Below are 56,440 nucleotides of genomic sequence, written 5' to 3' on the forward strand. Positions count from 1 at the left end.
CGGCACCGGCCGGCACTCGCTGGTACTGGAACACGCACTGCGGCCCCTGTTCGCCTACCTGCGTGCCGTCGTCGTCCCCACCGGGGTCTACGCCGCCTCCGAGGACTGGGGCGCCGAAGGACTCGCCGAACGGACCGACCGGGCCGCGGCGGAACTCGTCGCGCTGATGACCGGACCCCCCATCGTCGCGCCACCCGCCCAGCCGGCCTTCGAGTTCCGTCCGCCCGCGCCCACCGCACCGACCGCTGGGGGCCGGTGACCGGGTCCGGCAACGTGGCCCCGCCGGACGCGCCCGGGTGCTGCCGCGCGGCCATCCGGCACTCCCAGGGGCACGACGACGGCAACACGGCTCCCCCGGCACGCCGACCTGTGCCGGCCACGCACTGGCCGGCCACCACCTCACCTCGCAAGCACCCCGCTCTTCCACCTCACAGAGAAGGAACCGACATGACCAGCCCGCTGACGACGCGGACGCGCACCGGTCTCCTGGCCACGGCGGTGGTCGCCGCCCTCGCTGTCACGGCGACCGGTCCGGCCACGGCCGCCCCGGCGTCCACCACCTCGGCCGGCCCGGCGGCCCACACGCGCTTCTTCGCGCACCTTGACGTGAGCGACGGCCAGCGGCCGGAGAACATCACCCTGGAGCCCGGCGGCAGCGCGGTCGTCACCTTCGCCTACAACCGCCAGGTCGCCCGCATCACCCCCGACGGCCGGGCGCACGTCCTCGCGACGCTGCCCGAGCCGCCCGCCGGCTCCGTCACCCCGGCCCTCACCTCGCCGTTCCTCGGCGGGATCGTCCGTGCGCACGACGGGACGCTGTACTTCCTGTACGCCACCGGCAGCAGCGACCTGACCGGCCTGTGGCGCCTGCGGCCGGGCGGCACCCCGCACCGTATCGCCGCCCTCCCGGCCGACGGCCTGCCCAACGGCCTGGCGCTGGACGAGCACGGCGGACTGCTGTACGCGGCGGACTCGGTCCTGGGCACGGTCTGGCGCGTACCGCTCACCGGCGGGACCGCCACCGCGTGGTCCACGGCGCCCGAGCTGGCCGCCGACGGGTTCCTGGGCGCCAACGGCATCAAGGTCCACGGCGGCGCGGTCTGGGTGTCGAACCTGGACCGGGGCACCGTCCTGCGCATACCGGTCACCCGCCACGGCGCGGCCGGCCCCGTCTCGACCCGGGCCACCGGCCTGGTGGACATCGACGACTTCGCGTTCACCGGCCGCGGGGACACCCTGCTGGCCGCGATCAACAAGGACAACGAGGTGGCCCGGGTCGAGCCCGGCGGCCGGCACACCGTCGTGCTCACCGCCGCCGACGGACTTGAGGGGCCGACCTCACTCGCCGTACGCGGCCGCACGGCGTACGTCGCCAGCGCCGCCTACTTCACCAACGAGGACCCCAACCTCCTGGCCGCCCGGATCGTCCCGGCCCCCGGCAAGTAGGCCCGGACGTACGCGCACGACGAGAGACGAGCGAGAGGACAGCACGATGGACACACAGGACACGGCGGCGCCGACGACCGGGTTCGACCCGGACGCGTTCCTCGTCGTCCCGCCCAGGACCTTCGAGGACCTGCGCGTCGGCGAGGTGTTCCGGGCCCCCAGCCGCACCCTGACCGACGCCCACGCGGCGGCCTTCCAGACCGTCTCCGCGGACAACCACCCGGTGCACTACGACGCCGAGTGGGCGCGCCGGCACGGGCACTCCGCGCCGGTGGTGCACGGCCTCCAGGTACTGGCGTTCACCGCGCCGGGCGCCACGCTGTTCCCCCACTTCATCGGTGAGGTGTTCATCAGCTTCCTGGAGCTGTCCTGCACGTTCCTGGCCGAGGTGCACTCCGGGGACACCCTGTACCCGGCGCTCACCATCACCGCCCTGGAACCGCGCGGCGAGGAGGGTGTGGTGGTGACGGAGGCCACCATCCACAACCAGCGCGGCGAGCTCGTGCTGTCCGGACAGCACAAGTACCTGCTCCGGTGCGGGCAGACGCAGACGGACGCCGGGCCGGGGGCCTCCTGACCGCCTGCCCCGAGGACAGCCCTGGCCGGCGAGGTCGCCGGCCAGGGCTGAGCCATGAGCGGTGTGCGATCTTTCGGTGATCTCGGGCATCCGGAGAGGACCGGCCTTTGTCGTCGCCGTCCGGGAGGGAACCCGCGTGTCCGTACCTCTGCGCCCCGTTCGACGTGTGCGGAACGACCGACGTTTCGATCTGCGCACCACCGCCCTGTTCTTCCTGCTGCTCGCGGTCCTGTTGTGCCTCCTCGCGCTGGTGGTGCGGATGGCCGCGGGCATGGTCGAGCGGCGCCCGCTGTGGGCCGGGGTCCTGGCGGTGTTCGGCGTCGCGGCGGCTGTGCTGGGCCGGTCCAGGTGGCGCCGCTTCTCGGCCGCGGCATACGCGCGCCGAACCGCCCGCGCCCTGGAGGAAGCGGCCGCGGAGGCGTCCGTTCCGCTGCGGCCGGCCGAGGAGGCGTCCGTTCCGCCGCGGCCGGCCGACGAGGAGACGGCCGCGTTCCCCGGCGGTGTGGTGGACTGCGCCGAGCTTGAACCTGATGGTTTCGAGGAGGCCATAGCCGACCTGTGCACCCGTGACGGCTGTCAGGAGGTGGAGGTGGTGGGAGGCGCCGGCGACTTGGGGGCGGATGTCACCGCGATCACCCCGGACGGACGGCGCGTGGTGATCCAGTGCAAGCAGTACGGCGCGGCCAACAAGGTCGGCTCGCAGGACCTCCAGCGCTTCGGGGGAACCTGCTTCACCATTCACGAGGCCGATGTCGCGGCGGTCGTGACGACGAGCGACTTCACCGCGCCCGCTCTTGAGTACGCGCGCCAGTGCGGCATCGTGTGCGTCGACGGCCGCGCTCTGGACGCCTGGTGCCAGGGTACGGGGCCGAGTCCGTGGGACGGAACAGGCGTCGAGTGCTGACCGTGCGCGGTCGGTCACCCATCCACAACGGGCCGATGCTCCGTTAACATGATCGAACTCACGACAAGCACACCAACACCCAACACATCGGCCGAACAATTGATACCTAGAGCATCGCGGGTCAATCCGCCTCAAAAAAGCACAAATTCGTTCGCCGCATGGCGTCAACCCCGGACGGTGCTGTGGGCCGCGGCCGGTGTGGTGACCCTCGCGTTCCTCGTCGTGCTGGAGATCGCCGCGCGTCACTACGGTCTGCCGGGGCCGGTCACCTATCAGGCGCGAGAGCTGATATTTCCGCCTAAATCAGGGTTTCTGCTGTATGCCAGCATGGCGTTGACGATGGTGGTCCTCACCTGGCGTGAGCGGTTCATCGCGGTCGGCGTCGCGATCGGCATCGACATCGTCTTCCTGCTGGCGCGGTGGGCGGCCGGCGCCGACCTGACCGACGGCCACCCGTTCGGCAACGGCGCGTTGTGGGTCATCGTGGGCTGTGCGGTCATCGCGGTCACGCGCCGCACCGGCCGGGAACGCCTCCTGCTGCTGAAGGGCGTCGGGCTGGGCCTGCTGCTGGTGGCCGGCCGCAAGACGGGCGACACCTGGCTCCTCATCACGTCGAAGACCCGCCCGACGGTGCTCGACCCGTACGTGGCGACCGCCGACCACGCGCTGGGCAACCCGTCGTGGGTGGTGGGCCGGATCGTCCGGGCCACCGGCACGGTCGGCGCCCACGCTCTCGACTACGTCTACGCCCAGCTCGCGGTGGCCGCGGTCGTCGTCGCGATGTACCAGCTGCGCCACGTCGCGACCGAGCGCCGCTTCCCGCGCCACCATCTGGTGCGCACGTTCCTGGTCATCGGCCTCCTCGGGCCGGCCATCTACATGGTCTTCCCGGTGGTCGGGCCGGTCTTCGCCTACGGCGCCGACGGCGGGCACTGGGCGGTCGCCGACCTGTGGCCGCACACGCCGCCGCCGATCGGCACCCCGCACCCCATACCGTTCGACGAGATCACCCCGCGCAACTGCATGCCCAGCCTGCACACGGCGTGGGCCACCGCGATCTTCGTCCACTCCCGCAAGGGGCCGCGTCTCCTGCGTCACGCGGGTACGTTCTGGCTGATCGCCACGCTCACCGCCACACTCGGATTCGGTTACCACTACGGCGCCGATCTCCTCGCGGGCGTGGTGTTCACGCTGACGATCGAGGCGGCGCTCCGCGCGTTCGACCGGGGCTGGGACCGGTCCGGGATCCACTTGGTCGCCCACGGTACGGTCGTCTTCACGGCGCTTCTGCTGTCCTACCGTTTCGTGCCGGTGGAGATGGCCTCGTATCCGTGGCTGTTCGGCCCCCTTCTCCTCCTGGCGATGCTCTCCGTGGTCCACGGCTTCGTACGGACCACCGCCCTGTGGGAACCGAAGACCCCACCGATACCGCTTCCAGAACCGCAACCGGAACTGGGAGTCGTCCCCTGAGGCGCGCCGGGCCGCCCGGCCCTCGATCGCGTCGCTCGTCACGGGCGGACCGGATGGACGGTCCGGCTGTCATTCGGTGAGCGCGGCGTTGATGAGGGCCTTGATGTACGGGAGGTCGTTGCCGGCCCCTGTCGGGTTCAGGGAGTACACCAGGCGGTGCCGGAGGTCGCGGGTGGCGAAGAAGCCGTTGTCCCAGCCGGGACGGGAACCGGTTTTGCCCCACACCTCCTCGCCGTCCGGAAGCTGGTAGCGCATGAGTCCCCCGGTGCTGTAGCAGACCGCCGGGCCCGAGCAGTTGGTGTTGTCGGGGCCATTCGCGGCTATCGGCATCTCGAACACCAGTTTCTGCACGGCGGGTGGGAGCAGACGGCCCCGGAACAGGGCGGTCATGAAGCGGTCCAGGTCGGCGGCGGTGGAGATCATGCCTCCCTCGGCCCACGGGTACGGGCTCTGCTCGGTCACGTCCTGCCCCTCGACGTACACCTCCGCGTGGGGTGAGGGGATCGTCAGGTCGTCCGCGGCGGGCAGGCTGGTGTGGCGCAGGCGCAGCGGCCGGATGATCCTGCGCTCCAGTTCGGTGGCGAAGGAGTGGCCGGTGACCTTCTCCACGATCAGGCCGAGGACGAAGGAGTCGAGCCCGTTGTACTGCTGTTCGGAGCCGGGTTCGGGCGGCGTGCCGGTGGCCGCGGCGAACGACTCGCGCAGGAGGTCTTCGGGCGTCACGGACGCGAACTGCCATCCGGGCCCGTCGGCCGGCCCGGGTGTCGGGGCGGGCCTGGGCAGGCCGCTGGTGTGGTCGAGGAGGTGGTGCACGGTGACGCCGTCGTACGCCTCGGGCAGCACGTGGGGGACGTACCGCCGTGCCGGTGCGTCCAGGTCGATCCGGTGCTCGGCGATGAGTTGGAGTACCACCGTGTTGGTGAAGGCTTTGGTGACGCTGCCGGCCCGGAGGTACGCGTCAGCGGTGACCGGGCCGGCAGTGGCGCCCACACCGTCCTGACTGACCAACGCGCCCGCGACGATGTCGTCGGGCAAGTGGTCGAGGATGTCCTGGACGGTGGGGTCCGCGGACGTCGCGGCACGGGAAGCGGCAGGTGCGGCAGCCGCCGGCAGAACCGCACCGGCCGTGAGAGCAGAGGCCAGGACGAGAGTGGTGACGGCACGGCGCATGTGCATCGAGGTACCTCCGCGGTGATTGCGTGACTAAAGCGGCTGCATCAACTCTGCTGTGTGAAGGCGGCGTCGCCCATCAGTGATCGCCCTGACGACAACCCTGATCCGCCCCTGACCCACCGACTCCCCCACCGCGGCAGACCTCGGGCTGGCCACCACGCGCTGTTCGGGTTGCGGGTCCGCCGAGGTGTACGGGAAGGGCCCTGATCAACAGCGTGGCAGCCGGTCGGGCACCCCACAGCCAGGCTCGCCCCGAGCGCACGTACGCCCCGGCCTGGTCGGCCGCTCTTTGTCCTCTCAGTGGAAGAAGTTCCCAGGAATCCGTGCACAACTTCTTCCCAGGTTCGGCGGCCACTGCTACGTTCCCTGTCGAAAGCCCGACACTGGTGGCCGAAAATGGCGGGGAGGGGCACGTGAGACGCATGACGGCTCGACCGGCCAACGCGCACCAGGCCCGCCTGCTGAAGCTGCTGCGTGACGGTGGCCCCAACTCCCGGGCCCAGCTCGGCGACCAGGTCGACCTGTCCCGGTCCAAGCTGGCCGTGGAGGTGGACCGGCTGCTGGAGACGGGCCTGGTGGTGGCCGACGGACTCGCCGCCTCGCGCGGCGGCCGGCGCTCCCACAACGTCCGGCTCAACCCGGACCTCAGGTTCCTCGGTGTCGACATCGGCGCGACCTCGGTCGACGTCGCCGTCACCACCCCGGAACTGGAGATCCTCGGCCATCTCAACCAGCCCATGGACGTGCGCGAGGGGCCGGTCGCGGTCTTCGAGCAGGTTCTGGACATGGCCGGGAAGCTGAAGGCCGCGGGACTGGCCGAGGGCTTCGACGGCGCCGGGATCGGCGTCCCCGGACCGGTCCGCTTCCCCGAGGGCGTACCGGTCGCCCCGCCGATCATGCCCGGCTGGGACGGCTTCCCCGTCCGGGAGGCGCTCAGCCAGGAACTCGGCTGCCCGGTCATGGTCGACAACGACGTGAACCTCATGGCGATGGGAGAGCAGCACGCGGGAGTCGCCCGTACCACGGCCGACTTCCTCTGCGTCAAGATCGGCACCGGGATCGGCTGCGGCATCGTCGCGGGCGGCCGGGTGCACCGGGGCACCACCGGAAGCGCCGGCGACATCGGCCACATCCAGGCGGTGCCCGACGGCCGGCCCTGTGCCTGCGGCAACCGGGGCTGCCTGGAAGCCCACTTCAGCGGCGCGGCCCTGGCCCGGGACGCGACGCAGGCGGCCGGGCAGGGCCTGTCCGCCGAACTCGCGGCCCGGCTGGAGGCGAACGGCACCCTCACCGCCGTGGACGTCGCCGCCGCTGCCGCCGCGGGTGACGCCACCGCCCTCGAACTGATCCGTGAGGGAGGCACCCGGGTCGGCCAGGTCATCGCCGGACTCGTGTCCTTCTTCAACCCGGGCCTGGTGGTGATCGGCGGCGGGGTGACCGGCCTCGGCCACACCCTGCTCGCCGCGATCCGCACCCAGGTCTACCGCCAGTCCCTGCCGCTGGCCACCGGCAACCTGCCCATCGTCCTCGGGGAGTTGGGACCGAGCGCCGGTGTCATCGGCGCCGCCCGGCTGATCAGCGACCACCTCTTCTCACCCGCGTAGCCGCACCGCCCGCGCGGGCGACCACCGTTCCAACGGCGCAAACCGTCACCGGTCCGCCCGCGCAAGCCGTCACCGTCCAGCCCGCGCAAGCGAACCACCGTTCCGACGGCGCGAACCGTCACCGTCCGGCTCGCGAAACCGTCACCGTTCCGCGCGCAAGCGAACACCGTTCCGCTCGCCCACGCACCCCGTCCGCATCAGCGACCCCTTCCCGCACCACCCCCACTTACTCGTGTAACGCCGCTCCCTGGCCGCAGGGCGCTCGCCCCGCTACGCCCTGACACCGGTCCGCACGTCCGCCGAGGGGACTCACATGGCACCAGAACCGCCGCTGCTCAGCATGTCCGCAATCACCAAGTCGTTCCCCGGAGTCCGCGCCCTGGACGGCGTCGACCTCGACGTCCAGGCCGGGGAGGTGCACTGCCTGCTCGGCCAGAACGGCGCCGGGAAGTCCACGCTCATCAAGGTGCTGGCCGGTGCCCACCAGCCCGACGGCGGCAGCATCCGCTGGCGCGGCGAGCCGGTCACCCTGCGCTCCCCGATCGCCGCCATGCGCCTGGGCATCGCCACCATCTACCAGGAACTCGACCTGGTGGAACACCTGTCGGTGGCGGAGAACGTACACCTCGGCCACGAGCCGACGGCCGCCGGGTTCGTCGTCCGCGGGAAGGCGGCACGCGCCGCGACGACGGCGCTGCTGAAGCGGCTCGGGCATCCCGAGATCGATCCGGCCCGCCTGGTCGGGGAGTTGTCGGCGGCGCAGCAGCAGATCGTGTCCATGGCACGGGCCCTCTCCCACGACGTGCGGCTCATCGTGATGGACGAGCCGTCCGCCGCGCTCGACCCCGACGAGGTCGACAACCTCTTCCGGATCGTCGGCGACCTCACCGCCGACGGGGTCGCCGTCGTCTACATCTCGCACCGCCTGGAGGAGATCCGGCGCATCGGCGACCGGGTGACCGTGCTCAAGGACGGCCGGGCCGTCGCCGGCGGACTGCCCGCGAAGACCACCCCGACGCGGGACGTCGTCGCCCTGATGACGGGCCGCACCGTGGAGTACGTCTTCCCCGAGCGGCCCGCCCGGACACCGGAGGCCGAGCCCGTGCTCCGGGTGCGGGGCCTCGCCCGGGACGGCGAGTTCGCGCCGTTCGACCTCGATCTGCGCCCGGGAGAGATCGTCGGGCTCGCCGGACTCGTCGGCTCGGGGCGCTCGGAGATCCTGGAGACCGTCTACGGGGCACGCCGGCCCACCGCGGGCGAAGTCGTCGTCGACGGCCGCCGGTTGCGCACCGGGAGCGTCCGTGCCGCCGTACGGGCCGGAATAGGGCTCGCGCCCGAGGAGCGCAAGGCGCAGGCCCTGCTGATGCTGGAGTCCGTCACGCGGAACGTGTCGGTGTCCTCCCTGTCACGCTTCTCCCGGGTCGGCTGGATCGACCGGCGCGGCGAGCGCGGCGCCGCCCGGGCCGCGACCCGGGAGCTGTCGCTGCGCCCCGACAACCCGGACGTGCCGGTGCGCACCCTGTCCGGCGGCAACCAGCAGAAGGCCGTGCTCGCCCGCTGGCTGCTGCGCGGCTGCCGGGTGCTGCTGCTGGACGAGCCCACCCGCGGCGTCGACGTCGGCGCCCGCGCCGAGCTGTACGCGGTGGTGCGCCGGCTGGCGGACGAGGGCCTCGCCGTCCTGCTGGTCTCCAGCGAGGTGCCCGAGGTGCTGGGCCTCGCCGACCGCGTACTGGTGCTCCGCGAGGGCCGTGTCGTGCACACGGCACCCGCCCAGGAGCTGGATGAACACCGAGTCCTCGACCTCGTCATGGAAGGAAGCCCGGCGTCATGACGCAGCACGTCTCCCCGCCCCGGGACACCGCCGGCCCGACACCGCCGGCCCGGCTCCCCGTCTGGCGCGGCCTGCCGGCCCGCGCCGACCTGCGTACCCTCTCCCTGCTCGGGGTGCTCGCCGCGCTGGTCGTCATCGGCGGCGTCACCAAGCCCGACGAGTTCCTCGACACCCGCAACCTCCAACTGGTGCTGACCCAGGCGTCGGTGATCGGCGTGGTCACCGTCGGCATGACCTTCGTCATCACCTCGGGCGGCATCGACCTGTCGGTCGGCGCCATCGTCGCCCTCGCCTCCGTGTGGGCGACCACCGTCGCCACGCAGGAGTACGGCTTCGCCGGGATCCTCTTCACGGCGGTGGTCGTCGGTCTCGGCTGCGGGCTCGTCAACGGCCTGCTCATCGCGTACGGCGGGATGGTCCCCTTCATCGCCACCCTCGCCATGCTGGCGTCGGCGCGCGGACTCGCCCTCCAGATCACCGACGGCAAGACGCAGATCGTGAGCGTCGACGGCATCTTGAACCTCGGTGAACGCGACTCCTATGTGCTCGGCGTCCCGCCGCTGGTCCTGGTGTTCGCGAGCGTGACGGTCCTCGGCTGGCTGCTGCTCAACCGCACCACCTTCGGCAGGCGCACGGTCGCCGTCGGCGGCAACGCCGAGGCCGCCCGGCTCGCCGGCATCGACGTCCGCCGCCAGCGGCTCTACCTGTACCTGCTGTCCGGGCTGTGCTGCGGCATCGCCGCCTTCCTGCTGATCGTGCTCTCCGGCTCCGGCCAGAACACCAACGGCAACCTCTACGAACTCGACGCCATCGCCGCCGCCATCATCGGCGGCACCCTGCTCAGCGGGGGCCGCGGCACCGTCACCGGCTCCGTGCTCGGCGTGCTGATCTTCACGACGATCACGAACATCTTCGCCCTGAACAACCTCCAGAGCGACGTCCAGCAGATCGCCAAGGGCGCGATCATCGTCGCCGCCGTCCTGGTCCAGCGCCGTACCGCGAGCACGACCTGAGGAAAGGGTTCACCACCATGTCACAGCTGACGAGCCGCAGAGGACTGCTCTTCGGGACCGCCGCCGTCTCCGCCGGCGCCTTCCTCGCGGGCTGCACGAGCAACGAGACGAAGGACGAGAAGACGGCCGCGGACGCGCGGCCGGCCGCCGACGACAAGCCCGGCAAGCACGTCACCATCGGCTTCGCCGGACCGCAGGCCGACCACGGCTGGCTGAACGCCATCAACGACAACGCCAAGAACCGGGCGAAGAAGTACGCCGACGTCACCCTGGAGATCACCGAGGGCTCCAACGACACCGCCCAGCAGATCGGCCAGATCGAGACCCTGATCAACAAGAAGGTCGACGTCCTGGTCGTACTGCCCGCCGACGGCAAGGCCCTCACCCAGGTCGGCCTGAAGGCGATGCGCGCCGGCATCCCGGTCGTCAACCTGGACCGCATCTTCGACTCGGCGCAGGCCTACCGCTGCTGGATCGGCGGCGACAACTACGGCATGGGGCTCAACGCCGGGCACTACATCGGCGAGAAGCTCAAGGACAAGCCGGACGCCCGGGTCGTCGAACTCGCCGGCCTGGACAACCTGGAGCTGACCAAGCAGCGCACCCAGGGCTTCGACGACGCCTTGAAGAACTACCCGAACATCAAGAAGGTGGCCCGGCAGGCGGCCGAGTTCACCGTCGAGTCCGGCCAGGCCAAGATGGCGCAACTCCTCCAGGCGCAGCGGAAGTTCGACGCCCTGTGGAACCACGACGACGACCAGGGCGTGGGCGCGCTGCGCGCCATCCAGCAGGCCGGGCGGGACGACTTCCTGATGGTCGGCGGCGCGGGCGCCCTCTCCGCGTTCCAGGCCATCAAGCAGGACGACGGCGTGCTCAAGGCGACCGTCCTGTACCCGCCGACCATGGCGGCCTCCGCCATCGACCTGGCCCGCGCCCTCGGCCAGGGCAAGGGCGTCGGCGGTCTCGCCGAGTTCGAGATCCCGGCGTCCCTCACCCTCTACTCCGCCGTGGTCGACAAGACCAACGTCGACCGGTACATGCCCACCGGCTTCCGCTGAGCCGGCCCGCCCGCACCCCCCACCGCGCCACGACGAACGCGCCCCGACGACGAGGAGGACGAGCGCATGGAACAGCCGCAGCAGTCAGCCGGCCCCGAGGCCGCACCGGAGACGGCACCCGGGGCCGCACCGGACGCGGCACCGGACGCGGCACCCGGAGCCGGGAAGCCACCGCTGCGCGTCGGCATGGTCGGCTACGCCTTCATGGGCGCCGCCCACTCCCAGGGCTGGCGTACCGTGGGCCACGTCTTCGACCTGCCCCGCCGGCCGGTGCTGGCCGCGCTCTGCGGACGGGACGGCGCCGCCGCCCGGTCGGCTGCCGAGCGGCACGGCTGGGCCGCCGTGGAGACCGACTGGCGCGCGCTGGTCGCCCGGGACGACATCGACCTCGTGGACATCTGCACCCCCGGTGACAGTCACGCCGAGATCGCCGTCGCCGCGCTCGCCGCCGGCAAGCACGTCCTGTGCGAGAAGCCCCTCGCGAACACGGTCGCCGAGGCCGAGACGATGACGCGCGCGGCCGAGGAGGCGTACGGGCGCGGGCAGGTGGCGATGGTCGGCTTCAACTACCGCCGGGTGCCCGCGACCGCGTTCGCCCGCCGGCTGGTCGCCGACGGTCGGCTCGGCACGCTGCGGCACGTCCGGGTGACGTACCTCCAGGACTGGCTGGCCGACCCCGCCTTCCCGCTGACCTGGCGGTTGCGCAGGGAGCACGCCGGTTCCGGCGCGCTCGGGGACCTGGGCGCGCACATCGTGGACCTCGCCCAGTACCTGGCGGGCGAGCCGCTGGCCGGGGTGTCGGCGCTGACGGAGACCTTCGTCCGGGAGCGCCCGCTGCCCGGTGGCCCGAGCCGCGGTCTGGCGGCCGGGTCCGCGACGGGCACCCCGGGCGTGAGCACCGGCACGGTCACCGTGGACGACGCCGCCGTGTTCACCGGCCGGTTCGCCTCCGGTGCCCTCGCCGCCTTCGAGGCCACCCGGTACGCCACCGGCCGCAAGAACGCCCTGCGCATCGAACTCAACGGGGAGCGCGGCTCGCTCGCCTTCGACCTGGAGCGGCTGAACGAGCTGTGGTTCCACGACACCACCGGACCCGGCGCCGAGGCGGGCTTCCGCCGCATCCTCGTCACCGAGCCCGAGCACCCGTACCTGGACGCCTGGTGGCCGCCGGGCCACGGCCTCGGCTACGAGCACACCTTCGTCCACCAGGCCCGCGACCTGGTCCACGCCATCGCCGCGGGCACCCGCCCCGACCCCTCCTTCGCCGACGGACTCCAGGTGCAGCGCGTCCTGGCGGCGGTGGAGGAGAGCGCCGAGAAGAACTCCGTCTACACGCCCGTAGCGGGCTGAAGGAGGCCGCCCCTCATGCCGCGTCCGTTCACGCTGTTCACCGGCCAGTGGGCCGACCTGCCCCTGGCCGAGGTCTGCCGGCTCGCCCGGGACTTCGGCTACGACGGCCTCGAACTCGCCTGCTGGGGCGACCACTTCGAGGTCGACAAGGCCCTCGCCGACCCCGGCTACGTGAAGTCCCGGCACCAGCTCCTCGACTCCTACGGCCTGAAGTGCTGGGCGATCTCCAACCATCTCGTCGGGCAGGCGGTCTGCGACGCCATCATCGACGAGCGGCACCAGGCCATCCTGCCGGACGCGGTCTGGGCCGACGGCGACCCGGAGGGCGTACGGCGGCGCGCGGCCGACCGGATGAAGGACACCGCCCGTGCCGCGGCGGCCTTCGGCGTCGACACCGTCATCGGCTTCACCGGGTCGGCGATCTGGCACCTGGTCGCCATGTTCCCGCCCGCGCCCGAGTCGATGATCGAGCGCGGCTACCAGGACTTCGCCGACCGCTGGAACCCGATCCTCGACGTCTTCGACGCCGAGGGCGTGCGGTTCGCCCACGAGGTCCACCCCAGCGAGATCGCCTACGACTACTGGACCACCCACCGCGCCCTGGAGGCGGTCGGCCACCGCCGCGCCTTCGGGCTGAACTTCGACCCCTCCCACTTCGTGTGGCAGGACCTCGACCCGGTCGGCTTCCTGTGGGACTTCCGCGACCGGATCTACCACGTGGACTGCAAGGAGGCCCGCAAGCGGCTCGACGGCCGCAACGGGCGCCTCGGCTCCCACCTGCCCTGGGGGGACCCCCGCCGCGGCTGGGACTTCGTCTCCGCCGGACACGGCGACGTGCCCTGGGAGGACGTCTTCCGGATGCTGCGCTTCATCGGCTACGGCGGACCCGTCTCCGTGGAGTGGGAGGACGCCGGCATGGACCGGCTCCAGGGCGCACCCGAGGCCCTGGCCCGCCTGAAGACCTACGACTTCGAGCCGCCGTCGGCCTCGTTCGACGCGGCGTTCTCCAACTGACCCTTCCCGTCGGTTGGTCCACGGCTCCGGGACGACGGCGCGTCCCGGCGTAACTCACCCGCCCCGTACAACCAGCCCCACTCTGGAGGCCTTTCGTGCACGGGAACGATCGCACCACCCGCAACGGAACCCGCAGACCGCGCCTGCGCAAGGCGCTCGCCCTGTTCGGCGGCGCCCTGCTCGCGGGCGCCACCCTCACCCTCACCTCGCCCCAGGCCGGCGCAGCCGTCGCCGACCAGGACCCGGACGCGGCGGCCGAGGACTTCCAGCAGGTCACCCTCGCCAAGGGCGAGGCGGAGACCGGGGAGCCGATGTCGCTCGCCGTCCTCCCGGACCGCTCCGTCCTGCACACCTCCCGCGACGGCGAGCTGCGCCTGACGGACGCGGCCGGGAACACCAGGATCGCCGGCAAGCTCGCCGTGTACTCCCACGACGAGGAGGGTCTGCAAGGCGTCGGCGTCGACCCCGACTTCGCGACGAACCGTTTCATCTACCTGTACTACGCACCCCCGCTGAACACCCCGGCGGGCGACGCGCCCGAGACCGGCACCGCCGCCGACTTCGCCCCCTTCGACGGCGTCAACCGCCTCTCCCGCTTCGTGCTCAACACCGACGGCACCCTGGACACGGCCAGCGAGAAGAAGGTCCTCGACGTCCCCACCACCCGCGGCCTGTGCTGCCACGTCGGCGGTGACATCGACTTCGACGCGGCCGGCAACCTCTACCTGTCGACGGGCGACGACACCAACCCCTTCCAGTCGGACGGCTACACCCCGATCGACGAGCGCGCGGACCGCAACCCCGGCTTCGACGCCCAGCGCACCTCCGGCAACACCAACGACCTGCGCGGCAAGATCCTGCGCATCAAGGTCAACGCCGACGGCTCCTACTCCATCCCCGACGGCAACCTCTTCCCGCCCGGGACGGACAAGACCCGGCCCGAGATCTACGCGATGGGCTTCCGCAACCCGTTCCGGTTCAGCGTCGACAAGGAGACCGGCATCCTCTACGTCGGCGACTACGGTCCCGACGCCGGCGCCGCCGACCCGGGGCGCGGCCCGGCCGGACAGGTCGAGTTCGCCCGGGTGACCAAGCCGGGCAACTTCGGCTGGCCGTACTGCACCGGCGCCAACGACGCCTACGTCGACTACGACTTCGCGACCAAGACCTCCGGTGCCTCCTTCGACTGCTCCGCCCCGAAGAACACCTCCCCGCACAACACCGGCCTGACCGACCTGCCGCCGGCCCAGCCCGCCTGGATCCCCTACAACGGCCCGTCGGTCCCCGAGTTCGGCGACGGCTCCGAGTCCCCGATGGGCGGCCCGGTCTACCACTACGACCCCGCGCTCGACTCGCCGGTCAAGTTCCCCGAGGCCTACGACGGCGACTTCTTCGCCGGTGAGTTCGGCCGCCGCTGGATCAAGCGCATCACCAGCGACGCGGACGGCACCGTGCGGTCCATCAACAGCGTGCCCTGGACCGGCACCCAGGTGATGGACATGGCCTTCGGGCCCGACGGCGCGCTGTACGTCCTCGACTACGGCGTCTCCTGGTTCGGCGGCGACGAGAACTCGGCGCTGTACCGCATCGAGAACGCCACCGACGGCCACTCGCCCGTCGCCCAGGCCGCCGCGAGCCGCACCTCCGGCCAGGCACCGCTGAAGGTCCAGTTCTCCTCACAGGGCACGAGCGACCAGGACGGCGACGCGCTCACCTACAGCTGGGACTTCGGCGACGGCACGCGGTCGACCGACGCGAACCCCGCGCACACCTACCGCAAGAACGGCACCTACACGGCGACCGTGACCGCGAAGGACCCCTCGGGCCGCACCGGCGGCGCCAGTGTGCAGGTCGTCGTCGGCAACACCGCGCCCACGGTGGTGCTCCAGACCCCGAAGGACGGGCAGCTGTTCAGCTTCGGTGACGCCGTTCCCTTCACCGTGAAGGTGACCGACCCCGAGGACGGCCACCGGATCGACTGCGCCAAGGTCAAGGTCACCTTCGTCCTCGGCCACGACACCCACGGCCACCCGCTCACGTCCGCCACCGGCTGCACCGGCACCATCCAGACCAGCGCCGACGGCGGCCACGACGAGGACGCCAACATCTTCGGCGTCCTGAACGCCGAGTACACCGACAACGGAGGCGGCGGCCAGGCCGCGCTCACCTCGCACGACCAGAGCGTCCTCCAGCCCCGCCACCGCCAGGCCGAGCACTTCGGCAACGGCTCCGGCGTCTCGGTGATCGCCAAGGAGACGGCGCACGGCGGCAAGACCGTCGGCGACATCGACAACGGCGACTGGATCTCCTTCACCCCGTACGTCCTGGACAACGCCAAGAAGATCACCGCGCGCATCTCCTCCGGCGGCGCGGGCGGCACCCTGGAGGTCCGGGCCGGCTCGGCGGGCGGCACCCTGCTCGGCAAGGCGACCGTGCCGGTGACCGGCGGCTGGGAGACCTTCCAGGACGTCCAGGCCGACCTGTCCCGCGCCCCGCGCGGCACCACCACCCTCTACCTGGTGTTCAAGGGCGGCGCCGGAGCCCTGTTCGACGTCGACGACTTCACCTTCACCACGGGCTGAGAGGAGCGGCACATGCGCACAGTGACCGCCGTCGCGACGGCCGCGCTGCTCCTCGGCTGCGCCGCCGCACCGGCCGCGTCGCACGACGCGGACGACACCAAGCGGGTGCTGGTCTTCTCCAAGACGGCCGGCTTCCGGCACGACTCGATCCCCGACGGCGTCGCCGCGGTACGGCAGCTCGGCGAGAGCGGCGGCTTCACGGTCGACGCCACCGAGGACGCGGGCGCGTTCACCCCGTCCACCCTGCGGCGCTACGACGCCGTGGTGTTCCTGTCGACCACCGGGGACGTCCTCGACAGCGCCCAGCAGGCGGCGTTCGAGGACTACGTCCACCGCGGCGGCGGCTACGTCGGCGTCCACGCGGCGGCCGACACCGAGTACGACTGGGCGTTCTACGGCGGCCTCGCCGGCGCGTACTTCCAGTCGCACCCGGCGATCCAGCCGGCCACCGTGCGGGTCGAGGACCGCGCCCACCCGGCGACCTCGGGGCTGGCGCGGACCTGGAACCGGACCGACGAGTGGTACAACTACCGCTCCAACCCCCGGGGCCGGGCCCACGTCCTCGCCTCGCTCGACGAGTCGTCGTACACCGGCGGCACCATGAACGGCGACCATCCGATCGCCTGGTGCCAGGAGTACCAGGGCGGCCGGGCCTTCTACACCGGCGGCGGCCACACCAAGGAGTCGTACGCGGACCCGGAGTTCCGCCGGCACCTGCTGGGCGGCATCCGGTACGCGATCGGCGCCGTCCAGGCCGACTGCCGGCCGGAGAGCGGGTACACCGCCCTGTTCGACGGCGACTCGCTCGACGGCTGGCGACAGGCGGGCCCCGGCTCCTTCACCCTGTCCGACGACGGCACGCTCACCTCGTCCGGCGGGATGGGCCTGCTCTGGTACGCCGGCCGGAGCTTCGGGTCGTACTCCCTGAAGCTCGACTGGAAGGCGGCCGGCGACGACAACTCGGGGGTGTTCGTGGGCTTCCCGCCCTCGGACGACCCGTGGTCGGCCGTGGACAACGGCTACGAGATCCAGATCGACGCCACCGACGTCCCGGAGAAGACCACCGGGTCCGTCTACGGCTTCCGGTCCGCCGACCTGAAGAAGCGCGACCGTGCGCTGAACCCGCCGGGGGAGTGGAACACGTACGAGATCCGGGTCGAGGGCGAACGCCTTCGGATCTGGCTCAACGGCGTGAAGATCAACGATTTCACCAACACCGATCCGGCCCGGAGCCTCACCGACGGGCACATCGGCATCCAGAACCACGGAGCCGGTGACGAGGTGTCCTTCCGCGACATCCGGATCAGGGAACTGCCCGCGAAGGGCCACTGAACGGCGGCGGGCGGGAGACGCCGGACTCCCGCCCGCCGCCACCACCTCCGCACGCCCCAACCCCCCACGTACGGCGTCATTCCCCACCGCTCCCGGTGCCCGCGCTCGTCAAGGAGGCTGCCCATGTCCGCGCCCCCCGCCCGTTCCCCGCGTGTCGGCGTCTGGCTGATCGGGGCCCGTGGGTCCGTCGCCACCACCGTGGTCGCGGGCTGCGCCGCGCTGACGGCGGGCCTGCACCGGCCGACGGGCCTGGTCACCGAGGGCCCGGCGTTCGCCGGCAGCGGCCTGCCCGCGCTGACGTCCCTGGTCTTCGGCGGCCACGACACCACGGACTGCCCGCTGCCCAAGCGCGCCGAACAGCTCGCCGCCGGCGGGGTCCTCCCGCCCGGCCTCCCCACGGCCGTCGCCGCCGAACTCGCCGCCGCCGACCGGGACATCAGGACCGGCGGCCCCCTTCCCGGCGACACCCGCACCGCCGGGGAACTGATCACCGCCTTCACCGAGGACCTGCGCGACTTCGTACGACGCCACGGTCTGGCCCGCGCGGTGGTGGTGAACGTCGCCTCCACCGAGCCGGCCGCGACCGGTACGGCCCTCCCGCCCAGCTCCCTCTACGCGGCGGCAGCCCTGCGCGCCGGCTGCCCGTACGTCAACTTCACCCCCTCGACCGGGCTGCACCACCCCGCGCTCGCCGGCCTCGCGGCCTCCAGCGGGCTGCCGTACGCCGGCCGTGACGGCAAGACCGGGCAGACGCTGCTGCGTTCCGCCCTCGGCCCGATGTTCGCCCAGCGGGCACTGGACGTGCGGGCCTGGTCCGGCACGAACCTCCTCGGCGGCGGGGACGGCGCCGTCCTCGCCGACCCGGCCGCCGCGGCGGCGAAGAACGCCGGCAAGGAGCGCGTCCTCGCCGACACCCTCGGCACGGTCCCCGAGGGCGAGGTCCACATCGACGACGTACCGGCGCTCGGCGACTGGAAGACCGCGTGGGACCACATCGCCTTCGACGGCTTCCTCGGCACCCGCATGGTCCTCCAGACCATCTGGCAGGGCTGCGACTCGGCCCTGGCGGCGCCCCTGGTCCTGGACCTGGCCCGCCTGACGGCCCGCGCCCACGAGACCGGCCGCGCCGGCCCGCTCACCGCCCTGTCCTTCTACTTCAAGGACCCGGTGGGCACCGCCCCGGCGGCCCTGGCCGACCAGTACACCGCGCTCCTGCGCTTCGCCCACGCCCTGGGGGACCCCGAGTGAGCGCGGTACCGAGCGGCACGTACGGCCACGTCCCGCACGGGCCCGGCGGGCCGGTGCCGTACTCCCCCGGTCGCTCGCGTCCCGCCGGGCGGCTGCGGGCGTGGGCCGAACTGCTGCGGTTGCCCGCCCTGTTCACCGTTCCCGGGGACGCGCTCGCCGGAGCGGCGGCCGTGGGCGCCCGGCCGGGGCGCGGGTGCCTGCTCGCCGTCGGTTCGTCGCTGTGCCTGTACGAGGCCGGGATGGCGCTGAACGACTGGGCCGACCGCGCCGAGGACGCCGTGGAGCGCCCGCACCGGCCGCTGCCGTCCGGCAGGGTCCGGCCCGCCGCCGCCCTCACCGCGGCCTGCGCCCTCACGGCCGCCGGGCTCGCCCTGGCCGCCCGCGCGGGGCGCCCGGCGCTGGCGGTCGCCACCCCGCTCGCGGCCACCGTGTGGTCGTACGACCTCCTGCTCAAGCGGACCCCGGCGGGCCCGGCCGCGATGGCCGCCGCCCGCGCCCTGGACCTGCTGCTCGGGGCCGCCGCCGGTGCCGGACGTCTCCGGCCGGCCCTGTCGTCGGCGGCCCTGCTCGGCACCCACACGCTCGCGGTCACGGCCGTCTCCCGGCAGGAGACCCGCGGCGGCTCCCCGCTCGCCCCGCTCGCCGCGCTGGCCGCCACCGGTGCGGTGACCCGGCTGCTGCCCGACCGCCCGCTCACCGCCGCGCTCGCCGTCGGCTACGCCCAGACCACGGCCCGCCCCTACCTCCACGCCTCCCTCAACCCGTCACCCCCGCTCACCCAGCGCGCGGTCGGCGCCGGCATCCGCGCCACGATCCCGCTCCAGGCCGCCCTCGCCGCCCGCGCCGGAGCCGGGGCGACCGCCCTGATCACAGCGGCCCTCGGCCCACTGGCCGCCCGCGCGGCGAGAAGGGTGAGCGTCACATGAGCCTCGTCCGCGCCCGCCGGGGCGACCACGCCGCCACCGTCACCGCAGCACCCGGGCGGTCGGTCAGGGAAGGGAGCGCCGCGTGAACGCCCTGCGCTTCGGCTACGGCACCAACGGTCTCGCCGATCTCCGGCTGGACGACGCCCTCGCCCTGCTCGCCGACCTCGGGTACGACGGTGTCGGACTGACCCTCGACCACATGCACCTCGACCCGCTCGCCCCCGGCCTGGCCGGCCGTACCCGGCGGGTGGCCCGGCGCCTGGCCGGGCTGGGGCTCGACGTGGCCGTGGAGACCGGCGCCCGGTACGTCCTCGATCCGCGCCGCAAACACGGTCCCTCGCTGCTCGACCCCGACCCCGGGGCCCGCGCCCGGCGCGTGGACCTGCTGCTGCGGGCGGTGCGAGTGGCCGCCGACCTCGGTGCCACGGCCGTGCACTGCTTCAGCGGAATCGTTCCGCCGACCGATCCCGGCCCGGCGCCGGCGTGGGAGCGGCTCGCCGCCTCCCTCTCCCCCGTCCTCGACGCCGCCGCGTCCGCCGGTCTTCCCCTCGCCGTCGAACCGGAGCCGGGCCACCTCCTCGCGAGCCTCGCCGACTTCCACCACCTGCGCCGCCTCCTCGGCGATCCGCCCGCGCTCGGCCTCACCCTCGACATCGGCCACTGCCAGTGCCTGGAGCCGCTGCCGCCCGCCGACTGCGTACGCGCCGCCGCGCCCTGGCTACGGCACGTGCAGATCGAGGACATGCGGCGGGGCGTGCACGACCACCTCCCCTTCGGCGAGGGCGAGATCGACTTCCCGCCCGTCCTCACGGCCCTTGCCGCCACCGGCTACCGGGGCCTGACGGTCGTGGAACTGCCCCGCCACTCCCACGCCGGCCCCCACCACGCCGCCACCTCCCTGCCGTTCCTCCGCCGCGCGACCGCCCGCACCCCGGCCACCGCGCACGAAGGGAGCACCCCGTGACCCGATCGACCGCCGCGACGCCCTCACCCGACGCGCTGCGCGACCACCTCGACACCCACCTCGATGCGCCCGCGCGCGCCTGGCTGCGCGCAGCGCTGGCCGAGGCCGCCGACCACCCCGGCGGACACGGCCCGATCTCCGCGTGGGAGCTGCGGCTGGCCGAGGCCGGCCGCCGCTGCGGCAGCCGGTACGCCGACGCCGCCCGTGTCCTGATCCTGTACACGGCCCGCGCCGACCTCGCCGCCGTCACCCGCGTCTACCGGCAGGGCACCGCCGCCGAACGCCGGGCCGTGCTGCTCGCCCTGCCCCACCTCGTCCCCGGCCCGGACGCCCTCCCCCTCGTCGAGGACGCCCTGCGCACGAACGACACCCGGCTGCTGGCCGCCGCCGTCGGCCCTTACGCGGCCCGCCACCTCGACGCCCACGGCTGGCGGCAGGCCGTACTGAAGTGCCTGTTCACCGGCGTCCCCGTCGAGGCGGTGGCCGATCTCGCCGAGCGCGCACGCGACGACGCCGAACTCGCCCGGATGCTCACCGACTTCGCGGCCGAGCGCACCGCCGCCGGCCGCCCCGTCCCCGGCGGCCTGTACCGCGTGCTCGCCCTCGCCACCGCACAGTCCGGCAAGGAGACCTCCTGATGCGCCTGTTCGACCCGCACATCCACATGACGTCCCGGACCACGGACGACTACGAGGCCATGCGCGACGCGGGCGTCCGCGCGGTGGTCGAGCCGTCGTTCTGGCTGGGCCAGCCCCGCACCTCCCCCGCCTCCTTCCTCGACTACTTCGACTCGCTGCTGGGCTGGGAGCCGTTCCGGGCCGCCCAGTACGGCATCGCCCACCACTGCACGCTCGCCCTCAACCCGAAGGAGGCCAACGACCCGCGCTGCGCCCCCGTCCTGGACGAGCTGCCGCGCTACCTCGTCAAGGACCAGGTCGTCGCGGTGGGCGAGATCGGGTACGACGCGATGACCCCGGCCGAGGACAAAGCCCTCGCCGCCCAGCTCCAGCTCGCCGCGGACCACGGCCTGCCCGCGCTCGTGCACACCCCGCACCGCGACAAGCTCGCCGGTCTGCGCCGCACGCTCGACGTCGTCCGCGAGTCCGCCCTGCCCGTCGACCGGGTCCTGGTCGACCACCTCAACGAGACGACCGTGCGGGACGCCAAGGACAGCGGCTGCTGGCTCGGTTTCTCCGTCTACCCCGACACCAAGATGGACGAGCGGCGGATGGTGGCGATCCTGCGCGCCCACGGCCCCGAGAAGGTGCTGGTGAACTCGGCCGCAGACTGGGGCCGCAGCGACCCGCTGAAGACCCGCCGGGTGGCCGACCTGATGCTGGCCGAGGGCTTCACCGAGGACGACGTCGACCGGGTGCTGTGGCGCAACCCGGTCGCGTTCTACGGCATGAGCGGTCGGCTGGAGCTGGACGTCGTCCCGCCCGAGACCACCCACGAGGGCAACTCCCTGCTGCGCGGCGGTGAGTGAGCGATGCGCTTCCGCCACCCGGACGGTACGACCGTCCACCTCGCCTACTGCACCAACGTCCACCCCGCCGAGACCCTCGACGGCGTCCTCGCCCAGCTGCGCGACCACTGCGAGCCCGTCCGGCGCCGGCTCGGCCGCGACCGGCTCGGCATCGGCCTGTGGCTGGCCCATGACGCGGCCCGCGCGGTGGACACCGACCCGGCCGCGCTGCGCGCCCTGCGGCGGGAACTCGACCGGCGCGGTCTGGAGGTCGTCACCCTCAACGGGTTCCCCTACGAGGGGTTCGGCGCCGCCGAGGTCAAGTACCGTGTGTACCGGCCCGACTGGGCGGACCGCGAGCGTCTGGAGTACACCACCGCGCTCGCCCGGGTCCTCGCCGCGCTGCTGCCCGACGACGTCACCGAGGGCAGCGTCTCCACCCTGCCGCTCGGCTGGCGCACCACCTGGACCGCGGAGCGCGCCGCAGCGGGCCGGGCGGCGCTGCGCACCCTCGGGCAGCGTCTGGACTCGCTGGCGGAGCTGACCGGCCGCTCGGTCCGCGTCGGCCTGGAGCCGGAGCCGGGCTGCGTCGTGGAGACCACGGGGGACGCCCTGGCGCCGCTCGGCTCGGTCGGCCATCCCCGCGTCGGCGTCTGCGTCGACACCTGCCATCTGGCGACCTCGTTCGAGGACCCCGAGGCCGCGCTGGACGCCCTGGCCGCGTCCCCGGTGCCGGTGGTGAAGGCACAGCTGTCGGCCGCGCTGCACGCCGAACACCCCGGCCGGCCCGAGGTGCGTACCGCCCTCGCCGGCTTCGCGGAGCCGCGCTTCCTGCACCAGACCCGCGCCCTCACCGACGCCGGGGTGCGCGGCACCGACGACCTGCCCGAGGCTCTGGCCGGCGGACCGCTGCCGGCGGACGCGCCCTGGCGCGCCCACTTCCACGTCCCGCTGCACGCGTCCCCCACCGCGCCGCTGACCAGCACGCTCCCCGTGCTCCGCGCGGCCCTCGCCCGGCTCGTCGGCGGGCCGCGCCCGCTCACCCGGCACCTGGAGGTGGAGACGTACACCTGGCAGGCGCTCCCGCCCGGTCTGCGCCCGCGCGGCCGGGACCGGCTCGCCGACGGCATCGCCGCCGAACTCGCCCTCGCCCGCGACCTGTTGACCGACCTGGGCCTGAAGGAGCTGCCATGACCGAGCGGACCCCCACCCCGCTCCTCGTCCTCGACGTGGTCGGCCTCACCCCCGTCTCCTCGCCCACATGCCCCGTCTGAAGGCCCTCGCCGCCGCCGGTTCCCAGGCACATCTCGGCACCGTGCTGCCGGCGGTCACCTGTGCCGCCCAGTCCACCTTCCTCACCGGCACGCTCCCCGCCGAGCACGGCATCGTCGGCAACGGCTGGTACTTCCGGGAGCTCGGCGAGGTCCTGCTGTGGCGCCAGCACAACGGACTGGTCGCCGGGGACAAGCTGTGGGACGCCGCCCGCCGCGCCCACCCCGGCTACACGGTCGCCAACATCTGCTGGTGGTACGCCATGGGCGCCGACACCGACATCACCGTCACCCCGCGCCCCGTCTACTACGCCGACGGCCGCAAGGAACCCGACTGCTACACCCGGCCGCCCGCCCTGCACGACGAACTCACCGACAGGTTCGGCACGTTCCCGCTGTTCCGCTTCTGGGGTCCGGGCGCGGACCTGGTCTCCAGCCAGTGGATCATCGACGCCACCCGGCACGTCCTGCGCACCCGGCAGCCCGATCTGACCCTCTGCTACCTGCCGCACCTCGACTACGACTTGCAGCGCCACGGCCCGGACGACCCGCGCTCCCTGAAGGCCGCCGCCGACCTCGACGCGGCCCTGGCCCCGCTGCTGGACGACGCGCGTGCGCAGGGCCGTACCGTCGTGGTGCTCTCCGAGTACGGCATCGCCCCGGTGAGCCGGCCCGTCGACATCAACCGCGCCCTGCGCCGCGCCGGCCTGCTGGAGGTCCACACCCAGGACGGCATGGAGTACCTGGACCCGATGGCCTCCCGCGCCTTCGCGGTGGCCGACCACCAGATCGCCCATGTGTACGTCCGCCGTCCCGAGGACCTGGCGGCCACCCGCGCCGCCCTCGACGGCCTGCCCGGCATCGAGAAACTCCTGGACGACGAGGGCAAGAAGGCCCACCACCTGGACCATCCGCGCTCCGGCGAACTCGTCGCCGTCGCGGAACCGGACGCTTGGTTCACGTACTACTACTGGCTGGACGACGCCCGCGCCCCCGACTTCGCGCCCCTCGTGGAGATCCACCGCAAGCCCGGCTACGACCCGGTCGAGCTGTTCATGGACCCCGAGGACCCCTATGTGAAGGTCAGGGCGGCGACGGCGCTGGCCCGCAAGAAGCTCGGCCTGCGCTACCGCATGGCGGTCGTCCCCCTCGACCCCTCACCGATCCGGGGCAGCCACGGCCGCCTCCCCGCGAGCGACGACGACGGTCCGCTCCTGTTGTGCTCCACCCCCCGCGCCGTCGGGGACCGCATCGCGGCCACCGACGTGAAACCGCTCCTGCTGCACCTCGCCGGTCTCACCACCGGCGACCCGTCCTGAGAGAGGCACCCGTGAACATCAGCCAGCACACCGACGAAGACCTGCGCCGCAGCCTCGGCATCGGCCGCCGCCGCTTCCTGAGCACCTGCACCGCCGTCGCGGCCGGCGCCGTCGCCGCCCCCGTCCTCGGCGCCGCCCCCGTCCAGGCCGCGCCGAGGGCCGCGGCCGGCGGCAACGGCCGGTCCCTGGTCCCCGCGGACAAGCGCGGCATCATCCTCTACACCGTGCGCGACGCCATCGCCCGGGACCCGCTGTCCACCTCGCTGCCCTCCGGCTTCCGCGGCGTCTTCGAGCAGCTGGCCCGCTTCGGCTACCGTCAGGTCGAGTTCGCCGGCTACGGCCAGCACCCGAACGCGCCCGGCGGGGCGAGCCTGGAGTCCGTCGAGGGCGCGAAGCTGCTGCGCCGCTGGCTCGACGACACCGGTCTGCGCGCCCAGGGCAACCACGGCTTCATCCCTGGTTCCTGGCCCCTGACCAGCAGCGATCTGGACACCTTCAAGAAGCACCTGGAGATCGCGAACATCCTCGGCATGGCGCACATGGGCACCGGCGCCGACCCCACCAACAGCCGGTACAAGGCGGACTGGGACGTGGCCGCCGACAAGTGGAACGCCCTCGGCGAGATCGCCCGCCGCGCCGGCCTGAAGCTATACACCCACAACCACGACGCGGCCTACGACTTCCTGCTGGACGGCGGCCCGCTGGACGCCGAGGGCAGGCCGACCCGCGGCTCCGGCATCCGCAAGCTGGAGTACTTCCTGTCCGTCACCGACCCGAAGCTGGTCTGGCTGGAGATGGACGTCTTCTGGGCGCACGTCGCCCAGTACAAGTTCCGCACCTACACCGCCCACGACGGCTCCACGCGCACGAACGTCTTCGACCCGGCGGGCCTGGTCACCCGCCACGACAAGCGGTACCCGCTCTTCCACGCCAAGGACGGCGTCGTGAACACCGCGAACGGCATGGGATACGACATGGTCCCGTTCGGCACCGGAGTCATCGACTACACGACGTTCTTCTCCCGCGTGGGCCACCGCAACTACCACAACCCGATGGTCGAGCAGGACAACGCCCCGAGCGCGGCCAACCCGGCCCAGTCCCTGGAGCACGCGGCCATCGGCTACCGCAACCTGGCGGCGCTGCGCCGCTGACGCCCGTCCGCCCTCACCGGCCGGGACCCGCTGGACGGGCCCCGGCCGCTGCCGCCGGCATCCGGCTAGTCCCGCCAGGTGCCGCGGAGGGCGGAGACGGAGAATCCCGGGCCGTAGGCGACCAGCAGCGCGCTCTCGCCGTCGGCCGGGGGTTCGCCATGGGTGCGTTCGAGGACCCGGAGAACCGATACGCCACCGAGGTTGCCTTCTTCGGAGAGGGTGTCGAGGGAGTGGCGGGCGTCGGTCGCGGTGAGGCCGAGGGCGTCGGCCGTGTCGAGGATGATGGGCTTCGATCCGGGGTGGATGACGGGCACGTCGACGGGGCGGCCGGCGAGCCAGTCGGTGACGGCGGGCATGACGTGTCTCGCGCCGCCGGTCGCTTGTTTGGTGCTGTCGAAGTGCAGGCCCGTGCTGTCGATTCTGCCCGCGTACATGGTGAGGCTGTCCGGGAGGACGTACTCGAACAGCCCGTCGGCGCCGACGGCGAGGCCGGGGCCGAGGGGGTCGCTGGAGACCACGGTGGCGGCCCCGCTGTCACCGAACAGCGCCTTGTAGATCATGTGCTCGATCTTGGTGTCGACGTGGTTGTAGGCGGTGGACAGCACTTCGGCGGCGACGACGAGGACGCGGGATCCGGGGTGCAGGAGCGCCTGTTCCACGGCCCGGACCAGGGCGTGGGCTCCGCCGGCGCAGGCGGTGGTCGTCAGGGCGGTACGGCGGATGGTGGGCCGTAGCCCGAGCCGTTCGACCAGGTGGATGTCGAGGTTGGGGACGGCCCAGCCGGTGGCGTGGGTGGTGATGAGGCCGGTGATGTCGCCGGGCTGGAGCCGGTACCGGTCGAGGGTGGCGCGGGCGGCTTGTTCGGCCATGGTGAGGCCGTCCGCGAAGGCGCGGGCGGCGCGGTCGCCCACCTCCGCCGTGCCGTTGACGGTGGGCGAGTCCAGGGGCTGGGTGAAATAGCGCGTCTCCACGCCGCAGTTGCCGAGGACACGCAGGATCGCGCCGAGGCGCGGGTGCTGGGGGTGGTGGGCGCGAATGTCGTCGGCTATCTCCGCTGTGGTGATTTTGTGAGGGGCGAGGACGGTGGTGGGGCGGGCGATATGAGCGGGCATGGGTTCCCCCCTGAAGGCGCTGCGACCTGATTAAGTCAAGGTACGGCAAAATTGGCTGGTTTGTTTCCTTCGCCGCCCTTGAAATACTGCCTGGCCGCGCACCAAAGACGGGCAAATTCAGGCGTTCATGCCGTTCTCCTGTGCTTTCAACATACGCGGCCTGCTCCCGGTCCGTCGCGGACCCGGCCGGAAAACGAGGATCATGCACCGGGACCCGGGCGCCGCGAGCGGCTGCGCCACACACATCGTCACCCACCCCTGCCCCTCGGCCGCGTGACGGATCGGACGCTCGTCGCCGTCGGGGTGGATGGAGGCCCCGCCCTTCTCGTACAGGGGCTGGGCGAGGGGGTCGGCGAGGATGTCCGCCTCGATCTGCCGCAGGACCTTGTCGTCGGGGCGCTGGGCGAGCGCCGCCTGCAACTGGGGCATCACCAGCGGGGCCCAGGCCGTGGCCCAGTCGATGAGTTGGTCACGCCCGTCCAGGAGCATCCACCGCATGGTGTTCACCGGCGCCCGGCCGCTGTCGAACAGGGCGTGGAAGCGGTCGTTGCAAGTGACGAGGTTCCAGGAGGCGTCGGTGACGTACGCGGGGTGCGTGATGCCGGCGACGGCGTCGGCCCAGGCGGCGGGCAGGGCGTGGCCGGAGGTGTCGTACAGCGGGCCGGGCGGGTCCTCGCCGCGGGCGTACCGGCACAGGCTGATCCACTCCTGCTCGTTCATGCCGTACAGGCGCGCGACGTCGCGGAGGAGGTCGACCGGGGGGTGGTGGTAGTTGCCGGATTCCAGGCGCTGGTAGGTGCGCTCGGAGTATCCGAGCAGTTCGTCGACCTGCCCCTGTGACAGACCGGGGGCGCGGCGGCCCCGACCGGTGGGGCGGGTCAGTCCGTGCGTTTCGGGGGATATGAGCGCGCGGCGGTCTTTGAGGAGCTTTTTCAATGCTTGGCGGTTCACTGGTGGCTTGTCCCCCGGGGCTGGCGTTGACTGCGGCTCAGTTTAATTAGTGTCACGCGGTATTGATGTAAAAGATTCACCGTAGATATCGACTGGTTGCGTGCTGCATGCTCAGTGACGCGGGGTCGCTGGCCTGCGGATGCGGTGGTCAGTGACCGCGTGGTGACACCCTCGCGGGTGCTGACGGCATCGCACGTATCGCCGGCCGGTATCCGTGAGCGGGGGACCGGGACGGACCGGGAGGGCGACCGGTTTTCGGGTGCCGTTTCCCATCGACGGGAACACGTGCGGCGCCTGAGACGCGGCACTCCACGGTACGGCGCCCGGCTGCCAGGCCACGGCCGGTGCCCCCTCGCCCCACCCCAGGGGCCTCGGCACCGGCCGTCAGGCTGGCGGCCCCGGAAGCCGCCGACTGGCCCTTGGTCTCCTGTCGCTTCACCCGTTCGGCTCCGCATACGCACGCCGGCGCGGGGCATTCGTGCCGTGCGCGGGAGTGCCCTGGGTGGCTGGTGCCGCGGCCGATCCCCGAGTACGGCCGCGGCACCAGCCGAAAGGGCGGCGGTCTCCGCTCGGTGCCGGCACCTGCCGGGGTGCCAGGCTGCCGGGGCCGGCCCGCCTCTAGGGTCGCGTTCATGCAGAGGACCACGCCGCCGCGCCCGCTCGATGTCGAGGCGCTCTTCCCGCAACTGGCCGCCTACCGGGGCACGACGACACGGCTGCACCCCCGGCCGGGCAGACCGGGTGCCACGGCCAGTTCCGTGGGCGGCCCCCTGCTGTGGCCGGCGGACGAACCCTGGCCGGCGTGCCGCGAGAACCATGACCGCGTGCGGGGCCGGCGTCCGGCGGACATCCACCGGCGCCGTCAGGTCCTGGCTGCCGCGTGGGCCCGGGAACACGCCCCGGGCCCCACGGAGGAGGAACGGGAGCTGCTCGACGAGCTGCACCGGGAGCACCGGCTGTCCGAGGCCGCGGCGACGGACCCGCTGCCCATGATCGGTCTGGCGCAGCTCTACCGGCGTGATGTCCCCGACCTCCCGGCGGGGCCGGACGACTGCGACCTGCTCCAGGTGTTCTGGTGTCCCTTCGGCGCACACGGCGCCAGCGGCCACGGCCTGGAGCCGCACCTGCGCTGGCGTCGGTCGTGGGAGGTCGGCCGGGTACTGACCGCGCCGCCGCAGCCGCCGGTCGTCGAGTCCGACGGGTTCCTGCCCGAGCCCTGTGCGCTGTACCCGGAGCAGGTGGTCACCTACCCGTTCGCCGGCCTCCTGCCCGAGGAGCTGTGCGCCCGGATCGACGCCTGGGAGGACGCCCTTGAGGCCGAAGCCGAGCGGACGGCGGCGCAGCCGGCAGGGGACGGGAACAGGGCCGAGCCACCGCGCTACCAGTACGACCTGTCCATCCCGCCCGGCTGGCGCGTCGGCGGCTTCGCCTCCTGGCACGCCACCGACCCGTACCCCATGGACTGCCTGACCTGCGGCGCCCCGCTGCACCTGCTCCTGACCATCGACAGCTCGGAGTGGGACGGCGGCAGCCGGAGCTGGCGCCCGCTCCAGGACCAGGAGCGGTCCGCCCACCACTTGGCCACCCCCACCGAAGTCGTCGTGGGCCGCTGGGGTGAGCTCAACGTCTTCGCCTGCCCCCGGGATCCGGAGCACCCGCACCGCTGGAGCATCCAGTAGCGACGACTCCTCGCACGCGTGCGGGGCCCCAGGTCCAGGTGCGATCCCTCAGTGGCGCCGGCGGGCGTTGAGGCGGGCGGCCTGGCGTGTGAGGTGGTCGCGTTCGGCGAGGTTGGCGGCGTGGTGGGCCGCTTCGGCGTACAGCCGCGCCGCCGCCTCCAGGTCGCCGTCGCGTTCGTGCAGATACGCCGCTACGGCGGTGTGGCGGGGCAGTGAGCCGTCCAGCTCGGCGAGTGCCGCGAGGCCGGCGCGCGGACCGTCGGCCTCGCCGACGGCCACGGCGCGGTTGAGCCGGACGACCGGGTTGCCGGTCAGGCGCAGGAGTTCGTCGTACCACTCCACGATCTGCACCCAGTCGGTCTCCTCGGCGGTGGGCGCGTCGGCGTGCAGGGCGGCGATGGCGGCCTGGGCCTGGAACTCGCCCAGCCGGTCCCGGGCGAGGGCCGCCTGGAGGATCGCGACGCCCTCGGCGATCAGGCGCGTGTCCCATCGGCCGCGGTCCTGCTCGGCGAGCGGGACCAGGCTGCCGTCGGGCGCGGTCCGGCCGGCGCGCCGGGCGTGGTGGAGCAGCATCAGGGCGAGCAGCCCCGCCACCTCGGGGTGGTCGATCCCGGCCGCGAGCTGCCGGGTGAGCCGGATGGCCTCGGCGGCCAGGTCGACGTCGCCGGAGTAGCCCTCGTTGAAGACCAGGTAGAGGACGCGCAGTACGGTGGCGACGTCGCCGGGCCGGTCGAACCGCACGCCGGAGACGGTGCGCTTGGCCCGGCTGATCCTCTGTGCCATCGTCGCCTCGGGCACCAGGTAGGCCCGGGCGATCTGCCGGGTGGTGAGCCCGCCGACGGCGCGCAGCGTGAGCGCGACCGCGGACGACGGCGTCAGCGACGGGTGGGCGCACAGGAAGTAGAGCCGGAGGGTGTCGTCCACCGCGGGCGTGGGCCCGGGCGCGGGCTCCTCGCCGGCCCGGTCCTCGCGCCGGCGGCGCGCGGTGTCCGCCCGGCTCTGGTCGAGGAACTTGCGCCAGGCCACGGTGACCAGCCAGCCCTTCGGGTCCCGCGGCGGGTCGGCGGGCCAGACGCGGACCGCCTCGACCAGCGCGTCCTGCACGGCGTCCTCGGCCGCCGCGAAGTCCGCTCCGCGGCGGACGAGGAGGGCGAGCACGCTCGGCGTGAGGCTCCTCAGCAGGGCCTCGTCCATCAATGGCACTCGGTGACGGTGGGTGTCGCGGTCAGGAACGGGCGCAGCTCCAGCCACTCGTGGATCGGCTTGCCGCCCGCGCCGGGGGCGGCCGACAGCTCCCCGGCCAGTTCGACGGCGCGCTCGTGGCTGTCGACGTCGATCACCATCCAGCCGGCGATGAGGTCCTTGGTCTCGGCGAAGGGGCCGTCGGTGACCGGCGGGCGCCCCTCACCGTCGTACCGGACCCACGTGCCCTCGGGGGCGAGCGCCTGGCCGTCGACGAACTCGCCGGACTCCTCCAGCCGGGCCGCGAAGTCCCGCATGTACTGGATGTGCGCCGAGATCTCCTCCGGCGTCCACTGGTCCATGGGCACGTCGTTGACCGCCGCCGGAGCGCCGCGGTAGTGCTTGAGCAGCAGGTACTTGGCCATGGTGCTTCTCCTCGGTGCTGGTGCGACCCATTGTGGCCGCGCTCACCCCTGGGACGGAGCCGGTCACGGGTTCTCGACATCACCGCCCGGTTTTCTTTCGACCCGTACGAGGGAGGCACGGGGGCATGGACTACTACGACCTCGGCAGCCACAGCCGGCGCGTGACCACGTCGTCCGACGAGGCGCAGACCTGGTTCGACCGCGGGTTGAACTGGACGTACGCCTTCAACCACGAGGAGGCCGTCCGCTGTTTCGAGGCCGCCGCCGCGGCGGACCCGGACTGTGCCATGGCCGACTGGGGCCTGGCCTACGCGCTCGGCCCCAACTACAACAAGCCCTGGGAGTTCTTCGACGGACAGGACCTGGAGCGGACGGTGGAGCGGGCGCACGCCGCCGTGCGGCGCGCACACGCGAAGGCGGCCGGCGCCACCCCGGTCGAGCAGGCCCTCGTCGGCGCGCTGGGTGCCCGCTATCCACGGTCCCGGGCCCCGGACGCCGAGGACTGCTCCGTGTGGAACGCCGCCTACGCCGACAGCATGCGGGCCGTCCACCGACTGGCCGACGGCGACCTCGACGTGGCCGCCCTGTACGCCGACGCCCTGATGAACCTCACGCCCTGGCGGCTCTGGGACATCCGCTCGGGCCGTCCGGCCCCCGGCGCGCGCACCACCGAGGCGAAGGCGGTCCTTGAGCAGGCCCTGGCCACCCGGGCGGGCGCCCGGCACCCGGGGCTGCTGCACCTGTACATCCACCTGATGGAGATGTCCCCGACGCCCGAGGCGGCCCTGCCGGCGGGTGACCGGCTGCGCGGTCTGGTGCCGGACGCGGGCCATCTCCAGCACATGCCGTCCCACCTGGAAGTGCTCTGCGGCGACTACCGCCGGGTGATCTCCGACAACACCGAGGCGATCACGGCCGACGAGAGGTTCCGTGCCCGTGCGGGCGCGATGAACTTCTACACGCTGTACCGGTGCCACAACCTCCACTTCAGGATCTACGGTGCGATGTTCCTCGGCCGCTTCCAGGACGCCGTCGAAACGGCGGACCGGCTGGAGGCCGCCGTACCCGAGGAACTGCTGCGCGTGGAGAGCCCGCCCATGGCGGACTGGCTGGAGGGCTTCCTCGCGATGCGGGTGCACGTGCTCGTCCGCTTCGGCCGCTGGGACGACATCCTGCGCCTGCCGCTGCCCGCCGACGCCCGGCTCCACTGCGTCACGACGGCGATGCAGCGGTACGCGCGCGGGGTCGCCCTCGCGGCCACAGGCCGGACCGACGAGGCCGACACCGAACGCGCGCTGTTCCACGAGGCGGTCGCCCGGGTGCCGGAGACCCGGATGCTGTTCAACAACACCTGTACGGACATCCTCGCCATCGCGGCACAGATGCTGGACGGCGAGCTGGACTACCGCAAGGGGAGGTACGAGGCGGCGTTCGCGGCGCTGCGCCGGTCGATCGAACTGGACGACGGTCTGCCGTACGACGAGCCGTGGGGCTGGATGCAGCCCACCCGGCACGCCTACGGCGCCCTGCTCCTCGAACAGGGCCTGGTCGCGGAGGCCGAGGCCGTCTACCGTGCCGACCTCGGACTCGACGACACGCTCCCCCGCCCGCTGCAACACCCCGGCAACGTATGGGCGTTGCACGGACTCCACGAGTGCCTGGTGCGGCTCGGCAAGGAGGGGGAGGCACGGATCGTGGCCCAGCAGCTGAAGATCGCCGCGGCGCTGGCGGACGTACCGGTCGAGGCGTCCTGCTTCTGCCGCCTCCGGACCGTCGCAGCGGGCTCCGCGCCCCGGCACGGCTGCTGCGCCGAGGAGGACTGACCGTCGAGTGCGGCTCCGTGCGGGTGCGCGGGGCCTGCTCGGGGCGCCGGTACGCCGTCTGCCTGCCTGTCGGACGATCACCTGGCCTCGGCGAGCCGGACCGCGTCGGGACCGGCCGGGAAGCGCAGCCGGCTGGTCCGTCAGGTGCGGCTCGGTGCCGGTTCCGGCTCGGGGAGGGGTGTTGCCGCGCGGCGCGGGAGCAGCAGCGGGGTCGCCAGCAGGAGCACGCCGGCCAGGCCGATGGCCGTACGCGGGCCGAGCAGGCTGCCCAGGATTCCCCAGACGGCGGTCAGGAGCGCGATCGAGCCCTTGGTCGTCACCGTCCAGGCGGTCAGCGTGCGGGCGACCCGGTCGGTCGCGGTGCGCTCCAGTCGGTAGGTGGCGGACACGGGGTTGAACACCGCGCAGCAGAAGATGAGGCCGAGTTCGACGCCCGCCACCAGCAGCAGCCCGCCGGTGCCCGGCCCGGTGAAGGCCAGGCCGACGGACCACAGGGCGCGCAGCGTCCCGGACACGACCAGGACGCGGTGCTGCCCGAACCGGGCGGCGAGCGGGCGGGCCAGCCGTGAGCCGAGCAGCCCGCCGATCGATGGCGCGGCGAAGGCGAGGCCGTACTGCCACGGCGTGAACCCGAGCCGGCCGAGCATCAGGACGGCCAGCAGCGGCTCGGTGGCCATCACCAGACCGTTGAACACGGCGGTGTTGTAGAACAGCGGACGCAGTGTCGCGTCGGCGAGGATGTACCGCCAGCCGTCGAGCAGGTCCCCGGCCCGTGTGCGCGCGGCCCGTCGGCGCTCGGGCGGCGGCTCCTGCCCGCCCATCGCGCGAAGGCCCAGGGCCGAGAGCAGGTAGCTCACCGCGTCGGCCACCACCGTCGCCACCGGACCGAGCAGCCCGGTCGCCGCGCCGCCCAGCGGCGGTCCGATGATCGTGGTGGTCCAGGCCGTGGACTCGAACCGCGCGTTGGCGACGAGCAGGTCCCCGGCCGGCAGCAGCGTCTTCAGGTACGCGCCGGAGGCGGCGCGGAAGGTGATGTCGGCCGCCGCGACGACGACGGAGACCAGCAGGAGCTGGAGGAAGGTGAGCGCGCCGAACGCGAACGCGGTCGGGATCGTCAGCAGTGCCGCGCACCGCACCAGGTCCATCGTGATCAGCACGGGCCGCTTGCGGCGGAACTCCACCCACGGGCCGAGCGGCACCGCCACGGCCGCGCCCACCGCGGCGCCCACGGAGGAGAGCGCGGCGACCTCGGCCGGTCCGGCGTGCAGGACGCGGACGGCGATCAGCGGGAAGGCGCCGAAGGCGAGCCAGGTGCCGAGCGCGCTGGTCCCGTACGCTCCCCAGAGCCATCCGAACCGCCGCCCCAGCCGGCGTCCGAGCAACTGGTCCAGCCGGTGTCCGCTCCTCATGCCCGACGTCCCCTCGCCTTCCTCCGCACAACCGGTCCGCGACCGGAAGCATCAAAGCGAGCGGGGTGAGCAGGGAGCAAACAACCACGGAGCCGTCGGCCACAACCACTGGTTGTGCCCCTAGGGTGGCCGCATGGACCTCGACACCGTGCGGACCTTCGTCGCCGCCGCCGACGCGGGGCAGTTCCAGGAGGCAGCCGCCGAACTGGCGGTCACCCAGCAGGCCGTCTCCAAGCGCATCGCCGCACTGGAGCGCACCCTCGGGGTACGGCTGTTCACCCGCACTCCGCGCGGCGCCGAGCTCACCATCGACGGGCAGGCGTTCCTGCCCCACGCGCGCGAACTGCTGCGCGTCGCCGAGCGCGCGGTCGCCTCCGTAGGCACCGGCCGCCGCCCGCTGCGCGTCGACGTGATCGCCTCGCGCGGCGCGGCGACGGGCCTGATGCGCGGGTTCCACCGCGCGCACCCCGACATCGACCTCGACGTGGTGATGCTCTTCGACATCGAGACGGCCGTCGCCGCCCTCCGCTCGGGCACGATCGACGCGTCCTTCCGCGCCGTCGCCGCGCCCGGCCGGCCCCTCCCCGGAGAGATCGAGTCCGTCCGGGTGCTCGACGAACCGCTCCAGCTCCTCACCGGCCCCGGCCACGCGCTGGCGGGCGCCCGGTCGGTGCCTCTCGCCCGGCTCGCGGGGCACCGGATCTGGATGCCCGGCATCGTCCCCGGTACCGAGTGGGCCGCCTACTACGACGACCTCATCGCCGAGTTCGGTCTCACCATCGAGGCGACCGGCCCCAACTTCGGCTCCGACGCGCTCCTCGACACCGTCGCGGACACCCCGGCCCTGGCCACCTTCATGGGCGAGCACACCAGCCTCGTCTGGCCCGCCGGCCTCGGCCTGCGCCGCATCCCGGTGACCGACCCGACGCCGGTCTACCCGCACTCGCTCCTCTGGCACCGCGACAACCCCCACCCGGCACTGGCCCTCCTCCGCGACCACCTCGCCACGGCGACGGCCGGCCACGACGCCGCCGGGACCTGGAGGCCGGGCTGGGTCCTTCCACGCTGACACGCCCGCTACGACGCGGCTGACCGGCCCTCCCCCCGAGCCCGCGGGCTGCCGGTCCGGCGGTCCAGCAGCCGGGAGTGGCCGCTCACCGAGGGTGAAGCGCTGTTCCCCACCCCACCGGCGCAGGGCGACGGTGGGGCGGGGAACAGGGCACGGCCCTCGTCCGTGAGGACGAACTCGCGGTGCGGCCCGCCGTCCGGCGCGGGCCCGCCGCGCAGCACCCCGGCCTGCTCCAGCGCGCGCAGCCGTGCCGCGAGGATGTTCTCGGCGCTGCCGAGGCCGCGCTGGAACTCGCCGAAGCGGCGGCTGGTCACCGGCCGGGGCGGCCTGCCGGTCGCCGGTCCGGCGGCGCTGCCCGGTGCGCTCGCCGTGGTCGGGCTGCTCGCCGTCGCCCAGACGATGGTCCCGGCAGCCGCCGCCCCGGTCCAGGCCGACTGGTCGATGCGTGCCGAGCAGGGCGACTTCGCCTCCGCGGTCCGGCTGGTCGGTCAGGCCATGTGAACTCGACGGCGCGCTCCGGCCCCGGCCGACGCCCACCGGCCTCCGCCCGTCCCGGTGTGACACCCGGCGGGTGTTCACCCGTCACATGCGGCCGGGGGCGGTTCGCGCACCATGAAGACGTCCACCGGGTCCTCGGTGTCGAGGGTGAATCCGTGCCGCTCGTACAGGCGCCGGGCCGGGCTGCCCCGCAGCACGTTCAGCCGGACCAGGATGCCGTCGCGGTCGCACCGCTCCAGCAGCCCGCGCAGTACGGCCGCGCCGATGCCGTTGCCCTGGAGGTGCGGGGCCAGGTAGAAGTGCTCCAGCCAGTGGGCGTCCTCGGCCGGCCGCAGCGCCACGCAGCCGGCGAACGCGCCGCCCACCTCGATCACCCAGGTGTGCGCCGGGACGAACCCGTCCCGCAGTCGCTGCCGCACCCGCCGCTCGTCGTACCGCCCGAGCCGCTCCAGATCCGCCCGCAGCACCACGGCCCGCAACTCGGCCACCGCCTCGACGTCCGTCCCGGACGCCGGCCGGATGCTCCACTCCCCCATGATCGCCAGCCTATCGTCGCCGAGGTCTCCGCTGACGGCGCCGGGCACCGGAACGGCCCGGCACCGCGGGTGCGGTGCCGGGCCGTGGCTGCTCGGCGTTTCGGGGCGTCAGCCCTGGCGGGCCTTGAAGCGGGGGTCCTTCTTGTTGATCACGAAGGTCACGCCCCGCCGGCGCACCACCTGTGCGCCCGGCTTGGCCTTCAACGAGCGCAGGGAATTGCGTACCTTCATCGCGGTCTCCTCCCGGGAGGTCGAACGGGTTGTGCCGTCAGTGGCGGTCGGCGGCGGTGCGGCCGTAGCGCCGCTGGAAGCGTTCCACCCGGCCCGCGGTGTCCACGACGCGCGAGGTGCCGGTGTAGAACGGGTGGCTCGCCGACGAGATCTCCACGTCGACGACCGGGTACGTGGTGCCGTCCTCCCACTCGACCGTCCGCTCCGTGTCGATGGTGGAGCGGGTGAGCAGCTGGAAGCCTGCCGCGCGGTCACGGAAGACGACGGGGCGGGAGACGGGGTGGATGCCGTTCCTCATGGGGTGTTCCTCCTCGCAGGGAGTGCGTTCTTCGGGGTCGGGGTGCGAGGGGACTCAGCGCTCCTCGCGGAAGAGAACGTGCGCGCCGGCCACCGGGTCGTACTTGCGCAGGACCAGCCGGTCGGGGTCGTTCAGACGGTTCTTGCGGGTCACGTAGGTGACGCCGGTGCCGGCCGTCGACTTCAGCTTGACGACGGGGCGTGTGGTACTGCGTGCCATGAGGGACTCCTTCCGCCAACCGCCCGAGCCCGTTGACTCGAACATGTCAGACGGTTCTCTCAACACCACCACCCCGTGATGCATTCCCGCCCCTCACCGCCCCCCGCGGGCCCCGACCGCCGCCCGCTCCCGGGCCGCCCGCACCGCCGCCGACAGGCTGCCGATGTCGTACGCCCCGTGGTGCCGGCGCCCGTTCACGAAGAAGGTCGGCGTGCCCGCCACCTGGCTGAGGTCCGCCGACTCCACGTCCTCGGCGATCCGCGCCGCGCCCCGGTGGGAGCGCAGGTCCCGGTCGAAGCGCTCGGCGTCCAGCCCGAGGGCGTCGGCGTACGTGCGCAGATGGCCGAGGCGCAGCTCGCCCTGGTGGCTGAGCAGCAGATCGTGCATGTCCCAGTAGCGGCCCTGCGCCGCCGCGGCCTCGGCCGCCTCGGCCGCCAGCTGGGCGTGCACGTGCACGTCCGTCAGGGGCAGGTGCCGCCACACGTACCGCACGTCGCCGAAGTCGCCGAGCAGCTCGCGGACGACCGGCTCGGCCTGTCCGCAGTACGGGCACTCGTAGTCGCCGTACTCCACGACGGTCACCGGCGCGTGCCGCGGCCCCCGCACGTGGTCGCGGTCGGGGTCGACCGGCACCGCCAGGTCGACGAGCGTCTCGGCGTCGCCGAGCAGCGCCCGCTGCCGCAGCCGGCGCGGCAGCACCGCGAGGACCGCGGTGAGGAGCCGGCTGAGCAGGAAGGAGCCGACCAGGGCGCTGAGGATGCCGATCTTGGCGTCCGCCAGCTGTGTCCCCCGGAAGGCGAGGGTCGCGATGAGCAGCGAGACCGTGAAGCCCGTCCCGGCCAGGGCGCCCCCCGCCGCCACGGCTCCCCAGCCGACCGGCGGCCGGACCCGCCCCCGACTGACCCCGTACGCCAGCGCGGACGCCCCGAGGATGCCCAGCGGCTTGCCGACGACGAACGCGAGCAGGATGCCGAGCGTGACCGGTGAGGTGAACGCCCGCGCCAGTTGGTCGGCATCGAGCGGGATACCGGTGTTGGCCAGGGCGAACAGCGGGACGACGAGATAGCTGGTCCACGGGTGGTACAGGCCCTGTAGCCGGTCGTTGGGCGAGATCGCGGACGCGAGGCCGGCCTGCGCCGAGCGTGCCAGCTCGGGCGTCGGCTGCTCGCGGAACATCCGGAACAGGCCCGTGGCGTGTTCCAGGTCGGCGCGTGCCGCCGGGTACGCGTAGGTGATCAGGCCCATGGCGAGGCCGATGACCACGGGATCGACGCCCGACTCCAGCAACGCGACCCAGGCGACGAGCGCCAGCAGCGCGTAGACCAGGCCCCGGCGTACGCCGAGCGCGCGGACGAGCAGGACGACGCCGAACACCGCGACCGCGACCAGCAGCGCCGGTACGTCGACGTGCTCGCTGTAGGCGACGGCGATGACGCCCAGGGCGACGAAGTCGTCGACCACCGTGATCGTCAGGAGGAAGATCCGCAGTCCGCTCGGCAACCGGTGCCCGACGACGGCGAGCATGCCGAGGGCGAAGGCCGTGTCGGTGGACATCGCCGCACCCCAGCCGTGCGCGGACGAGTGCCCCGCGTTGACCGCGAGGAAGAGGGCGACCGGTACGACCATGCCGCTGACCCCGGCGGCGAGCGGCAGCGCCAGGCGCCGGCGGTCGCGCAACTCGCCCATGTCGAACTCGCGGCGCGCCTCCAGTCCGACGACGAAGAAGAACAGCGCCATCAGTCCGCTGTTGATCCACTCCCGCAGCGAGAGGGACAGACCGCGGGTGCCGATCCCGACGGACAGGTGCGTCTCCCAGAACGACGCGTAGCCCGTGGGGGCCGCGTTGGCCCACAGCAACGCGGCGAGCGCCGCCGTCACCAGGACGGCGGCGCTACCGGTCTCGGTCCGCAGGAAGTGGCGCAGCGGTGAGCGGGAGCCGGCACAGGCGGTCTGGCCCGAGAGGTCGTCGGGTGCGAACGCCATGCTCATCCGTGCTCATCTCCACCTCGCGCCGGGTTCCGTGCCGTACGGCACTGCCGGGGCAACAGCGGCAGGTGGGGCGTTCATTCCAGGGGTGGAGACATGGGGCGGACGAGCACATGCCGGCCGTCAGGACAGGTACCGCTCCACCTGCGACGCCGGGCGCACCTCGGCCCCGTCGGGGTCCTGGCCGGCGGCGGCGCGGGCCCGGCGCTGCCGCAGGAGGTCCCAGCACTGGTCGAGCTCGGTCTCCAGCCGCGCCAGGCGTTCCTGCTCGGTCGGCTGGTCGATGTCGTGGTCCGCCAGACGGTCCCGCAGGTCCTTCTCCTGGTTGATCATTTCCGTGATGCGTCCGATGATCTGCTTCTCGGCCTCGGCGCCGGGTCCCGTCGTCATGTCTCTCTCCCCAAGCCTTGATTCGACATCAATCAGTCGATTCAGGTATTCAACAGCAGGTTCGAGCCATCCGCCACGGCGGGGTGAGCGATGATCGTTCCTTCGTCGGGGAACCGTCTCAGGACGTGAGAACGACCCGGCCGCCGGCCCGGCCGCCGCTGTCGCTCGTGACGCACTCCTGGTAGGGGTTCGGGTCGCCCTGGTGCTCCTGGCACGTCCAGGTGGTCGCCCCGACGAGGATCGTGGCGGGCGCGCCCGCCTTGCTGGACGCGGCCTTGGTGTAGGCGCTCGCGACCTCCAGGGCGGCGGCGCAGGACCCGGCCGGCTCGGCCCAGACCGCCAGCCCGGTGGCCTTGTCCACGCCGCAGTACGTGACCGACGACCGGGCGGCGGCGTCCGTACCGGCGAACGAGGGGGCCGAGGCCCCGAGGGACAGCGCGGCGGCGCCCAGCAGGCCCGCGGCCGTCCCCGTCATGATCGAGCGCATCACAGGTGTCTCCCTCGCGGTGACGAACGAGGCCGGGGCGTATCGGGTCCCTTGTGGGACACGCCGGTGTCCGGCCTCCTCTCCGTACGATCATCCACGGGGGCGGGGCGATCGGCACGCCGCCGTACGCCGGAAGGTGCCGGGCCACCGGCGGGTGCCGGGCGGGGAACGACGGCTCATCGCTCGGCGGTGCCGCGCAGCCGGGCGAGTGTGGCGTCCAGGTCGGCCCGGCGGGGGCGGTTGTGGGGCAGCTTGGCGAGCACGGCCGCCATTCCGCAGGCGTTGGTCAGAGCGGAGACGACCAGGCCGGCCGCGATGCCGGCGGACAGCAGGTGGAAGGCCGGGTGGACCGCCAGGCCGAGCAGGAGGCCGAGCAGCACGACCGTACCGGCGGTGAACCGGACCTGGCGATCCATGCTCCAGGTGGCCTTCGTGGTGGTCTCGGGCCGGTGGGTGTCGTAGCCCCCGGCGGTCCAGGCGGCGGTTCCCCCGGCGAGGGTGGCGGTGGTGATGCCGTTCCCGGCGAGGACGCGGCAGGCGTTCTCCGAGCGGGCTCCGGAGGCGCAGACGACGAGGACGTCGCCCCGCTCGGCGGCGGTGCGGATGTCGGGCAGGGCCCGGTCGAGCTGGTCCAGCGGGATGTTGAGGGCACCGGGCACGTGGCCGCCGGCGTACTCGCCGGGGGTGCGGACGTCGATGACGGTCAGCTCGTGCAGACGGGCGTGGGCCTGGCGGGGGTCGACGGTGAGGGGTGCGGTCATGACGGATGCCTCTCTTCGTGTGGTGTGGGGGGTGCCTGTGGTTTGCAGGGCGGGGGCGTCGGTGTGGTGGTGGTGTGGGGGGTGCCTGTGGTTTGCAGGGCGGGGGCGTCGGTGTGGTGGTGGTGCAGGGGCGTCGGTGTGGCCGGGTGCGGGGACATCCGTGCGGCCGTGGGTGCGGGGGCGTCCGCTGCCCCCGCTCTCTCACACGAGGACGTCGACGAGCATGAACGCGGCCAGCGCGAGCAGGACGCAGGCGAAGACCTTCCGGAGCGTTTCGCCCTCGGCTTTCCTCGCCAGGCGTCTGCCGTCCCAGGCGCCCAGGATCGCCGCCCCCGTGAAGGGCGCCGTCACCGCCCAGTCCAGGTGTGTCCCGGCGCCGCCGCGGGCGACGAGCGCGGCCAGTGAGTTGATCGTGATGACCAGCAGGCTGGTGCCCACGGCGGTGCGCATGGCGAGGCCGAGGACGCCGGCCAGGGCCGGTACGGCGAGGAAGCCGCCGCCCACGCCCAGGAAGCCGGTCACCGCGCCCAGCCCGGCTCCGGCGGCGCCGGCCTTCCCGGGGTGGACGTGGCCGGACGGCTCCGTCCGCGCGGGGCGCAGCATGCGCAGGGCCGCCGTCCCCGCTACGACGGCGAACGCCGCGGTGAGCACGGGCTGCGGCAGGCGCCCGGCGGCGGCCCCGGCGAGCGTCGCGGGCACGACGCCCGCGGCGGCGAACAGCAGCCCGGTGCGCCAGGCCACGTTGCCGTCCCTGGCGTGCCCGGTCAGGGCCGTGACCGAGGTGAGGGTGACGATGACCAGGCTCGCCGTGGTCGCCTGTGCCGGGGTGAAGCCGAGGAGGTAGATCAGGGCGGGTACGGCCAGGACGCTGCCGCCACCGCCGAGGCCGCCGAGGGCGAGGCCCACGACGGCACCCGCGAGGAGCGCGAGAACCAGGCCGGTCATATGGTCTGACCGCTGTTCCCGCGTGCGTCGACGCCGCCGTCCGCGCGTAGGCCGCCGCTCCCGCGTACGCCGCCGCTCCCACGTACCTCGATGTTCCCGCGTGCGTCGGCCACCGGATGGGGGGCCGTGGCACGCAGCGCCGTCCCCGCGAGCAGCCGGGACAGCGGGACGTGGACGGCGCCGGGCGCATGTCCGGCGGACCACTCGTGGTCCGCCCGCGCGTCCAGCAGGAGGGCGCGGACGTCCTCGCCCCCGGTGCGTCGCAGGGCTTCGCCGACGGAGACACGGACGCGGCCTCCACCGCGCCGGGACATTGACATCACTCAACCTCTCAAGAGCCGGAAGAACGAGGGGTGGCGGGGTCAGCCGGTGACCACGGTCAGTCCGGCCCCGGCGGCGGCGGCGAAGCCGTCGTCCACGGCCACCACGTCACGGCCCGCGGCATCGAGCAGCGAGGCGGCGATCGCGGCGCGCATGCCGCCGGCGCAGTGCACCCACACGGTGCCCGCCGGCACCTCACCGATCCGCTGGTGCAGTTGGTGGACCGGGATGTGGACGGAGCCCTCGATGTGTCCGGCGGCCCGTTCGGACGCCCGTCGGACGTCGAGGACGACGACGCCGTCCGTGCCCCGCTCGGCCAGACCGGCGAACGTGGACCGCGGGAAGGAGGCCGGCCGGTCGCCCTCCGGCACCCACCGGTCCGGCGCGCCGGTGGCGGCGGCCCCGGGCCGGTCGATGCCGACCCGGACCAACTCACGCTGTGCGGCGGCCAGTTGCTCCGGGGTCTCGGCCAGCAGGGTGACCGGCTTGCCCCACGGGATCATCCAGGCCAGATACGTGGCGACCTTGCCGTCCGCCTCGAAGTTGAAGGAGCCGGCGACATGGCCCGCGGCGAACGCGATACGGCTCCGCAGATCGACCACCCACTCGCCGGCGGCGAGCCGGGCGGCGATCTCCTCGGCGTCGGCGACGGGCGGCGGGGTCAGGTCCACCGGTGCGGGCCCGGCGGCGTTGGCCGGTCCCATGTGCGTGTAGTAGGCGGGGACGTCGTCGAGTCCGGCCAGCAGGCGGGTGACGAAGGAGTCCACGTCCGTGGTGAGCGCCGCGTTCGCGGCCTTCTCCTCGCCGATCGTCGTGGCGTCGCCCGCGGCCTGCGCCGAGGAGCAGAAGCTGCCGAAGCCGTGCGTGGGCAGTACGGGCGTCTCGTCCGGCAGTTCGGCCGCCAGGCGGTGCGCCGAGGCGTGCTGGGCGCGTGCCAGTCGCTCGGTGAGCCGGGGTTCGACCAGGTCCGGCCGGCCCACGGTGCCGATCAGCAGGGAACCGCCGGTGAACGCGGCGACCGGCCGGCCGCCGTCCTCCAGCACGTAGGAGGTGTGGTGCGGGGTGTGGCCCGGGGTGGCGACCGCCCGCAGCGCGAGTCCGGCGTCGACCTCGGCCACGTCGCCGTCGGCCACCGGCACACGGGCGTACGACACGTGCGCTCCGGCCGGTACCAGGTAGGCGGCACCCGTCAGCCGGGCCAGCTCAGGTCCGCCGGTGACGTAGTCGTTGTGCAGGTGGGTCTCCACCACGTGCGATATGCGCACCCCGCGCCGGGCGGCCGCGGCCAGGACCCGGTCGATGTCGCGCGGCGGGTCGACCGCCACGGCCGTGTGCCTGCCGCCGGCCAGATAGCTGCGGTTGCCCAGCCCCTCCAGCTCCATGGTGTCGACGAAGAACATCGGGCACTCCTTTCCTCAGAATTACCCCCCGGGGTATGTCGACGACCGTAACACGAGTACCCCCGGGGGTATCTCGGGGGCGTACGATACCCGCAGGGGTATGACGGAGGAGTGGATCGTGGAACTGGGGATGGCGGCGGACGAGCTGAAGGCCGTGGTCAACCGGCTGCGCCGAGCGCAGGGGCAGATCGCCGGCGTGATCAAAATGATCGAGGAAGGCCGGGACTGCGAGGAGGTGGTCACGCAGCTCGCCGCGGCGTCCCGCGCCCTGGACAAGGCGGGTTTCGCGGTCATCGCCACCGGCCTACAGCGGTGCCTCAGTGACTCGGAGCTCGCCAACGCCGGGGAGCGGGAGCAGATGAGGGCCCGGCTGGAGAAGCTCTTCCTGTCCCTGGCCTGAGGCGGGGGACGGCGGAGGGACGGCGGAGGCGGCGAAGGCGGGGCGCGGACGGACTCCGTACCCCACTCCCGCCGTACCGGACGGACGCCGGGAAGCCGTAGCCGTCCGTGCCGGTCGGGCCGCCGCCCGCCGGAACCGCCGGACCCCGCATCCGCTGCCGCCGTCAACCGCCGGCAGCGGTTCGCCCCCGGCGCGGTGCCGCGAGCGGACCGACCGGCCGGCACCCGCTCTCCGAGGGCGGCCGGGCCGTGGCCGGCAGTCCGGCACGAGTGCACGCTCCCGCTCACCGGCGAACGGTACGTCCACCGCGTCGTCACCGACCTCGGCATCCTCGCCGCCACCGGTTCGCCGGGGCCTCGGCGCGGGGCGTCGGGCGCGGTCGGGGATGTCCGGAAATCGAGTCGGTCAGGTGAGCCCGGGGCTCGTACGGGCGGGCGACGGCGTCCTGTGGCCCCCGTCCGGCGCCGGGCCGGCCGGTCCGGACAGCCCGCCGGGACCGGCTTCGGGAACCGGGCGTCCGAAGGCCGACTCGGCGCTCTCGCCGAGGAAGCCGCCCGACTGGTGCTGCCACAGCCTGGCGTAGGCGCCGTCCGCGGCGAGCAGTTCCTCGTGGGAGCCCTGCTCGACGACGCGTCCGCGGTCGAGGACGACGAGACGGTCCATGCCGGCGACGGTGCTCAGGCGGTGGGCGACCACGAGGGCCGTGCGCCCGTCCATCAACCGCCACAGGGCGTCCTGGACGAGGAGTTCGCTCTCCGAGTCCAGCGCGCTGGTCGCCTCGTCGAGCAGCAGGACCGGGGCGTCGCGCAGGATGGCCCTGGCGAGGGCGACGCGCTGGCGCTGGCCGCCCGAGAGTTTGACCCCCCGCTCCCCCACCAGAGTGGCGAAGCCGCCGGGGAGTTGGTCGGCGAACTCCGTGACGTGCGCGGCCACGGCCGCCGCGCGGATCTCCTCGTCGGTGGCGCCGGGCCGGGCGAAGGCGATGTTGTCCCGCAGGCTGCGGTGGAACATGGCGGGTTCCTGCGGGACGTAGGCGATCAGTGAGCGCAGGTCGGCCTGGCGCAGCCGGCTGATGTCCTGACCACCGATCAGGATGCGTCCGCCGTCGACGTCCGACATCCGCAGCAGCAGCCGGGTGAGGGTGGTCTTGCCGCCGCCCGACCTGCCGACCAGACCGATCCGCGCACCTGCGGGCACGTCCAGGTCGAGCCCCTGGAAGATCGGCTTCGCTCCCGCGTGGGCGAAGGTCACCGCCTCGAAGCGGATGCCCGTGTCCCGTGGGGCGAGCGGTTCGGGTTCCGTCGGGTCGAGCACGGTGGGCGGATCCAGCAGCAACTCCGTGAACTGCGCGGCCTCGGTCATCGAGCTTTCCAGACGCCGGTAGATCTGGTTGAACTCGAACATGATCTGGGTGGCGCTGGAGTAGTAGGTGAAGCTGACGACGATCTCCTCGACGCCCTGGCCCGATCCGCCGAAGGCGACGGCCACCAGCAGACCCAGCACGTTGGTCAGCACGGACAAGGGGGCGACCAGGGTGTCGACGCGCAGATTGCCGTAGTCCCACGACCTCAGCGTCAGGCGCCGGGAGTCCGCGACACGGCTGCGGTGTTCGTCGGCCTCCCGCCGCTCCGCCGCGAACGCCCGGATGGTCTCCATGTTCACGAGGCTGTCGGCGACATGGCCGGAGACCCGGGCGATCGCCGCCTCACGCTCGTTGACGAGCCTCTGCCGACGGCGGATCAGGGGCGTCGCGGCCACCACGGTCAGCGCGATCATCACCAGGAGGCCGACGACGAGCATCGGTTCGTAGCTCCACAGCACCACGGAACCGAACACCAGGGGGACGAGACTGCCCACGATCCGGTACGTCACCGTGTCGACGAAGTCCTCGAACCGCTTGCCGAAGCTGAGGACCCGTTTGGTCAGGGAGCCGGCGAAGTTGTCGTGGAAGAACGCGGCGTCCTTGGCCAGGAGTTCGTCCATCCCGCTCACGTACAGGTGTTCCATGCCGAGGGCGTCCAGGCGGTTCAGGCAGTGCTGCCCGACCCGCCACACGGCCTCGGCGAGCAGCAGCGTCACGCCGAAGGCCAGCACGTACGGCAGTGCCGAGCCGAGGGTGAGACCGCCGTCGCCGGCGGCCTGTCCTGCCAGTTTGGCGATCAGCAGGGGGGCGACGTAACGGATGCCGATGTTGCCCACGGCCGGCAGCAGCAGTGCGGGCAGGGTCAGCCGTCGTAGGCGCAGCAGTTCCCGGCCGTAGCGGCGCAGTGCCAGAACGACCGCGCTCCTGCCCGGTGCCGGCCCTCGCGTATCTGTGGTGCCCATCACACTCCCGGAGGTTGGGAAGTGGGAAGTCTCCCGTCCGCGGAGTTTCTCAGTCCAGGCAATTAACGCGGAACGCTGAGAACCGGACATGTCCGCCGCGCTCAGCGCCATAGTGCGGACACCGAACACTAAGTGACGCTATGTTGGGCACGCGCAGGCGTCATCAGCGACGAAAGGTCCACCATGGCTCGCCTCAATCTCGCCCACCTGACCCTCACCGCCGCCCAGAACATCCAGACCGCCGACGAGGTGCGTCGCGACCCGGCCGTGGTCAAGGCGGCCAAGCAGTTCGCGGAGGACAGCGCCCAGGCCCTCCGCTCCGGTGGTGAGCTGGTACGTGAGGCCCGGGCCTCCTGGCGTCGCCACAGCCCGCTGACCAAGGGGACCGCCACCGGTGAATGACTTCAGCGCCGAGGCGATGGGCCTCGTGATCCGCGAGCACCGCCAGGCCCAGCAACCCCCGATGACGCAGGAGGAGTTGGCCAAGCGGGCCGATTACGGGAAGGGGGGCGCGGTCTCGATCTCCCGGATCGAGCGCGGGCTCATCAGCCCCGGGGAGCACCGGCTGGCCGCCATCGCCCTCGCACTGCGACTGACTCCCGCGCAGCTCATGCAGGAGGCGGAGGACCGGACCCGGTCCCTGGCCGACCGGCGGGGTCAGCGGCCGGTGAAGTTGCGCGACCAAGTCGCGGAGACGAAGAGGCGCCACGCCGAGATCACCGAGAAGGTGGCCCAGCGGTCGAAGATCACCCAGGAACTCGGGGAAGCGTTCAACCAGGTCCATGACACCGCGCGCGACGAGTTCTTCCTGAGGTTCGTGGAGCTGGCCGAGAGCATCAGCGGGGCGCCCGAGCCGGAGCGGCCGAGCGAGGAGGAGATCGAGAGCACGGGGGAAACCCCCGCCGCGATACGGGTCGAGGCCATGTCCGCCGGGATCGCCAACGCGATCCGCGACGCCGCCGGTGGAGCCGCCGCAGGCGCGGTCGGGGCAGCGGCCGGCGGCGCCGCGGCCTACGGCGCGTTCACGGCCGCCGCGTTGTTCGGGACCGCCTCCACCGGAGCAGCCATTTCGACGCTGTCCGGCGTAGCCGCGACCAACGCGACCCTGGCCCTCCTCGGAGGAGGCACGCTGGCCGCGGGCGGTGCGGGCATGGCGGGTGGGATCCTCCTGCTCACCGGCATGGTCGCCGCCCCGGCGGCAGCGCTGGCAGCCGCCGGCTTCTACGTCCTGAGGCAGCGCCGGACCAAGAAGGAGGAGGAGCGCCTGCGAACCGAGGTCGAGGTGGCGGAAGCGGCTCTGGATCAGTCCCAGCAGGGCTTCGACACGATGACCGACGTACTGCATCGCGCCACGGCCATCATGGAATACGTCAGCGTCCACGGCACCCACGCCCTGGAGAAGTGGAGGGTGGGGCTGCCGCCGGAGCCGCGGGACTGGACCTCACTCGGGCGCGAGGGGCAGGAACGGTACAAGGAGTTCCTCACCGTGGCGGGCTGCCTCGTCGCCGTGAGCAGCATCAACGTCAGTGCTCTCCTCACGGCGGAGCCCGACGCCCTGCGCGAGATGGACAAGGCCATCGACGAGACGCTGCGGTACGCGGACAAGACCATCAAGTCGATCGTCTGAGCGGACGACGGGGCGAGCGTGCGGTGCGGGTGCCGAGCCCCACCGGCCGCCCGCCCGCCGCCCCGACCGCCCCGACCGCTCCGCGCGGACAGCGGTCACGGTCAGCAGATCACCGGCAGCAGACCTCGGAAGAGCGGTCGCGGAAGCGCGGATCGCGGAAGAGCGGATCGCGGAAACGCGGATCGCAGACGGCAGATCCCGGACAGCGGATCACCGGCAGCAGATCGCGGACAGCAATCTCGGTCGGCCGTATCAGTCTGCTACCGCCGACCCGATACTCTGAAAGCGGCGGTGACATTTTCTCCCTCGGAGGCCGGGATGAGCGAGCAGCCGTGGACCATCGAGTCCATCCGTGACGCCCTCGGCAACCCCGCTCTCGCCCAGCGTTTCCTCGGTGAGATCAACCGGGCGCCCGCCCACGAGTTGCTGCGGGTCTTCGCCCGCTGGGAGCGCATCGCCAAGGACACCGTCGCCGCGGTGCGGCGGGGACGTGAGATCGCCGCGGCCGAAGCCCGCGGTGAGGAGCCGGCCGGCGAGTGGGTCGACGCGACGGACCGAGTCCGCGCCGAAGCCGAGCGCATCCGCGCGCGCGGCGCCGCCTGATCCGCCATCCGGTGCCACGCCCGGTCTCCGGCTCGCTACGCTGGGCCGGGCAGGATCACTGTCGCCGTCCAGTGGTTCGTGCGACCACGACTGGTGCTCGAACCCTGAGAGGCCATGTGACCTATCGGCTCAAGTACGACCAGGCGGCAGAAGCCGTCCACGAGGCGATGCCGACGGCGGCGAGCGAAGAACTCACCCTCGCTCTCGCCGACGTCTGCGACGACCCGATCGGCGCCACCGAGCCGTACGGCGAGGATGACGGTGTCGTCCGGGCACTCGTCACCCGGCAGGCGTTCGCCCTCCTCCTCGTCGGGGAGACACTCAAGACGGTCACCGTGCTCCAGCTGACCCACCTCGGCTGAACGCGGCGCGCCGGAGCGCCCCGCAGGGCGCTCAGCGGAGGGCGTCGGCCGCGTACTCCCAGAGCCGGTCCGCCGCCCGCGGGTCGAGGGCGTGGGCGGCCACGCCACCGGGCCGTTCCTCGTCGCCGTGGACGACCCGGGCCTCCTGGTTGTCCTCGAAGTACCGGCCGGTCACACCCGTCAGCAGCGGTGACGCGGCCAACAGCACGGAGGTGGCGGCTCCCTGCGCGGGAGTCTTGTAGTGCGGGAGCGGGGTGAGGTTGCCCTCGGCGTCCATCACCCCGAACGCGCGCATGGTGTCGTCGTCGAGATGACGCTGGAGGGCGGTGAGGATGTAGCCCGGGCTGAGCGCGTTGGCCGTGATCCCGTCGTCCGCCCAGCGGCGGGCGGCCACGGTGAACAGGACCTCGGCGGACTTGGACTGCCCGTAGGCCGTCCAGGGGTCGTACGGGCGCCGCGCGAAGTGGGGGTCGTCGAAGTCGAAGGGCGCGCTGCGGTGGGCGCCGGAACTGACGACCACGATGCGGGCCGAGCCGGCTTCGCGCAGACGGGCGTGGAGTGCGCCGGCCAGGGCGAAGTGCCCGAGGAAGTTGGTGGCGAGCTGCATCTCCCAGCCGCGGGCGGTGACGGTTCGCGTGGGCAGGGCCATGATCCCGGCGTTGGCGACGAGGATGTCGAGCGGCCCCCGCCATGTCCGCGCGAAGGTGTCGACCGAGGCCAGGTCCGACAGGTCGAGTGCCTCGGCGCGCACCGGGCCGGCACCGGGAACGGCGGAGAGTTCGCGGATGAGCGGCTCCGCGGACACCGGCCGACGCGTGGCGATCGTGACCTTGGCACCGGCGGTGGCCAGGGCGCGGACGGTCTCGGTGCCGATACCGGAGGCGCCACCGGTGACCACGGCGCGGCGGCCGGTGAGGTCCACGCCGTGGAGCACCTCGGCGGCGGTGGCGGACGCGTCGAAGGGGGTGGTCAGAAGGGGCTCGGTGTTCACAGGGTGGCCTTTCCGGAGCGGGATCGCTGTCACGCGTCCCGACCCTATGACCGCTGTGCTGGACGTCCTATGATCGAGCGTCCGCATTGCTTTAGCCATCGTCCGAGGAGGTGCCGCCGGTGGATCCTCTGGAGGATGTGCTGGCCCTGCTGGAGACCCGCGGTCACCTGTCCGCGAGCCTGGTGGCGGGCGGGCAGTGGGCCGTGCGGTTCGACGCGCCGTCCGGAGTGAAGTTCAACGCCGTACGACGCGGTGGCTGCGTGCTCAAGGTCGACGGTGTCGACGAGGAGATCACCCTGGCGGCCGGTGACTGCTACCTCCTCACCCGCCCGCGCGCCTTCACCCTCGGCAGCGGCCCGGAAGCCGCTCCGGTCAGTGCGGGGCCCGTCTTCGCCCGGGCCGAAGGCGGTGTCGCCCGCGTCGGTCACGGCGAGGAGGTGCTGCTCGTCGGCGGTCGCTTCTCCTTCGGCGCCCGGGCGCAGGAGCTGCTGCTCGACACTCTGCCGCCGGTCGTCCACGTGCCTGCCGGGACCAGCCAGGCGGAGGCCGTGGAGTGGGCGCTCGCCGCGATCGACCGGGAGTTGCTGCACAGACCGCCCGCCTCGACGCTGATGGCGGAACACCTCGCCGTCGTCATGCTGATCCATGTGCTGCGGTTCCACCTCGCCCGTGAGCCGCGGGCGGTGTCCGGGTGGCTGGCCGGTCTCGCCGACCCCGCGGTGGCCGCGGCCCTGCGCGCCCTGCACGAGGCCCCGGCGCGTTCCTGGACGGTGGCCGACCTCGCGCGCGTCGGCGCGGTCTCCCGGTCGACCCTCGCCGCACGCTTCAAGGACACGGTCGGTCAGGGACCGCTGGAGTACCTGACGCGATGGCGCATCGAGCTCGCGTCCCGGCAGCTACGGGACGGCACCGAGACGCTGGCCGCCATCGCCCGGTCCGTGGGCTACGGATCCGAGAGCGCGTTGAGCGTCGCCTTCAAGCGGGTCATGGGAATGTCGCCCCGTGACTATCGCAAACGGGCGGGCTGACCGAAATTCCCACCCGTTCCCGGAATTCGGCTCCGGCGTCATTCTGAACTCCTGAACGGCGGCCGGACAAGCGGCGAGGCGAGGGGTTTTCGTGCTTCTGCGCAAGTGAGAACCGGGCTGTGAGCTGGGATCACGTGCCGTTAACACAAGGTGTATTGACAGGCAGTCATATGGATCCCGCTAATTGGCCGGAAGTCGGCCCTCGACCGAGGGCCTGTTCACGATAGGTACGAAGTGACGTCATCCTCGCTTCGCAGAGAGCGAATAACCGTCTCTCGGGCCGTCCGGCACGGCCTTGTGGCCGCCGGGCTCTCCGCCCTCGTCCTCCTGGGCGTCACCCCGCCCGCGTCCGCCGCCGACCAGGCCGGCGGCACCGACCTGACCCCCGTGTGCGGCACACCCGCCAAGGGGCACGCGTCCTGCTACGCCATGCGCTCCGACGAGCCCCCGCTGCGCCGGCTGGCCGCGGCGCAGACCCCGCCGGGGCTCGGCCCCCAGGACCTGCAGAGCGCCTACAGCCTCCCGGCCGACGGCGGCGCCGGACAGACCATCGCCATCGTCGACGCCTACGACAACCCCAACGCCGAGGCGGATCTGGCGGTCTACCGCGCCCAGTACGGGCTGCCCCCGTGCACCACCGCCAACGGCTGCTTCCAGAAGGTCGACCAGCGCGGCGGCACCGACTACCCCACGTCGAACGACACGTGGGCCGGTGAGATCGCCCTCGACCTCGACATGGTCTCCGCCGTCGCCCCCCAGGCGCACATCCTGCTCGTGGAGACGGACAACGACGGCCTGGACCGGCTCGCGGCCGGTGTCGACAAGGCCGTCGAGCTCGGCGCCAAGTACGTCTCCAACTCCTACGGCCGCACGGGCGACTTCGCCTCGGACCAGCAGACGTACGGGTCCTCCTACGACCATCCCGGCGTCGCGATCGTCGCGGCGAGCGGGGACAACGGCTACGGCGTCTCGTTCCCGGCCACCCTGTCCACCGTGACGGCGGTCGGCGGCACCAACCTGACCGCCGACCCGGACAGCCCGCGCGGCTGGGACGAGACCGTGTGGAAGCGGGGCTCCTACGGCCCCGGCTCGGGCTGCGCGTCGTACCAGGCCAAGCCGGAGTTCCAGAAGGACACCGGCTGTTCGGGGCGCAGTGTCGCCGATGTGTCCGCGGTCGCTGACAACGTTGCCGTCTACTCGACGTTCGGTTCGCTGGGCACCGGCTGGCAGCGCTACGGCGGCACCAGCGCGTCCACTCCGGTGATCGCGGCCACCTACGCGCTGGCCGGCCCGCCCCGGCCGGGGACCTATCCCAACGCCTACCCGTACGCGACGGGCGGCCCGGGGCTGAACGACATCACCTCCGGGTCCAACGGCACCTGCGCCACCGCCTACCTGTGCACCGCGGGCAGCGGCTACGACGGCCCCACGGGCCTCGGCACCCCTTCCGGTCTGGCCGCCTTCCGCGGCGGTCCGAGCGGCACCCTCACCGGCACGGTGACGGACGCGAAGACCGGCGGACCCGTCGCCGGCGCCACCGTCGGCTCCGGGCTCGACGTGGCCACGACGCGCGCGGACGGCACGTACACGCTGAACCTGCCCGCCGGTGACGTCGGCGGTCTCACCGTCACGGCGTTCGGCTACGCGTCCCCGGCCCCGGTCACCGTGGGCATCGCCGACGGTACGACCGTGACCCGTGACTTCGGTCTGAAGGCCCTGCCCCGCACCCATGTGCGCGGGACCGTCCGGGACGGCTCCGGGCACGGCTGGCCGCTGTACGCCAGGATCGCCGTCGAGGGTTCCCCCGAGGCGCCGGTCTGGACCGACCCGGTGACCGGTCACTACGACATCTCCCTTCCCAAGAACGCCGGTTACAGCCTCGGCATCACCGCCGCCCTCCCCGGTTACGAGGCGCTCACCCGTGAGGTGAAGCTGGGCGGCAGCCCCGTGACGGTGGACGCGTCACTGACCGCCGACCCCGACGCGGCCACCGCCGTCGGCTACGACCTGCACAGCACCGAGCACACCGAGGGCTTCGACTCCACCACGGCCGCCCCGCGGGGCTGGACGGTGTCGGACGCGGGCAGCGACAACGGCTGGCGGTTCGACGACCCCAACGGGCGCGGCAACTTCACCGGCGGCAGCGGCGCCTTCGCCGTCATCGAGAGCGACAGCGGCCCGTTCGGACCGCACCAGGACACCTCGCTCACCAGTCCCGCCTACGACCTGTCGGACGCCCAGTCGGCCGCCCTCACGTTCCGGACCGGCTACATCACCAACCTCAGCCAGCAGCACATGACCGTGGACGCCAGCACCGACGACGGCGCCACCTGGCAGAACGTGTGGGCCGGTCCGAAGACGGGCGGCCAGGCCGACCACGTCACCGTGCGCGTGCCGCTGCGGGAGTACGCCGGGCAGCCGTCCGTGCGGCTGCGCTTCCACTTCGTCGCGAACTGGGCCTACTTCTGGGAGGTCGACGACGTGACCGTGGAGAGCCGGACGCTGAAGCCGGTACCGGGCGGGCTGACCACCGGCACCGTCGAGGACGCCCGCACCGGCCACGGCGTCGTGGGCGCGACGGTCACGGACGCCTCGGCACCGGACGCCGTCGCGAGCACGGTGGCCACGCCCGAGGACCCGGCCGTGGGCGACGGCCTGTACACGCTGTTCACGGGACCCGGGGTGCACACCCTGCGCGCGGCGGCGGACGGGTACGCACCACTGACCCGGCGGGCCGTGGTGCACGACGACCGCGTCACGGGCAAGGGTTTCGCGCTCGCGGCGCGGCCGTGACCTGCCGCGGCTGACCCGTGCGGCGCCGGTGGCGTGTCCCGTCGGGGGTACGCCACCGGCGCCCGGGGCGGACCCACGCTCAGGGCTCCTCCGCCAGCCACCCCCGCTCCGCCGCCAGCAGCGCGATCTGGAACCGGGTGCGGGCGCCCAGCAGGGCTCCGGCCTCGCTGACGTGCTTCTGCACCGTGCGCCGGCTGACCTTCAGCACGCGGGCGATCGTGTCGTCCTTCATCCCGGTGGCCATCAGGTGCAGGATCTCCCGGGTCCGCCGGTCCGGCCGTACCGCCTGCGCGTCGCTCCCCGGCGCGGGGTCCTCAGGCCGGGGCGCGGGCACCGGCGGGAGCGGGCCCTCGCGCCGGGTCGCCAGGGACACCGGCTCGGCCCGTTCCCACACGCTCTCGAACAGCGCCACCAGCGCCTCCACCAGCGCGGGCGAGTGCACCACCAGGGAGCCCGCCGCCGGCCGGTCCCCGCGCACCGGCAGCAGCGCTGCCGCCCGGTCGAACACCACGAGCTTCACCGGGAGCCGGGAGGCGAGCCGCAACTGCCCGCCCTCCGCCGTCCCGCGCAGCGCCGTCTCCAGCGACACCGCGTCGGTGAAGCCGTCCGTCTCGTACACCGACCGCATCCGCACCCCGTCCGCCACGCCCACGTCCCGGGCGGAGGTGTGCTGTCCGGTCACGTACGGCGGCTTGGCCAGGTGCAGCACCTCGGCGGACGTGCCCTTCAGCAACTGGCCGTAGCGGGCCGACACCTCCTCCTCGCGCTCCAGCACCTCCACCAGGTGCGCGGCACGCGGCGCGGACACCTCTTCGTACGTCTGGTGCAGGCGCTCCACCAGGGCCTCGGCGCGCGCCAGTTCGGCCCGGCGCCGGGCCAGCAGCGCGCCGAGCGACGCGCGCGGGGGGCCTGCCGCCCAGCGCGGCGTCACACCGTCGGCGCGCAGCGCCAGCGAGGCCCGGGCGAGCTGCCGCAGGGCCTCCTCCGCCGCCGGTCCGGGTACGCCCACCGCCGCCGCCACCTGGACGGCGTCCGCCGACGGCACGCTCACCAGGTACTCGAGCACCCGCCCGGCCAGCGGTTCCAGCCCGGTCCCCGGCCAGGGGCTGTCCGGCATCCCATCCATGTGTTCCGACACTCCCCTGCTCGCGGCGACCCCGAAGGGATGGCGCAGGCCGCCATCACCCTCCAGTAAATCGGTGTACGGGACGACCCGGTACCGCGATCATGGTGCGGTCCGTGTCACGTCGACCGCTGGGGGACCGTCCACCATGCCCGTGCCCGCCGACCCGACGGTCCTGCACCCGATGCCCGAGCAGCCGCGGGTGGTGCTGCTCAAGCCGCTGGTGACGTCCCCGCTGATCGAGGTCGGGGAGTTCTCCTACTACGACGATCCGGACGACGCGACGGCGTTCGAGACGCGCAACGTGCTCTACCACTACGGGCCGGAGAAGCTGGTCATCGGCAAGTTCTGCGCGCTGGGCACGGGCGTGCGGTTCATCATGAACGGCGCCAACCACCGCATGGACGGCCCCTCGACCTTCCCCTTCCCCACCATGGGCGGCTCGTGGGCCGACCACTTCGACCTGCTCACCGGCCTGCCGAACCGCGGGGACACCGTCGTCGGCAACGACGTGTGGTTCGGCCACGGCGCGACGGTCATGCCCGGCGTGCGCATCGGGCACGGCGCGATCATCGGCACCGGGGCCGTGGTCACCGGCGACGTGCCCGACTACGGCATCGTCGGCGGCAACCCGGCCCGCCTCCTGCGCACCCGCTACACCGCCCGGGACGTCGCCCGGCTGCTGGCGGTGGCCTGGTGGGACTGGCCCCTGGAGCACATCACCGAGCATGTGCGGACCATCATGTCGGGCGGCATCGCCGACCTGGAGGCCGCCGCCCCGGGCGGTCGCTGACCTCAGTGGCCGGGGCCGCCGCGCCAGCGGTAGGTGGCGTAGGAGTCCGCCGGGACCGTCACCACGAACGACTGGCCGGCGACGGAGATCCGGACCTTGCCGTCGGTGTGGGTGCTGTTGCCGAGGACGGCCACGAAGGCGCCGTCCTTCGTGCGGTAGACGACGTTGCCGATGCCGTGCTCGGCAGCGCTGGATTCGAGGCGTACGTCGCCGGGCGAGAGGTACTTGGCGAACTGCCCGATCGGGTACAGCTCGTCGCGGACGGTGAAGTCGCGCGTGGCCGTGTTCACCGTCACCAGCCGGTCCCGCCACTTGGTGGTGGCCGCGACCTGGTCCCAGTCGACGTCGTTGTCCCGGGCCGGTGTCCAGTGCAGTGTCCCGCCGTCCTGGTCGGTGGTCTGGGCCCACAGGATGTAGGAACCGGCGTCGAGGCGGAAGTCGTCGAGGATGGTCGAGGGGGACAGGTCGCTCGTCTCCGTGAGCTGGACCGGCTTGCCCGTCTGTTCGTAGGCGTCGCGCATGACGCGCGGGTCGCCCCAGTAGGGGTGGAAGGCGATGGCGTCGGCCGCCTCGCGGACCTGCTCGCCGGTCACCGAGCCGTCGGGGGCGTCGTCGAAGATGCGGTGGTAGTTCTTGGTGGCCGTGCTGTTGGGGTCGCGCCAGTCCCAGAAGTTGAAGTCATGGACGTAGAGCTGGGTGTTCAGCCGGGCGGCCCGGAACTCCCGCTTGATCGCCAGGGCCAGCTTCTGCTGCTGGGCGACGCTGATGTCCATGGCCGGGTAGACGACGTCCATGCCCGGCTCGTTCAGCAGGGTCAGGGCGTCGACCCGGATGCCGTGCCGGGCGTACGCCTGGACGAACTTGACGTAGTACCGGGCGAAGACGTCGATGCAGTCGTCCCGCAACTTGCCGACCTGGTAGTACTCCGTGCTGCTCCCGGGCTTGAGCGCGACCTGCCCGGTGAACCGGTTGTTC

53 protein-coding genes and 2 pseudogenes (1 of these 55 cut by a window edge) are annotated in these 56,440 nt (G+C 72.9%); 33 read left to right on the forward strand and 22 right to left on the reverse strand.

Going from position 1 to position 56,440, the window contains the following annotated elements:
• The 5 genes from AQJ11_RS38195 to AQJ11_RS38215 all read left to right on the forward strand — a co-directional run.
• Positions 1–259: NADPH-dependent FMN reductase family protein (locus AQJ11_RS38195; RefSeq protein WP_482256568.1), on the forward strand; the 259-nt coding region annotated here is incomplete at its 5' end.
• 188 nt (positions 260–447) lie between these two features.
• The gene (locus AQJ11_RS38200; protein WP_059266405.1) at positions 448–1,446 is read left to right on the forward strand and encodes an SMP-30/gluconolactonase/LRE family protein; all 999 of its coding nucleotides are present in this window, start codon (positions 448–450) and stop codon (positions 1,444–1,446) included.
• A gap of 46 nt (positions 1,447–1,492) precedes the next feature.
• Positions 1,493–2,023 carry a MaoC family dehydratase gene (locus tag AQJ11_RS38205; RefSeq protein ID WP_059266406.1) on the forward strand — a complete coding sequence of 177 codons (531 nt, stop codon included), beginning with the start codon at positions 1,493–1,495 and terminating at the stop codon, positions 2,021–2,023.
• 166 nt (positions 2,024–2,189) lie between these two features.
• A complete protein-coding gene (locus AQJ11_RS38210; RefSeq protein ID WP_059266407.1) occupies positions 2,190–2,927 on the forward strand; it encodes a restriction endonuclease in 738 nt (245 codons plus the stop codon).
• Between the two features lie 177 nt (positions 2,928–3,104).
• Positions 3,105–4,397: a phosphatase PAP2 family protein gene (locus AQJ11_RS38215; RefSeq protein WP_059266408.1), complete on the forward strand. Its 1,293-nt coding sequence runs from the start codon at positions 3,105–3,107 to the stop codon at positions 4,395–4,397.
• Positions 4,398–4,466: 69 nt separating this feature from the next.
• Here the strand turns inward: AQJ11_RS38215 and AQJ11_RS38220 are convergent, their stop codons facing one another.
• Positions 4,467–5,573 (reverse strand): serine hydrolase domain-containing protein, encoded by a 1,107-nt coding sequence (locus AQJ11_RS38220; RefSeq protein WP_059266409.1) that lies wholly within the window; start codon positions 5,571–5,573, stop codon positions 4,467–4,469.
• 419 nt (positions 5,574–5,992) lie between these two features.
• On the opposite strand from AQJ11_RS38220, the gene AQJ11_RS38225 reads away from it, so the two are divergent.
• The 16 genes and pseudogenes from AQJ11_RS38225 to AQJ11_RS38300 all read left to right on the forward strand — a co-directional run bounded on the left by AQJ11_RS38225 (position 5,993) and on the right by AQJ11_RS38300 (position 25,698).
• Positions 5,993–7,174: an ROK family transcriptional regulator gene (locus tag AQJ11_RS38225; RefSeq protein ID WP_041664793.1), complete on the forward strand. Its 1,182-nt coding sequence runs from the start codon at positions 5,993–5,995 to the stop codon at positions 7,172–7,174.
• 313 nt (positions 7,175–7,487) lie between these two features.
• Complete coding sequence (locus tag AQJ11_RS38230; protein ID WP_014669357.1) at positions 7,488–9,005, forward strand: sugar ABC transporter ATP-binding protein; 1,518 nt, start codon at positions 7,488–7,490, stop codon at positions 9,003–9,005.
• Entirely contained in the window at positions 9,002–10,018 is a 1,017-nt protein-coding gene (locus AQJ11_RS38235; protein WP_014669356.1) for an ABC transporter permease, read from the forward strand. The genes AQJ11_RS38230 and AQJ11_RS38235 overlap by 4 nt, the downstream gene beginning before the upstream one ends.
• A 17-nt stretch (positions 10,019–10,035) precedes the next feature.
• A complete protein-coding gene (locus AQJ11_RS38240; protein WP_014669355.1) occupies positions 10,036–11,076 on the forward strand; it encodes a substrate-binding domain-containing protein in 1,041 nt (346 codons plus the stop codon).
• A 66-nt stretch (positions 11,077–11,142) separates the two neighbouring features.
• Positions 11,143–12,426 carry a Gfo/Idh/MocA family protein gene (locus AQJ11_RS38245; protein ID WP_059266410.1) on the forward strand — a complete coding sequence of 428 codons (1,284 nt, stop codon included), beginning with the start codon at positions 11,143–11,145 and terminating at the stop codon, positions 12,424–12,426.
• Positions 12,427–12,441: 15 nt separating this feature from the next.
• Positions 12,442–13,440 carry a sugar phosphate isomerase/epimerase family protein gene (locus tag AQJ11_RS38250; RefSeq protein WP_058084896.1) on the forward strand — a complete coding sequence of 333 codons (999 nt, stop codon included), beginning with the start codon at positions 12,442–12,444 and terminating at the stop codon, positions 13,438–13,440.
• Between the two features lie 95 nt (positions 13,441–13,535).
• Positions 13,536–16,022, forward strand: a complete 2,487-nt coding sequence (locus AQJ11_RS38255; protein WP_059266411.1) for a PQQ-dependent sugar dehydrogenase — start codon at positions 13,536–13,538, stop codon at positions 16,020–16,022.
• A gap of 12 nt (positions 16,023–16,034) precedes the next feature.
• The gene (locus tag AQJ11_RS38260; protein ID WP_014669351.1) at positions 16,035–17,354 is read left to right on the forward strand and encodes a ThuA domain-containing protein; all 1,320 of its coding nucleotides are present in this window, start codon (positions 16,035–16,037) and stop codon (positions 17,352–17,354) included.
• 123 nt (positions 17,355–17,477) lie between these two features.
• Positions 17,478–18,602, forward strand: a complete 1,125-nt coding sequence (locus AQJ11_RS38265) for an inositol-3-phosphate synthase (RefSeq protein ID WP_059266412.1) — start codon at positions 17,478–17,480, stop codon at positions 18,600–18,602.
• A complete protein-coding gene (locus AQJ11_RS38270; protein ID WP_059266413.1) occupies positions 18,599–19,528 on the forward strand; it encodes an SCO3242 family prenyltransferase in 930 nt (309 codons plus the stop codon). Before AQJ11_RS38265 ends, AQJ11_RS38270 begins: the two co-directional genes overlap by 4 nt.
• Before the next feature lie 82 nt (positions 19,529–19,610).
• Positions 19,611–20,492 carry a sugar phosphate isomerase/epimerase family protein gene (locus AQJ11_RS38275; protein ID WP_059266414.1) on the forward strand — a complete coding sequence of 294 codons (882 nt, stop codon included), beginning with the start codon at positions 19,611–19,613 and terminating at the stop codon, positions 20,490–20,492.
• Positions 20,489–21,130, forward strand: a complete 642-nt coding sequence (locus AQJ11_RS38280; RefSeq protein WP_059266415.1) for an EboA domain-containing protein — start codon at positions 20,489–20,491, stop codon at positions 21,128–21,130. Before AQJ11_RS38275 ends, AQJ11_RS38280 begins: the two co-directional genes overlap by 4 nt.
• Positions 21,130–21,978 (forward strand): TatD family hydrolase, encoded by an 849-nt coding sequence (locus AQJ11_RS38285; RefSeq protein WP_059266416.1) that lies wholly within the window; start codon positions 21,130–21,132, stop codon positions 21,976–21,978. The genes AQJ11_RS38280 and AQJ11_RS38285 overlap by 1 nt, the downstream gene beginning before the upstream one ends.
• A gap of 3 nt (positions 21,979–21,981) precedes the next feature.
• The gene (gene eboE / locus AQJ11_RS38290; protein ID WP_059266417.1) at positions 21,982–23,151 is read left to right on the forward strand and encodes a metabolite traffic protein EboE; all 1,170 of its coding nucleotides are present in this window, start codon (positions 21,982–21,984) and stop codon (positions 23,149–23,151) included.
• A pseudogene (locus AQJ11_RS38295) lies at positions 23,148–24,547 on the forward strand (alkaline phosphatase family protein). Before eboE ends, AQJ11_RS38295 begins: the two are co-directional and overlap by 4 nt.
• Positions 24,548–24,558: 11 nt before the next feature.
• Positions 24,559–25,698: a sugar phosphate isomerase/epimerase family protein gene (locus tag AQJ11_RS38300; protein WP_059266418.1), complete on the forward strand. Its 1,140-nt coding sequence runs from the start codon at positions 24,559–24,561 to the stop codon at positions 25,696–25,698.
• Between the two features lie 65 nt (positions 25,699–25,763).
• Here the strand turns inward: AQJ11_RS38300 and AQJ11_RS38305 are convergent, their stop codons facing one another.
• On the reverse strand, positions 25,764–26,810 hold the full coding sequence (locus tag AQJ11_RS38305) for a beta-ketoacyl-[acyl-carrier-protein] synthase family protein (protein WP_014669342.1): 1,047 nt from the start codon (positions 26,808–26,810) through the stop codon (positions 25,764–25,766).
• A gap of 117 nt (positions 26,811–26,927) precedes the next feature.
• Entirely contained in the window at positions 26,928–27,746 is an 819-nt protein-coding gene (locus AQJ11_RS38310) for an MmyB family transcriptional regulator (RefSeq protein WP_014669341.1), read from the reverse strand.
• Between the two features lie 647 nt (positions 27,747–28,393).
• Here AQJ11_RS38310 and AQJ11_RS38315 point away from each other — a divergent pair.
• A complete protein-coding gene (locus AQJ11_RS38315) occupies positions 28,394–29,440 on the forward strand; it encodes a hypothetical protein (protein ID WP_059266419.1) in 1,047 nt (348 codons plus the stop codon).
• Between the two features lie 48 nt (positions 29,441–29,488).
• Here the strand turns inward: AQJ11_RS38315 and AQJ11_RS38320 are convergent, their stop codons facing one another.
• Both AQJ11_RS38320 and AQJ11_RS38325 read right to left on the reverse strand, forming a co-directional pair.
• Positions 29,489–30,634: an RNA polymerase sigma factor gene (locus AQJ11_RS38320; protein WP_059266420.1), complete on the reverse strand. Its 1,146-nt coding sequence runs from the start codon at positions 30,632–30,634 to the stop codon at positions 29,489–29,491.
• Positions 30,634–31,047 carry a YciI family protein gene (locus tag AQJ11_RS38325; protein ID WP_014669338.1) on the reverse strand — a complete coding sequence of 138 codons (414 nt, stop codon included), beginning with the start codon at positions 31,045–31,047 and terminating at the stop codon, positions 30,634–30,636. The genes AQJ11_RS38320 and AQJ11_RS38325 overlap by 1 nt, the downstream gene beginning before the upstream one ends.
• A gap of 125 nt (positions 31,048–31,172) precedes the next feature.
• On the opposite strand from AQJ11_RS38325, the gene AQJ11_RS38330 reads away from it, so the two are divergent.
• Positions 31,173–32,870 carry a tetratricopeptide repeat protein gene (locus AQJ11_RS38330; protein ID WP_059266421.1) on the forward strand — a complete coding sequence of 566 codons (1,698 nt, stop codon included), beginning with the start codon at positions 31,173–31,175 and terminating at the stop codon, positions 32,868–32,870.
• A gap of 140 nt (positions 32,871–33,010) precedes the next feature.
• On the opposite strand, the gene AQJ11_RS38335 is transcribed toward AQJ11_RS38330, so the two are convergent.
• Positions 33,011–34,279 carry an MFS transporter gene (locus AQJ11_RS38335; protein WP_059266422.1) on the reverse strand — a complete coding sequence of 423 codons (1,269 nt, stop codon included), beginning with the start codon at positions 34,277–34,279 and terminating at the stop codon, positions 33,011–33,013.
• A 133-nt stretch (positions 34,280–34,412) separates the two neighbouring features.
• Between AQJ11_RS38335 and AQJ11_RS38340 the strand changes: the two genes are divergently transcribed.
• Positions 34,413–35,348, forward strand: coding sequence for a LysR family transcriptional regulator (locus tag AQJ11_RS38340; RefSeq protein WP_059266423.1), 936 nt, complete (start codon positions 34,413–34,415; stop codon positions 35,346–35,348).
• A gap of 8 nt (positions 35,349–35,356) precedes the next feature.
• Here AQJ11_RS38340 and AQJ11_RS38345 read toward each other — a convergent pair.
• Positions 35,357–35,662 (reverse strand): annotated as a pseudogene (locus tag AQJ11_RS38345) (winged helix-turn-helix transcriptional regulator).
• 55 nt (positions 35,663–35,717) lie between these two features.
• Here AQJ11_RS38345 and AQJ11_RS52260 point away from each other — a divergent pair.
• The gene (locus AQJ11_RS52260; protein WP_279616973.1) at positions 35,718–35,849 is read left to right on the forward strand and encodes a hypothetical protein; all 132 of its coding nucleotides are present in this window, start codon (positions 35,718–35,720) and stop codon (positions 35,847–35,849) included.
• A gap of 74 nt (positions 35,850–35,923) precedes the next feature.
• Here the strand turns inward: AQJ11_RS52260 and AQJ11_RS38355 are convergent, their stop codons facing one another.
• From AQJ11_RS38355 to AQJ11_RS38405, 11 genes are all read right to left on the reverse strand, one after another.
• A complete protein-coding gene (locus AQJ11_RS38355; RefSeq protein ID WP_059266426.1) occupies positions 35,924–36,382 on the reverse strand; it encodes a GNAT family N-acetyltransferase in 459 nt (152 codons plus the stop codon).
• A gap of 108 nt (positions 36,383–36,490) precedes the next feature.
• Positions 36,491–36,613, reverse strand: coding sequence for a type B 50S ribosomal protein L36 (gene ykgO / locus AQJ11_RS38360; protein WP_014669332.1), 123 nt, complete (start codon positions 36,611–36,613; stop codon positions 36,491–36,493).
• Positions 36,614–36,650: 37 nt separating this feature from the next.
• Positions 36,651–36,911, reverse strand: a complete 261-nt coding sequence (locus AQJ11_RS38365) for a type B 50S ribosomal protein L31 (protein ID WP_059266427.1) — start codon at positions 36,909–36,911, stop codon at positions 36,651–36,653.
• A gap of 54 nt (positions 36,912–36,965) precedes the next feature.
• Positions 36,966–37,130, reverse strand: a complete 165-nt coding sequence (gene rpmG / locus AQJ11_RS38370; protein ID WP_014669330.1) for a 50S ribosomal protein L33 — start codon at positions 37,128–37,130, stop codon at positions 36,966–36,968.
• 93 nt (positions 37,131–37,223) lie between these two features.
• Entirely contained in the window at positions 37,224–39,119 is a 1,896-nt protein-coding gene (gene nhaA, locus AQJ11_RS38375; protein WP_014669329.1) for a Na+/H+ antiporter NhaA, read from the reverse strand.
• A 120-nt stretch (positions 39,120–39,239) separates the two neighbouring features.
• Positions 39,240–39,506, reverse strand: a complete 267-nt coding sequence (locus AQJ11_RS38380) for a DUF2630 family protein (RefSeq protein WP_014669328.1) — start codon at positions 39,504–39,506, stop codon at positions 39,240–39,242.
• A 118-nt stretch (positions 39,507–39,624) separates the two neighbouring features.
• Positions 39,625–39,993, reverse strand: coding sequence for a hypothetical protein (locus AQJ11_RS38385; RefSeq protein ID WP_244218563.1), 369 nt, complete (start codon positions 39,991–39,993; stop codon positions 39,625–39,627).
• 176 nt (positions 39,994–40,169) lie between these two features.
• A complete protein-coding gene (locus tag AQJ11_RS38390; protein ID WP_059266429.1) occupies positions 40,170–40,754 on the reverse strand; it encodes a rhodanese-like domain-containing protein in 585 nt (194 codons plus the stop codon).
• Between the two features lie 201 nt (positions 40,755–40,955).
• Positions 40,956–41,699 (reverse strand): sulfite exporter TauE/SafE family protein, encoded by a 744-nt coding sequence (locus AQJ11_RS38395; protein WP_059266430.1) that lies wholly within the window; start codon positions 41,697–41,699, stop codon positions 40,956–40,958.
• A complete protein-coding gene (locus AQJ11_RS38400) occupies positions 41,696–42,019 on the reverse strand; it encodes a rhodanese-like domain-containing protein (protein WP_244218564.1) in 324 nt (107 codons plus the stop codon). The genes AQJ11_RS38395 and AQJ11_RS38400 overlap by 4 nt, the downstream gene beginning before the upstream one ends.
• A gap of 42 nt (positions 42,020–42,061) precedes the next feature.
• A complete protein-coding gene (locus AQJ11_RS38405) occupies positions 42,062–43,420 on the reverse strand; it encodes an MBL fold metallo-hydrolase (protein WP_059266432.1) in 1,359 nt (452 codons plus the stop codon).
• A gap of 118 nt (positions 43,421–43,538) precedes the next feature.
• Here AQJ11_RS38405 and AQJ11_RS38410 point away from each other — a divergent pair, with 118 nt between their 5' ends.
• On the forward strand, positions 43,539–43,820 hold the full coding sequence (locus AQJ11_RS38410) for a metal-sensitive transcriptional regulator (protein ID WP_014669322.1): 282 nt from the start codon (positions 43,539–43,541) through the stop codon (positions 43,818–43,820).
• 405 nt (positions 43,821–44,225) lie between these two features.
• On the opposite strand, the gene AQJ11_RS38415 is transcribed toward AQJ11_RS38410, so the two are convergent.
• Positions 44,226–46,145: an ABC transporter ATP-binding protein gene (locus tag AQJ11_RS38415; protein ID WP_059266433.1), complete on the reverse strand. Its 1,920-nt coding sequence runs from the start codon at positions 46,143–46,145 to the stop codon at positions 44,226–44,228.
• A gap of 183 nt (positions 46,146–46,328) precedes the next feature.
• Here AQJ11_RS38415 and AQJ11_RS38420 point away from each other — a divergent pair, with 183 nt between their 5' ends.
• The 4 genes from AQJ11_RS38420 (at position 46,329) to AQJ11_RS38435 (ending at position 48,737) form a co-directional block, all read left to right on the forward strand.
• Entirely contained in the window at positions 46,329–46,547 is a 219-nt protein-coding gene (locus AQJ11_RS38420) for a hypothetical protein (protein WP_014669320.1), read from the forward strand.
• Positions 46,540–47,772, forward strand: a complete 1,233-nt coding sequence (locus tag AQJ11_RS38425) for a helix-turn-helix domain-containing protein (RefSeq protein WP_244218565.1) — start codon at positions 46,540–46,542, stop codon at positions 47,770–47,772. Before AQJ11_RS38420 ends, AQJ11_RS38425 begins: the two co-directional genes overlap by 8 nt.
• 318 nt (positions 47,773–48,090) lie before the next feature.
• Positions 48,091–48,375: a hypothetical protein gene (locus tag AQJ11_RS38430; protein ID WP_014669318.1), complete on the forward strand. Its 285-nt coding sequence runs from the start codon at positions 48,091–48,093 to the stop codon at positions 48,373–48,375.
• Between the two features lie 116 nt (positions 48,376–48,491).
• Complete coding sequence (locus tag AQJ11_RS38435) at positions 48,492–48,737, forward strand: hypothetical protein (protein ID WP_059266434.1); 246 nt, start codon at positions 48,492–48,494, stop codon at positions 48,735–48,737.
• 31 nt (positions 48,738–48,768) lie between these two features.
• On the opposite strand, the gene AQJ11_RS38440 is transcribed toward AQJ11_RS38435, so the two are convergent.
• Positions 48,769–49,728 carry an SDR family NAD(P)-dependent oxidoreductase gene (locus tag AQJ11_RS38440; RefSeq protein WP_059266435.1) on the reverse strand — a complete coding sequence of 320 codons (960 nt, stop codon included), beginning with the start codon at positions 49,726–49,728 and terminating at the stop codon, positions 48,769–48,771.
• 119 nt (positions 49,729–49,847) lie between these two features.
• On the opposite strand from AQJ11_RS38440, the gene AQJ11_RS38445 reads away from it, so the two are divergent.
• Complete coding sequence (locus tag AQJ11_RS38445; RefSeq protein WP_014669315.1) at positions 49,848–50,756, forward strand: AraC family transcriptional regulator; 909 nt, start codon at positions 49,848–49,850, stop codon at positions 50,754–50,756.
• A 297-nt stretch (positions 50,757–51,053) separates the two neighbouring features.
• Positions 51,054–53,549 carry a choice-of-anchor J domain-containing protein gene (locus AQJ11_RS38450; protein ID WP_059266436.1) on the forward strand — a complete coding sequence of 832 codons (2,496 nt, stop codon included), beginning with the start codon at positions 51,054–51,056 and terminating at the stop codon, positions 53,547–53,549.
• 79 nt (positions 53,550–53,628) lie between these two features.
• Here AQJ11_RS38450 and AQJ11_RS38455 read toward each other — a convergent pair whose 3' ends face one another.
• Positions 53,629–54,675 carry a helix-turn-helix transcriptional regulator gene (locus AQJ11_RS38455; protein WP_059266437.1) on the reverse strand — a complete coding sequence of 349 codons (1,047 nt, stop codon included), beginning with the start codon at positions 54,673–54,675 and terminating at the stop codon, positions 53,629–53,631.
• Positions 54,676–54,820: 145 nt separating this feature from the next.
• Here AQJ11_RS38455 and AQJ11_RS38460 point away from each other — a divergent pair, with 145 nt between their 5' ends.
• Positions 54,821–55,465 (forward strand): CatB-related O-acetyltransferase, encoded by a 645-nt coding sequence (locus AQJ11_RS38460; protein WP_058084868.1) that lies wholly within the window; start codon positions 54,821–54,823, stop codon positions 55,463–55,465.
• 2 nt (positions 55,466–55,467) lie between these two features.
• Here AQJ11_RS38460 and AQJ11_RS38465 read toward each other — a convergent pair whose 3' ends face one another.
• Positions 55,468–56,440: the 3' portion of a glycoside hydrolase family 30 protein gene (locus tag AQJ11_RS38465; protein ID WP_244218566.1), read on the reverse strand. The gene runs 599 nt beyond the window's last position; the window shows 973 of its 1,572 coding nt (coding positions 600–1,572); the start codon falls outside the window, past its right edge; the stop codon is at positions 55,468–55,470.

Origin of the sequence: Streptomyces corchorusii (assembly GCF_001514055.1) — a bacterium.
GTDB classification, from domain to species: domain Bacteria; phylum Actinomycetota; class Actinomycetes; order Streptomycetales; family Streptomycetaceae; genus Streptomyces; species Streptomyces olivaceoviridis.

Excerpts from the sequence above, each read along its gene's own strand:
- AQJ11_RS38200 (WP_059266405.1), top strand. The coding sequence starts at position 448 with ATGACCAGCCCGCTGACGACGCGGACGCGCACCGGTCTCCTGGCCACG.
- AQJ11_RS38205 (WP_059266406.1), top strand. The coding sequence starts at position 1,493 with ATGGACACACAGGACACGGCGGCGCCGACGACCGGGTTCGACCCGGAC.
- AQJ11_RS38220 (WP_059266409.1), bottom strand. The coding sequence starts at position 5,573 with ATGCACATGCGCCGTGCCGTCACCACTCTCGTCCTGGCCTCTGCTCTC.
- AQJ11_RS38225 (WP_041664793.1), top strand. The coding sequence starts at position 5,993 with ATGACGGCTCGACCGGCCAACGCGCACCAGGCCCGCCTGCTGAAGCTG.
- AQJ11_RS38230 (WP_014669357.1), top strand. The coding sequence starts at position 7,488 with ATGGCACCAGAACCGCCGCTGCTCAGCATGTCCGCAATCACCAAGTCG.
- AQJ11_RS38235 (WP_014669356.1), top strand. The coding sequence starts at position 9,002 with ATGACGCAGCACGTCTCCCCGCCCCGGGACACCGCCGGCCCGACACCG.
- AQJ11_RS38240 (WP_014669355.1), top strand. The coding sequence starts at position 10,036 with ATGTCACAGCTGACGAGCCGCAGAGGACTGCTCTTCGGGACCGCCGCC.
- AQJ11_RS38245 (WP_059266410.1), top strand. The coding sequence starts at position 11,143 with ATGGAACAGCCGCAGCAGTCAGCCGGCCCCGAGGCCGCACCGGAGACG.
- AQJ11_RS38250 (WP_058084896.1), top strand. The coding sequence starts at position 12,442 with ATGCCGCGTCCGTTCACGCTGTTCACCGGCCAGTGGGCCGACCTGCCC.
- AQJ11_RS38260 (WP_014669351.1), top strand. The coding sequence starts at position 16,035 with ATGCGCACAGTGACCGCCGTCGCGACGGCCGCGCTGCTCCTCGGCTGC.
- AQJ11_RS38265 (WP_059266412.1), top strand. The coding sequence starts at position 17,478 with ATGTCCGCGCCCCCCGCCCGTTCCCCGCGTGTCGGCGTCTGGCTGATC.
- AQJ11_RS38285 (WP_059266416.1), top strand. The coding sequence starts at position 21,130 with ATGCGCCTGTTCGACCCGCACATCCACATGACGTCCCGGACCACGGAC.
- eboE (WP_059266417.1), top strand. The coding sequence starts at position 21,982 with ATGCGCTTCCGCCACCCGGACGGTACGACCGTCCACCTCGCCTACTGC.
- AQJ11_RS38305 (WP_014669342.1), bottom strand. The coding sequence starts at position 26,810 with ATGCCCGCTCATATCGCCCGCCCCACCACCGTCCTCGCCCCTCACAAA.
- AQJ11_RS38315 (WP_059266419.1), top strand. The coding sequence starts at position 28,394 with ATGCAGAGGACCACGCCGCCGCGCCCGCTCGATGTCGAGGCGCTCTTC.
- AQJ11_RS38320 (WP_059266420.1), bottom strand. The coding sequence starts at position 30,634 with ATGGACGAGGCCCTGCTGAGGAGCCTCACGCCGAGCGTGCTCGCCCTC.
- AQJ11_RS38325 (WP_014669338.1), bottom strand. The coding sequence starts at position 31,047 with ATGGCCAAGTACCTGCTGCTCAAGCACTACCGCGGCGCTCCGGCGGCG.
- AQJ11_RS38330 (WP_059266421.1), top strand. The coding sequence starts at position 31,173 with ATGGACTACTACGACCTCGGCAGCCACAGCCGGCGCGTGACCACGTCG.
- AQJ11_RS38335 (WP_059266422.1), bottom strand. The coding sequence starts at position 34,279 with ATGAGGAGCGGACACCGGCTGGACCAGTTGCTCGGACGCCGGCTGGGG.
- AQJ11_RS38340 (WP_059266423.1), top strand. The coding sequence starts at position 34,413 with ATGGACCTCGACACCGTGCGGACCTTCGTCGCCGCCGCCGACGCGGGG.
- AQJ11_RS38355 (WP_059266426.1), bottom strand. The coding sequence starts at position 36,382 with ATGGGGGAGTGGAGCATCCGGCCGGCGTCCGGGACGGACGTCGAGGCG.
- ykgO (WP_014669332.1), bottom strand. The coding sequence starts at position 36,613 with ATGAAGGTACGCAATTCCCTGCGCTCGTTGAAGGCCAAGCCGGGCGCA.
- AQJ11_RS38365 (WP_059266427.1), bottom strand. The coding sequence starts at position 36,911 with ATGAGGAACGGCATCCACCCCGTCTCCCGCCCCGTCGTCTTCCGTGAC.
- rpmG (WP_014669330.1), bottom strand. The coding sequence starts at position 37,130 with ATGGCACGCAGTACCACACGCCCCGTCGTCAAGCTGAAGTCGACGGCC.
- nhaA (WP_014669329.1), bottom strand. The coding sequence starts at position 39,119 with ATGAGCATGGCGTTCGCACCCGACGACCTCTCGGGCCAGACCGCCTGT.
- AQJ11_RS38380 (WP_014669328.1), bottom strand. The coding sequence starts at position 39,506 with ATGACGACGGGACCCGGCGCCGAGGCCGAGAAGCAGATCATCGGACGC.
- AQJ11_RS38385 (WP_244218563.1), bottom strand. The coding sequence starts at position 39,993 with ATGCGCTCGATCATGACGGGGACGGCCGCGGGCCTGCTGGGCGCCGCC.
- AQJ11_RS38390 (WP_059266429.1), bottom strand. The coding sequence starts at position 40,754 with ATGACCGCACCCCTCACCGTCGACCCCCGCCAGGCCCACGCCCGTCTG.
- AQJ11_RS38395 (WP_059266430.1), bottom strand. The coding sequence starts at position 41,699 with ATGACCGGCCTGGTTCTCGCGCTCCTCGCGGGTGCCGTCGTGGGCCTC.
- AQJ11_RS38400 (WP_244218564.1), bottom strand. The coding sequence starts at position 42,019 with ATGTCAATGTCCCGGCGCGGTGGAGGCCGCGTCCGTGTCTCCGTCGGC.
- AQJ11_RS38405 (WP_059266432.1), bottom strand. The coding sequence starts at position 43,420 with ATGTTCTTCGTCGACACCATGGAGCTGGAGGGGCTGGGCAACCGCAGC.
- AQJ11_RS38415 (WP_059266433.1), bottom strand. The coding sequence starts at position 46,145 with ATGGGCACCACAGATACGCGAGGGCCGGCACCGGGCAGGAGCGCGGTC.
- AQJ11_RS38420 (WP_014669320.1), top strand. The coding sequence starts at position 46,329 with ATGGCTCGCCTCAATCTCGCCCACCTGACCCTCACCGCCGCCCAGAAC.
- AQJ11_RS38430 (WP_014669318.1), top strand. The coding sequence starts at position 48,091 with ATGAGCGAGCAGCCGTGGACCATCGAGTCCATCCGTGACGCCCTCGGC.
- AQJ11_RS38455 (WP_059266437.1), bottom strand. The coding sequence starts at position 54,675 with ATGGATGGGATGCCGGACAGCCCCTGGCCGGGGACCGGGCTGGAACCG.
- AQJ11_RS38460 (WP_058084868.1), top strand. The coding sequence starts at position 54,821 with ATGCCCGTGCCCGCCGACCCGACGGTCCTGCACCCGATGCCCGAGCAG.